Genomic DNA, 57671 nt, shown 5'->3' on the forward strand with positions numbered 1-57671 from the left:
GCTGCGCCCCGGCGGGGTGCTCGCCCTGCACGGCAGCCTCGCCGACGGCCGCATCGGCGACCCGGCCGCCCGGGACGTGGAGACGGTCACCAGTCGGGAGACCCTCAAGGCGATCCGGGAGTCGGAGCACTGGACGCCGGCGCTGTTGCCGGTCGGTCACGGCCTGCTCGCCGCCGTCAAGTGCTGAGCCTCTGAACCCTGCGGCGGCCCGGCCGCGCGACGGCCGCCGGGCCGACGGGCGTCAGTCGACGGTCGCCAGCCAGCGCAGCAGGCCTCGCACGCCCCAGCCGGTCGCGCCCCGGGTCAGCTCGCCGGCGTCCCCGTCCGCCCAGGACGGCGCGGACATGTCGACGTGCAGCCAGCGTTGCCGCAGGTCGCCGGTGAACTCGCGCAGGTAGAGCGCGGCCACCACCGACCCGGCCCCCTGGCTGGGGGCGCTGTACAGGTCGGCGACCTCGCTGCCCAGGTGCTCGACGTAGTCGGCCGGCAGCGGCATCCGCCAGGCGGCCTCGCCGGCCGCGTCGATCGCCGCCAGCAGGTCGGCGGCCAGCTCGTCGTTGTCCGAGTACAGGGCACCGGTGCGCTTGCCGAGCGCCACCGCGTTCGCACCGGTGAGGGTCGCCAGGTCGATCAGCAGGTCGGGCTTGAGCTCGGCGACGGCGTACGCCAGCGCGTCGGCCAGCACCAGCCGCCCCTCGGCGTCGGAGTTGGTGGTCTCGCTGGTCAGGCCGCCGTAGTGGGTGACGACGTCGCCGGGGCGGAACGCCGCGCCGCTGACCGCGTTCTCCGCCAGCGGCGCCAGGGTGGTGATCCGGACCGGCAGCCGCAGCGCCGCGGCGCCCAGGGTGGCGGCGACCACGGCGGCGGCCCCGGCCATGTCCTTGCGCATCAGCTTCATCGCCGACACCGGCTTGATCGAGATGCCGCCCGTGTCGAAGGTGATCCCCTTGCCGACCAGCACCACATGGGTACGCGCGCCGGCCGGCCGCCAGTCCAGCTCCACCAGGCGGGGCCCGCTGGCCGAGCCGCCCCCGACGGCGAGGATGCCACCGAAGCCCTCGGCGGCCAGCTCGGCGGGCTCCCGCACCCGCAGGTGCAGGTCGGGTCGGTCGGCCACGGCCGCCTCGACCTGCTCGGCGAACCACTGCGGGGTCTTCACCGAAGACGGGGCGTTGGTGAGGTCCCGGGCCAGGTGGGTCATCCGCGCGGTGACCTCGGCGCGGGTCAGCGCGTCGGCGTAGCGGGACGGGTCGGCCGCCACCACGTCGACGCCGGTCAGGGCGGGTGCCTCGCCGGCCTCGGTGAGCCGGTACCGGTAGGCGGCCAGCAGCAGCCCCTCGGCCAGGCCGCGCATCGCCTCGGCCGGCGCGTCGCCCGGCAGCACGATCGTGAGATGTGTCTCACTCGCCGCCGCGCGCGCCAACGCCGCCCCCGCCGACCGCCAGCCGGGCTCGTCGCCAGCGCCGATCCCGGCCAGCAGCAGCCGGGTGGGGGTGCCCGCCGGCCGCAGGTGGACGTGCACCTCGCCGGCCCGGCCGGTGGCCCGCGCCGGCCGGACCAGGGCGGCCGCCTCGGCCAGCACGCCGTCACCGAGGGCCGGCAGGTCGGCCGGCGGCGTGGCCGCGCCGTCGGCGCCTGCGGCCTCGCCCGCCGGGGCGGGGCGGATGGGCACGGCCAGGGCCTCGGGCCGCTCGGCCCCGCTGACCAGACGGATGGCAAGCACGCTGCAACGACCTCCAGGACGATCGGAGCACGGGCCGACGCCCGCACCGAAGGTGAAGACCCTGAGCCACCGGCTCCGCCGGTGACTCAGGGTCGGGTGGATCGTCCGCCCGGCAACCGCCGGGCGAACCGTTCGTTCGCCTCAGCCGGCGGCCGCCTTCAGTGCGTCACCGAGCGCGTTGGCCTCGTCGGGAGTCATCTCGACGACGAGCCGGCCACCGCCCTCCAGCGGGACCCGCATGACGATGCCCCGGCCCTCCTTGGTGACTTCCAGCGGACCGTCGCCGGTCCGCGGCTTCATCGCCGCCATGTTGTCTCCCCTCAGACCTGCACCAGGGTCGGTGGGTTGCCCCACAGCCTCTTCGCCAACACCCACCGCGCCTGCGCGGCGGTACCGACCAACGATTTTCCCTGATGAACACCGTCGGACCCAAACCGAAGAGGTATTGATGTAACAGCGCCTAGCATATCCCGAGAAGGCCTGTCACAATGTGCGGTCATGCAGGCACGGTCGGCACTCTTCGACCTCTACGGCGACCACCTCCGCCCCCGGGGTGGCCGCGCACCGGTCGCCGCCCTGGTCAAGCTGCTGGCACCGCTGGGGATAGCACCCCCGGCGGTCCGCACGGCCGTCAGCCGGATGGTCCGCCAGGGCTGGCTCGACCCGCTGCGCCTGGCCTCCGGGCCGGGATATTCGATCACGCCGAAAGCGGCCCGCCGACTCGACGAGGCGGCGGCCCGGATCTACCGGACCGGCCGGGTCGGTTGGGACGGACGGTTCGATCTGATCGTCCTGTCGGCCCCTTCCTCGCGCCGGGAGCGGCAGCGGCTCGCCGCGACGCTGAGCTTCCTCGGCTACGGCACCCTCGACGAACAGACCTGGGTGGCCACCCGGCCCGGCGAGGACGTCGACCTGCTGCTGGACGAGGCGGGCGTGCGGTACGAACGGTTCACCGCAGCGCACGCCGCCGGCACCCCGGGCGCGATGGGGCTGGTCCGGCGGGCCTGGGACCTCACCGAGATCGGCCGGGCCTACGAGCGCTTCGTCGCCGTGCAGCGCCCACTGCTGGCCAAGGTGACCACCCGCAGCGACGACGAGGAGGCGTACGCCTCCCGGTTCCGGCTCGTGCACGCGTGGCGTACGTTCCTGTTCCGGGACCCGCAACTGCCCCCGGCGCTGCTGCCCGAGCGCTGGCCGGGCACCGCCGCGGCGAGCTTCTTCGACCGGCACGCCGCCCGGCTGCGCCCGGCCGCCGACCGGTACGTCGAGCTCTGCCTCGACGCCACCCACCGCACCGCCCGACAGAAGGGTCGTTAGATCGTGACCGAGCCGCTGCTCGTCGACCGCACCGACGCCGTCGTCACCCTGACGCTGAACCGTCCGGCGGCGATGAACGCGCTCGACGTGGCGCTCAAGGAGGCGCTGCGCGACAGCCTGGCCGAGCTGGAGTCCGACCGCAGCTGCCGGGCGGTGGTGCTGGCCGGGGCCGGCGGGTCGTTCAGCGCCGGCCAGGACCTCCGCGAGCACGTGCAGACCCTCCAGTCGGCCGGGTCGGACCCGCTGGCCACCGTGGCGACGCACTACAACCCGATCGCGGCCCGGCTGGCCAACCTGCCCAAACCGGTGGTCGCCGCCGTGCGCGGCATGGCCGCCGGGGCCGGTGCGTCGCTGGCCTTCCTGGCCGACTTCCGCGTCGGCGGGCCGAAGACCCGCTTCCTGATGGCCTTCGCCGGCGTCGGGCTCGCCGCCGACACCGGCGCCTCCTGGACGCTGCCCCGGCTCGTCGGTCACGCCAAGGCCGTCGAGCTGCTGATGCTGGCCGAGCCGGTGAGCAGCGCGGAGGCCCACCGGCTGGGGCTGCTCACCCGGCTGGTCGACGACGACGAGCAGGTGCTGCCCACCGCTCAGGAGCTGGCCGCCCGGCTCGCCGCCGGCCCCACCATCGCGTACGGGGCGATCAAGCGGCAGCTCTCCGTCGCCGACGCCGGCACCCTCGCCGACGCCCTGGCCGCCGAGGGGCAGGCCCAGTCGATCTGTGGGGCCACCGCCGACCACCGGGCCGCCACCATGGCCTTCGTCAACAAGCAGAAGCCGGTCTTCGAGGGGCGCTGAGCCGCCCCGGGCCGAGGGCCGGCGGACTCGGGCGCGGGTCGGCTGCGGCGTCGCGGTGTCCGACGGCGGGCCGGTGGGTCAGCGGGTCAGGTAGCCGCCGTCGATCGGCAGGGTGTGGCCGGTGATCCAGGCCGCGTCGTCCGAGGCGAGGAAGAGCACCACCCCGGCGATGTCGTCCGGGGTGGGGATGCCCGGCTTCGGGTTGAACGAATCCAGCTGCGCGCGCGTCTGCGCCGGGTCCGGCATGTTGGCGATGAAGTGATCCACCAGCGCAGTGGTCACCACCGTCGGGGCGATCGCGTTGACCCGGATGCCGCGCGCCGCGTACTCCAGGGCGGCCGAGCGGGTCAGGCCGACGATGCCGGCCTTGGTGAAGGTGTACGGGGCGATGTTCTCCTGGGCCGACAGGCCGGCGATCGACGAGGTGTTGATTACCGCGCCGCCACCGCCGTGCAGCATCGCCTCGATGCCGTACTTCAGCACGTGGAAGACCCCGTCGCCGTTGATCCGGCGGACCCGGTTCCAGTTGTCCACGTCCATCTCGTGCAGCGGTTGCTGCTGGCCGTCGATGCCGGCGTTGTTGAAGACCACGTCGAGCCGGCCGTAGCGCTGCATGGTGTCCGAGATGCCCTGCTCGACCGCGCTGGGGTCCCCGGTGTCGACGATGAGCGCCAGCGCATCGGGCAGCTCGCCGGCCACCCGCCGGGCCCCGTCGGCGTTGATGTCGGCGATGGCGACCCGGGCCCCCTCGGCGGCGAACCGCCGGGCGGTGGCCTCGCCGAGCCCGGAGGCGCCCCCGGTGACGAAGACGACCCTGTCCTGGAAACGCATCGGCCCCTCCCGGGAGCCGGCGTCGGTGCCGGCCGTCCCGAGCGCTCGTTACCCGGCCGGTCCGGGGTTAGTCGTCCTCCTCCGGGTCCTGGTTGGCCTCGGCGCCGAGCACGAACGCCTGCATGGCCAGCTCGTCGCCGTAGGGCGAGACGAACGCCGGCAGCTCGCGGGGCCCCAGGTCCCGCACGTACGCCCAGAACAGCCGGACCGCCTCGGCCCGGGTCGGGGCCTCGATCGGCAGGTCCAGGCTGACCAGCCAGGTGCGGCGGGCCGGCGGGGGGCCGAGCCGCTCCACCAGCTCCCGGTAGGCGTCGGCGGGCAGCGCGGTGACCGGCCCGTCCAGGGTCAGCTCCTCGGCCGGCGCCGGCTCGTCGAAGACCCGTCGGGTGTACGCGACCACCAGCGCGGCGTCGACCGGCTCGGACTGGGGGTCGTCCGGGTCGTCGCCGCGCTCGGCGGTGGGCCGGGCGACCCGGCCCAGGGCCACCAGCCGCAGCGGCCCCTCGGCCAGCACCGCCACCGGATCACCCGGCCGGGGCCCGAGGGGCGGGACCGCCCCGGGCTGCGCTGCGGCGGGTGAGTCGGGCCCACCCGAGGCGACCGTGCCGGGCGGGGCGTCCAGCCCGGTCAGCTCCAGCGTGTCGTGGTGGACGAGCCGCTCGGCCTCGTACCGCTCCGGCGACAGGAGCACGGCCCAGGCACCGTCAGCCCGCCCGGCGGAACCCCGGGCGTCGATCGTGCCGCTCACGCGGCGATCCGTGTCGGTCATGTCTGCCATCCCATCACGCCGGCCGCGCCGTGCTGCGGTGGCAGCCGGCCAGGTGATCGTCGACCATCCCGGTGGCCTGCATCAGGGCGTACGCCGTGGTCGGGCCGACGAACCGGAACCCGCGCTTCTTGAGCGCCTTGGCCATCGCCGTGGACTCCGGGGTCAGCGCCGGCACGTGGGCGAACGACTCCGGCCGGGCGGCCCGGGGCGTCGGCGCGTAGGACCAGAGCAGGGCGGAGAGCCCGTCGGGCAGCTCCAGGGCGGCCCGCGCGTTGGCGATGGCCGCCTCGATCTTGGCCCGGTTGCGGACGATGCCGGCGTCGGCCAGCAGCCGGGCCACGTCGGCCTCGCCGTAGCCGGCCACGGTCTCCAGGTGGAAGTCGCCGAACGCCGACCGGAAGGCGGGGCGCTTGCGCAGGATGGTCAGCCAGGACAGGCCGGACTGGAACGCCTCCAGGGTCATCCGCTCGTAGAGCGCGTCGTCGCCGCGCAGTTGCCGCCCCCACTCGTGGTCGTGGTAGACGGCGTAGTCCGGGGTGCTCGCCCCCCACGCGCAACGGGCCAGCCCGTCCGCGCCGATCACCAGGTCAGTCACGGCGTACACGCTAGACCGGGAGGCCGACGCGGTGCCCGCCGTGACGCCCTGTTGGGGCTTACGGCCCGCCCGGAAGCCGCGATGTCCCGCATCCGGCGACCGAGGTGGGCGGCGCTCGGCGGCCACCCCGGCTCAGGGCAGCCGGCCCCGCTCGACCAGCCGGCCGAAGCGCTTCAGCGCCTGGGTCAAGCTCAGCTTGGAGCCCGGCCAGAGCACCGGCCAGGCCACCCGGCCGGCCGCGCCGCCGGGGACGTGGAACCACTCGTGCCAGACCACCTGGGTCCGGCCGCCCTCGATCTGGGTGCAGCGCAGCACCCCGGGGCCGCGCAGCAGCGGGCCGCAGTGCACCACGCCGATCTCGTAGGGCGCGTCGACCCGGACCACCCGCATCTCGTCGCGCAGCACCGCCGGCCCCAGCGTGGTGACGGCCTCCACGAGGCTGCCCTCCCCGCCGTCGCCCTCGACCACCCGCACCTTGGTGAACGGGATCCAGTCGGACTGCCGCTCCCAGGCCACCAAGGCGGCGAAGACCCGCTCGGCCGGGGCGTCGACGATGACGGTCGCGGAGACCTCGCCCGCGCCGGGCTGGGTCGCCGCGCGCAGGCCGTCGTCGGCCGCCCCGTCGGTCACGCCGGCTCCGACCGGACCGCCGGCCCCCGCTCGCCGGCCGGGTCCACCGGCTCGCCGGCGTCGGACGCGCCAGCCGGTGCCCCGTCGCCCTCGGTCGTACCCGCGCTCTGCGCACCGCTGCCCGCGCCCGTCGTCGCGCCCGCCGGACCGGTCACGCCGCCGCCCAGGCCGGTGGGAACGCTTCCCGAGCCGGTCGCGTCGGCCGGCACGGTCGCGTCGGCCGGCCCCGGCTGGCCGTCCTCGCCGGCCGCCGCCTCGGCCGCCGCCTGCTCGCGGGCGCGGGCCAGCGCGTCGGCGTCGGCGGTCCGTCCCTCGCGCAACGCGGTGACCTCCGCCTCCAGCACGCCGATCAGCTCGGACTTGTACCCGATGTCGTAGGCCGCCCGGCGCATCGCCTGGTCGACCTGGGCCATCCGGTACCCCCGCAGCGTCGTGTCGAAACGGACATCACCCACGTCGGACTCGTGCAGCGGCCGGTTGCCGGGCAGCGGGACGGCCCGCCCGTCCGGCTCGACCGGCACCAGGCCGGGATCGCGGCCGGTGACCAACACCGTCACCCCGAAGACCACCGCCGCGACCGTGAGCGCGACCACCAGCAGGAGCAGCACCTGACCCATGTAGGAGATCGTGGCACGTGCGCGGTCCCGGAGCGACCCCGCCGGGCGGTCCGGGCAAAGATAGCTGCGCGTCGTTGCCCCCGTGCCGGCCGGAGCGGGCGAGGGCAGACCGGCTAGCGTCGGAGACCGGGCCGGATTCTGCGGCCGACGCGAGATCGGGAGGCGGGCATGGCCGGGGCGTTTCGGCTCGGGAGTCGCACGTTCGCACCGGGCGAACTGGTGGTGATGGCCATCGTCAACCGCACCCCGGATTCGTTCTTCGACCGGGGTGCCACCTTCGCCGAGGACAGCGCGCTGCGGGCCGTGGAGCGGGCGGTCACCGAGGGCGCGGAGATCGTCGACATCGGCGGGGTGAAGGCCGGCCCCGGCGACGAGGTCGACGTGGCCGAGGAGATCCGGCGCACCGTGGACACCATCGCCGCCGTCCGGGCCGCCTTCCCGGACGTGGTGATCTCCATCGACACCTGGCGGGCCGAGGTGGCCACGGAGGCGGTCGCGGCTGGGGCGGACCTGCTCAACGACACCTGGTCCGGCGCGGACCCGGCGCTCGCCCGGGTCGCCGCGCGCACCGGGGCGGGGCTGGTCTGCTCGCACGCCGGCGGGCTCGCCCCCCGCACCCGCCCGCACCGGGCCGCCTTCGCCGACGTGGTCGCCGACGTGGTCACGACGGTGACCGGCCTCGCCGAGCGCGCGGTCGCCCTGGGGGTACGCCCCGACGGCATCCTCATCGACCCGGCCCACGACTTCGGCAAGAACACCCGGCACTCGTTGGAGATCACTCGTCGCCTCGACGAGTTGTCCGGCACGGGTTGGCCGCTGCTGGTGGCGCTGTCGAACAAGGACTTCGTCGGCGAGACCCTGGGTCTGCCGGTCGCCGAGCGGCTGGAGGGCACCCTGGCGGCGACCGCCGTGTCGGCCTGGCTGGGCGCCCGGGTGTTCCGCGCCCACCAGGTGCTGCCCACCCGCCGGGTGCTGGACATGGTGGCGTCGATCCGGGGCGACCGGCCGCCGACGCTGGCCCGCCGCGGCCTGGCCTGAGCCCGCGCCGATCCAACCGGGGCGACAGAACCGGGGCGACCCGACACCGCCACGATCCCGACCGACACCGGGGGTCGGGTCCGGTCGGTCAGGTCCAGCGCAGGATGTCGCGCCGCCAGGCGTAGAGGATGCCCAGCGCCAGCACGGCCACGAAGATCCCCATCTCGGCGACCGTGACCAGCCCGAAGCCGGGCCGGTCGAAGACCACCGCCCACGGGAAGAGGAAGACCGCCTCGACGGCGAAGAGCACGTAGAGGTACGCGTAGACGTAGTAGCGAATCTGCATCTGGGCCCAGTCGCCGCCCACCGGGTCGAGGCCGCACTCGTAGCCGGCCCGCTTGCCGACCGGGTCGGCCGGGCGGGCCGGACGCAGCACCCGGTTGGCGGAGAACGCCGCGACGAAGAAGAGGACGCCGGCGAGCAGCAACAGCCCGAGCGTCGCGTACGAGCCCAGGTAACCGGTCACGGTGGGTCAGCCTACCGTGCGGGCCCGGTAGGCGTACCGGACACGTTACGAAACTGTTTCCCAGCGGGACTGGTGTCACATGGCAACCATTGCCGAATAATGAATCCGCCCTGATCATCACGGAAGAGAGCTGGCCCCCGCGTGGACGTACCTCCGGTTCGGCGGGTGGCAGACCGACGTGCCGCCGGGCTCCTCCTCGCCCTCGCGACGGCGCTGGCGCTCGCGGTCGTGGCGCTGCCCGGCTGGGCCGCCGCCACACCCGCCGTGACCCCCGTCGCGGCCACCCTGACGGACCCGGCGGAGGATCCGGCCGCCGAGCCCGGCGAGACGCCGCCGGTCGACGAGCCCACCCCGACCGAGCCGGCCCCCACGGTGGGACCGCCGACCGAGCCGCCGCCACCGGCGACCACCGAGCCGGCCCCCGCCCCCAGCGAGGCGCCGCCCACCACCCCGGCCGGCCCCGAGAACCCGCCTCCGGCCAGCACCGCGCCGAGCACCACCGCTCCCCCGAGCCTGCCGCCGCCGCCGAGCACCGCCGGCCCGACGCTCGGCCCGCCGCCGCCGCCCGGTCCGGGCCAGCCGCCGACGCACCCGCTGGGTGTGCGGGTCAGCACCGAGGACGTCACGCTGACGGAGGCGTACTGGAACGCGCCGGCCACGACGACCACGCTGCGGGTCACGGTGACCAACATCGGCGGGACGACCGAGCTGATCCGGCTCTCGTACACCCTCCCGGCGGGCCTGACCGACGCCGGCACCGCCGGCTGCGCCGCGGCCGGCGGCGGCGAGCACCGCTGCGGCCAGTGGACCACTGCGGCCGGGTCCCGGTTCAGCGCCCTGATCAAGGTACGGGTCGACGGCGACGCCTGGGAGCGGATGCCGCTCAGCGGGGCGGTCCGGGTCAGCGCGACCGCCCCCGGCCTGGCCGGCTCGGCCCAGGACGACGAGGGCTTCGCCGTGCTCTTCCCGCCGGGGCCGCCGGTGCCGGGCATCTCGCTGAACGCCCAGGGGGTCGCCTTCGACATCAGCGGCGCCCCCAGCGAACTGGCCGTGCGGCTGGGCAACACCGGCAAGGTCGACGCCGCCGGCCGGGTCGAGGTGGTGCTGCCCGAGGGCGTCACCGTCCCGACGCCGCCCGCCGGCTGCGTCGCGTTGAGCGTCACCCGCACCCGGTGCGACGCTGGCACGGTCCCCGCCGGTGACGCCGTCACCGTCCGGCTCCCGGTCAGCGCGTCCGCCGAGGCCCAGCGGAAGGCCCCGCTGGCCGGTGCGGTGATCGGCCGGATCGACCCACCCGGCGCCCGGGCCCGGCAGCTGCAGATGAGTTTCCGGATCACCGCGGCGGCCGCGCTCGCCACTCCGATCGCCAGCCCCGCCCCGGCCGGCTCGCAGGGCGTGCTGGCCGCGGCCGGCGGGGGCCCGAACTCCGCGGACGGCTTCACCTCGGTGCAGCGCACCGCGGTCGCCCTGATCGTGGTCTCCCTGCTGCTGGTCACGCTGGCCCTGGTGCTGGCCACCACCTCGCTGCGGCGCCGGCTGAGCGGCCCGGCGGGTTCCGCGCCCCCGCGCGGCCGGTCGCAGTGAGCCGGTCCCGGCCGCCGGCGTGGGGCGGTGGCCGGCCGGTGATACTGATTACGCGGCGCGGCTGAAACCACACCAAACCAGGGCCAACAACACTGGTTTTCATCCCAGTCGGCGGACCAGAAGGCCCGTCCGCCACCCGGCCCGACGTAGGCTCTCGGGTGAGGAACCACAGCGCGCCGCACCAGCTACGGCGGTGCGGGTCGGCGCTGCGTCAAGGAGGTTACGTGGCCGGGCAAGGCGAGGTCACCATCAATATCGGCCGCCCGCGCCACCGCGCGCGGCGAAGCGAGGTGTAGGCGTGACCAAGCAGATCCGTCAACTCGACCGGGTGGTCATCCGGTTCGCGGGTGACTCCGGTGACGGCATGCAGTTGACCGGCGACCGGTTCACCTCGGAAACGGCGCAGCTGGGCAACGACATCTCCACGTTGCCGAACTTCCCCGCCGAGATCCGGGCTCCCGCCGGCACCCTGCCGGGGGTGTCGAGCTTCCAGGTGCACTTCGCCGACTACGACATCCTCACCCCGGGTGACGCGCCGAACGTGCTGGTGGCGATGAACCCGGCGGCGCTCAAGGCCAACCTGGCCGACCTGCCGCGCGGCGCCGACATCATCGTCAACACCGACGAGTTCACCAAGCGCAACCTGACCAAGGTCGGGTACGCGTCGAGCCCGCTGGACGACGACTCGCTCAGCGGCTACGTGGTGCACCCGGTGGCGCTGACCTCGATGACGGTCCGGGCGCTCGCCGAGCAGGCGGTGTCCAAGAAGGACGCCGAGCGGGCCAAGAACATGTTCGCCCTCGGCCTGCTCTCCTGGATGTACTCCCGGCCCTACGAGTCCACGCTGCGCTTCCTGGAGCGCAAGTTCGCCAAGCGCCCCGAGCTGGTCGCGGCGAACATCGCGGCGTTCCGGGCCGGCTGGAACTTCGGCGAGACGACGGATTCCTTCTCGGTGCGGTACGAGGTGAAGCCGGCCAAGATGCTGCCGGGCACCTACCGCAACATCACCGGCAACGCGGCGCTCTCCCTCGGCCTGGTCGCCGCGGGCGTGCGCTCCGGCCTGCCGGTGTTCCTCGGGGCGTACCCGATCACCCCGGCGTCGGACATCCTGCACGAGCTGAGCAAGCACAAGCGCTTCGGCGTGGTCACCATGCAGGCCGAGGACGAGATCGCCGCCGTCGGCGCGGCGCTGGGCGCCTCGTACGGCGGGGCGCTGGGCGTCACCACCACCAGCGGTCCCGGCGTGGCGCTCAAGAGCGAGACGATCTCCCTGGCGGTGGCGCTGGAGCTGCCGCTGGTCATCGTGGACGTGCAGCGGGCCGGCCCGTCGACGGGCATGCCGACGAAGACCGAGCAGGCCGACCTGAACATGGCCCTGCACGGCCGGCACGGCGAGGCCCCGATCGCGGTGATCGCCCCGAAGTCGCCCTCGGACTGCTTCCACGCGGCCATCGAGGCGGCCCGGATCGCGCTGACCTACCGCACCCCGGTGATCCTGCTGTCGGACAACTACGTCGCCAACGGCTCCGAGCCGTGGCTGCTGCCCGACGTGGAGTCCCTGCCCGACCTGCGGGTCGAGTTCGCCACCGCGCCCAACGGCGAGGACGGCACCTTCCTGCCCTATCTGCGCGACCCGCAGACCCTGGCCCGGCCGTGGGCCGTCCCCGGCACCCCGGGGCTGGAGCACCGCATCGGCGGGCTGGAGAAGGCCGACAAGACCGGCGACATCTCCTACGACCCGGCGAACCACGACTTCATGGTCCGCACCCGGGCCGCCCGCATCGAGGCGATCCCGGTGCCGGACGTCGAGGTGGAGGACCCGAGCGGTGACGCCCGCGTGCTCGTGCTCGGCTGGGGTTCGACGTACGGGCCGATCGGTGCCGCCTGCCGGGGCCTGCGCCAGCGCGGCCTCTCGGTGGCCCAGGCGCACCTGCGGCACCTGGCGCCGATGCCGGCCAACCTCGGCGAGGTCCTGCGCTCCTACGACCGGGTGGTCATCCCCGAGATGAATCTCGGCCAGCTCGCCCAGGTCATCCGGGGCAGATACCTGGTCGACGCCATCGGCTACAACCAGGTCCGCGGCCTGCCGTTCACCGCCGCCGAGCTGGAGACGATGCTGGAAGAGGTCCTGAAGAATGTCTGAGCCCGTCGCCCTCAAGCTCACCGCGAAGGACTTCAAGTCCGACCAGGAGGTGCGCTGGTGCCCCGGCTGCGGTGACTACGCCATCCTCGCCGCCGTGCAGCAGTTCATGCCGGAGCTGAACATCCCCCGGGAGCGGATCGTCTTCGTCTCCGGCATCGGCTGCTCCTCCCGCTTCCCGTACTACATGAACACCTACGGGTTGCACTCGATCCACGGCCGTGCCCCGGCGATCGCCACCGGCCTGTCGGTGTCCCGGCCGGACCTGTCGGTCTGGGTGGTCACCGGCGACGGCGACGCGCTGTCGATCGGCGGCAACCACCTGATCCACGCGTTGCGCCGCAACGTCAACCTCAAGATCCTGCTCTTCAACAACCGGATCTACGGCCTGACCAAGGGGCAGTACTCGCCCACCTCCGAGGTCGGCAAGATCACCAAGTCGACGCCGGCCGGCTCGGCGGACGCCCCGTTCAACCCGCTCTCCCTCGCCCTCGGCGCGGAGGCGACCTTCGTCGGGCGCACCATCGACTCCGACCGCAAGCACCTGCAGTCGGTGCTGCGGGCCGCCGCCGAGCACCAGGGCTCGGCGTTCGTGGAGATCTACCAGAACTGCAACATCTTCAACGACGGCGCGTTCGAGCAGCTCAAGGAGCCGGGCACCCGGGACGACTTCCTGATCCGGCTGGAGCACGGCAAGCCCATCACCTTCGGCGCCGACGGGCAGTTCTGCGTGGTCCACCCGCCGGGCGGCTTCGGCCTGGAGGTGCGCCCGACCGCGTCGGTCCGCCCCGAGGAGATCGTCGTGCACGACACGACGGTCAACGACCCGGCGTACGCGTTCGCGCTCTCCCGGCTGCCGGGGCTGGACCTGAGCAACACCCCGATCGGGGTGTTCCGCTCGGTCGAGCGCCCCTCCTACGACCACGTGGTGCAGAGCCAGGTCGCGGCGGCGAAGGCCACCGTCACCGAGACGCCGGAGCAGCAGCTCGCCGGCCTGCTCGGCAGCGGCGACACCTGGACGATCCTCTGACCCGCCGCTGAGTACGGCGGCACCGCGCCCGCCGTACCCGCGTCACCGCACCAGGCCCGCGACCCGCCCAGGTCGCGGGCCTGGTGCGGTCAGGCCGGGGCGTTCGTCGGGGTGGGACGGTCGTCGCGGACGTGCACGAGCATGTCGCCGGTCTCGATGACCGCGCCGGCCTTGTCCGACAGGGTGACCACCTTGCCCCGGCGCACCAGCGCGATGACCAGGGATTCCAGCTCGCGCGGCGACCGGCCCACCTCGTTGCGTTCGGCCGAACGCATCGCCAGCGCCATGCCCTGGCCGGGGGTGAGCAGGTCCTCCACCACGTCGATCAGCGGCGGCGCGGAGGTCGACAGGCCGAGCAGCCGGCCGGCCGTGGCGGACGAGACGATCACGTGGTGCGCGCCGCTCTGCTTGAGCAGCGGTGCGTTCTCGGCCTCCCGGACGGCGGCGATGATCCGCACCTGGCCGGCGGTGAGCTGCCGGACGGTGAGCGCCACCAGCACCGACGCGTCGTCGCTGTCGGTCGCGATGATCACGGACTTGGCGTTGCGCACGTGCGCCTCGTTGAGCACCGAGGAGCGGGTCGCCGACCCCTCGATGGCGACCAGGCCGGCCGAGGTGGCCTGGCGCAGCGCGGCGGGGCTCCGCTCGACCACCACGATGCGGGAGCGGTCCAGGCCGTTCTCCAGCAGTGCCGAGACCGCGCTGCGGCCCTTGGTGCCGTAGCCGCAGATGATGACGTGGTCCTTCACGCTTCTCCTCCACCGCGACAGGCGCCGGCCGGTCCGGTACTGCTCGGTCAGGACTTCCAGGGTGGTGCCGACCAGGATGATCAGGAAGAGCACCCGGGCCGGGGTGACTAGCAGGACGTTGACCAGCCGCGCGGACGGCGACGACGGGGTGATGTCGCCGTAGCCGGTGGTGGAGAGCGAGACCACCGCGTAGTAGAAGCAGTCGAGGAGGGTCAGGCCGTCCTCGTTGACGTCGCGGTAGCCGTCGCGGCCGACGTAGACGGCGGCGACGACGGCGACGACCAGGCCCAGGGCCGCGGCCAGGCGCAGGGTCAGCGCGCTCAGCGGACCGCGCCGCTGCGCGGGAAAATGGATCACCGTCGAACCTGCTCCGCCTCCGTCGCCTGCACGTGCACAACATAGCCGGTCCGGACGCAGGGCGGGATGCCGGCGGGACCTGGGACGCGGACGGCCGTCGTCGGAGTGGGACCGCCCCCGGGCCGCCCGACGGGCATGATGGGGTGGTCGGTGCCGGAGCCGACCGAGAGTGAGGCCGACATGTCGTTGCTGCGGCGGGTGATCGGCGGGGTGCTGCGCCGGATCAGGATTCGGCAGGGCCGCACCCTGCGCGAGGTCGCCCAGGCGGCCGGGGTGTCGCTGCCCTACCTCTCCGAGGTCGAGCGGGGCCGCAAGGAGGCGTCGTCGGAGGTCCTGGCCGCGATCTGCCGCGCCCTCGGCATCCGCCTGTCCGAGCTGTTGGAGGAGGCCCGCGACGACCTGCGCCGGTTGGAGCCCGCCGCCCCGGTGGGGCCACGCGCGCCCGGGGCGGTCCTCGCCGCCGGGGTGCCGCTGCCCCGGCACGGCGAGCGGCTGTCCCGGCTGGAACAGCGCGACCCGCACCGGGCGCGACCCGGCGCGACGCTGGTCGTCGGCCTGCGCAGCACCGGGCTGGTCTGCCACGGGCGGGCGGCGAGCGGCGCGGGACGACCCGCCGGCGGCTGAGGGCTTCTGCCGTGGGCGAATCTGCCTCCGGCAGATTCGCTGGGTCGCCCCGCCCGGCCGGCGCAGGCTGGACGGACCGGTCCCCGGGGCGGACCACGTCGCCCGCCGGTGCGGTGGAGGTCGCCATGATCGGGTACGACGTGCGAATGCTGGACAGCGGCCAGCCGTCCTTCGGCGACGAGGTCTTCCAGCGGCTGCTGAAGGAACGGATCGTCTTCCTCGGCACCGAGGTCACCGACGAGTCGGCCAACCAGATCTGCGCGCAACTGCTGCTGCTGGCTGCGGAGGACAGCGAGCGGGACATCCACCTATACATCAACTCGCCGGGCGGCTCGGTCAGCGCCGGGATGGCCGTCTACGACACGATGCGGTACGTCCGCAACGACGTGGCCACCCTCGCGCTCGGCTTCGCCGGCTCGATGGGGCAGTTCCTGCTCTGCTCCGGCACGGCCGGGAAGCGGTTCGCGCTGCCGCACTCGCGGATCATGATGCACCAGCCGTCGGGCGGGTTCGGCGGCACGGTCGCCGACATCACCATCCAGGCGGAGAACATGCTGCACGTCAAGCGCACCATGCAGGAGCTGATCGCCCGGCACAGCGGGCGCACCCTGGACGAGATCCAGACGGACTGGGACCGCGACCGCTGGTTCACCGCCGAGCAGGCCCGCGAGTACGGCCTGATCGACCGGGTCCTCACCCGCGTCGACCAACTACCAACCGGCTAACCCCCACCCCCACCCCCACCCCCCCACTTCGCACGTTGATCAAGAGGTTTGCGTCAAGAATCGCGGGAAATCTGACGCAAACCTCTTGATCACGAGCGCGGGCGGGAGCCCGGGCGGGGTTAGGGGTGGGGGTAGCTGACCACCGGGCTGGTGCCGAACGAGCCGACCACGGGGGTGCCGACGTCGTTGATCGTCCGCTCGATGCCGCCGCTGCCGTCGAGGAAGACGGTGATCATGTTGTGGAACCGGACGCCGGGCCGCTGGGGCGTCTCGATCCCCCGCGCCGCCCGGATGTCGACCCGCTGGTTGAAGTACGAGTAGATGCCCAGCCCCCACGCCTCGTGCCGGCGTACGGAGTCACCGACCTTGTAGGACGCCCAGCCGGGGCCGGTCGGGCTGGTCCAGGCGGCCTGGCTCGGCGGGTCGTAGGGCAGCTCGCTCTGGTAGAAGATGGTCCGGCCGCGCTCGCCGGTCCACACCGTCTGGTAGCGCTGGTAGTGCTCGACGAAGAGCCCGTAGGCGGTCACGTCGTCGCCGGTGACGACCACGCCGGTGTCGGCGGTGTTCGCCGTCCAGCCGATGCCGTTGCCGTGGTCGCCGCGCCAGGCCCAGATGTTGTCCAGCAGGGTGTCGTCGCTGTGCACGGCGAGGCTGGTGCGGGCCCGGCCGACCCAGGGGCCGCCGATGCGGAAGAAGACGTCCTGCAACGAGGTCGGGTTGGCGGTGTGGTCCCGGTGGCCGAACCGGTGACCGACCTCGACGAGCACGTCGGACTGGCGCTGGCCGGCGTCGACGAGCACCCCGGCGACGCGTACCCCGTCGACGTCGGCGATCCGCAGCGCGGCGTCGCCGGTGGTCGGGGCGAGGCTGGGCATGCCGAGGCCGAGCACGACCGTGCCGGGCCGGGTGACCCGCAGCGCCCGGTCGAGCCGGTAGACGCCGGGGGTGAGCAGCAGGTGGCGGCCCCGCGCCAGCTCCCGGTTGATCCGCTGGGCACTGTCGGTGGGCTTGGCGAGGTAGAAGTCGCGCAGCGACAGCGACGGGGTCGGCTGGGCGCCGGCGGACCAGGTGGTGCCGGCGGTGTCGTGGCGCAGGCGCGGCACGGCCACCCGCCACCGGTCGTCGCCGTCGACGAAGAGGTACGGCTTCTCCCGGGTCACCGGGCTGGTCGGCAGCGTGGTGTACGGCGGGTCGGGGAAGCCCTGGGCGGGTGCCCCGGTCACGCCGGAGAAGACCTGGTTCCAGACCCCGTTGGTCCAGTCGCCGCCGAGCTCGCTGTCGCGGGTCAGCCACTGCTGCTGGGAGCCGTTGATGGTGATGCCGTCGACCTTCGAGTCGGCGATGTAGCCGCCGCTGGAGTAGCCGCCGTTGCCCGGTTCCAGCCAGAGGGTGCCGCGCACGTGCACCCGGCGCATCGGGGAGGCCTGGGAGACCGCCCACTGGTTCGACCAGTCGGTGGGGGTGACGGAGAGGTTCTCCGCCGAGCGCCAGAAGTTGGTCAGCGCGGAGATGCCGGCCGGTGAGTTCGGGTCGGGCTGGCCGATCACCCGGACCGCGCCGTGGATGTCCACGTCGTCCGGGGAGCGGCCGAGGCCGGCGACGGTGGTGTAGTAGCCGAGCTTCGCGTCGACGTCGTAGCGGCCGGGCTTGAACAGCACGGCGTGCCGGGCGGTGCCCATCTCGTTGCGTTCCTGCTGCGCGAAGATCCCGTCGAGGGTGGTCTGGATCTCGGCGGCCGGGGTGGACGGGTCGTAGACGTGCACGTAGGGGCCGAGGTCCGGGTCGCGGTCGCCGGGGTGGCCGGGACCGGCCAGGGCGGGCGTCGGGGTGAGACCGACCAGGGCGACGGTGGTGGCGGCGAGGGCCAGGTGGCGGCGGGTGCGAGGGATCATCTGCCTGCCTGTCGGTGGTGGGCGGTGGCGGTCGGCCGGCCCGTGAGAGCGCTCTCACGGATCGACCGGGCCGGACCCCGCACGGAGTGAGGGATCGCCATGTTTCTACCCCCTCCGGCCCGGACGCGCCAGCCCTGCGCTGCGCCGACGCCCTACGCCGCTCCCCGGTGCGCCCTCCGGCGGCGGGGCGGCGGGGTCAGCGCTGCCAGCGCACCACCCCGCCGACCACCGTCAGCGCCACCGCGAGGTCCCGCAGCGCCGCCGGCTCGACCTGGTACGGGTCGACGGGCAGCGCGATGAAGTCGGCCAGCATCCCGGGGCTGAGCCGCCCCTTGAGGTGCTCCTCGTAGGAGGCGTACGCGCCGGCCACGGTGAACCCGCGCAGCGCCGCGTCGAGATCGAGCCGCTCGTGCGGGTCGACGCCGCCGGGCGGGGTGCCGTCGGGCTGCTGCCGGGTCACCGCGGCGTGGATGCCGTGGAACGGATCCGGGTCCTCCACCGGGGCGTCCGAGCCGAAGGTCACCGTCGCGCCGGCGTCCAGCAGGCTGCGCCAGGCGTACGAGGCGAGGTCCCGACCCGCGAGCATCCTGCTGGTCAGCGGGATGTCGCTGGTGCAGTGAGTGGGCTGCATCGACGCCGTCACGCCCAGCCGGGCCAGCAGCGGCACGTCCTGCGGCCGCAGGTGCTGGGTGTGCTCGATGCGGTGCCGCAGCCGCCGGACCGCCCCGGCACCGGCCGGCTGACTGCGGGCCGAGTCCTGCCAGCGCTCGTACGCCCGCAGCACCATCGCGTTGGCCGCGTCGCCGATCGCGTGCGCCGCCACCGCGATGCCCGCCCCGGCCGCCTTCGCCACCAGGTGCTCGAACTCCTCCGCCGGGGTGACCGCGATGCCGTGGTTGTCGGGCTCGCCGTCGTACGGCTCGCTCATCAGGCAGGTGTGCGAGCCGAGCGCGCCGTCGGTGAAGATCTTCACCGGCCCGGTCCGCAGCCAGCGGTCGCCGTCGCCGGTGGCCCAGCCCAGCTTGATCGCCTCGTCCAAACTGGTCGCCGGGATCGTCTTGTGCACCCGCAGCGGCAGCTCGCCCCGGGCGTACAGGGTCTCGTAGGCGGCCCGACAGTCCTGCCCGTCGAGGTCGTGGATGCTGGTCAGGCCCACGGAGAGCAGCCGGGGCAGGTGGGTGCGCAGCTGCGCGACCAGGTCCCCGGCGATCGAGGAGCGCAGGATGTCGTACGCGGCGTCCCCGGCGGCCTCCCGCAGGATGCCGGTCGGCTCGCCGCGCTCGTCGCGGGCGATCTGCCCGCCGATCGGGTCGGCGGTGGCGGCGTCGATGCCGAGCCACCGCAGCGCGGCCGTGTTCACCCAGGTGGTGTGCCCGTCGATGCTGGGCAGCAGGGCCGGGCGGTCCGGGCAGACCCGGTCCAGATCGGCCCGGGTCGGCTGCACCGGGTGGGTCCACTTGTGGCAGTCCCACCGGCCGCCGAAGAGCCAGGCCCCGGCCGGCAGCGCGGCGGCGTGCCGGCCGATCCGGGCCAACGCCTCGTCGAGGCTGGTGGTGCCGCGCAGGTCCACCTGCTCCAGGCCGCGCACGTAGAGCGCGGAGTGGATGTGGCTGTCGATCATCCCGGGCAGCACGGCCATCCCGCCGAGGTCGACCCGTCGGGCCCCGCCGCCGGCCCGGTCCCGGCACTCGTCGCGGTCGCCGACGGCGACGATCCGCTCGCCGCTCACCAGCATGGCCTCGGCGCGCGGCCGGGCCGGATCGAGGGTGTGGATGCGGGCGTTCTCGAACACCGTATCGGTCATGGGGCTGCCTGCTTCGACGGTCGGCCAGGGGCCCATCATGCTAGACGGCGGGCGGCCGGGGCACCGAGACGCGGCCCTGACGCCGACGGCGCGGTCGGCCCCAGGATCGGGGCCCGGAGCCGGTCGGCTCCGGGCCCCGATCCTGCCGCGTCTCAGGGGCTGGTGCAGGTGAGGTTGCCGGGCGGGGTGGCGCCGTTGCCGGTGGCGGTGAAGCCGAAGGTGGTCGAGGCGTTCGCGCCCAACGTGCCGTTGTAGGGGGCGTTGCGGACGGTGACCTCGCCGGTGGTGCCCGTGTTGACACCGCCCCAGAGGCTGCTGACGGCCTGGCCGCCGGCCAGGGTCAGCCGTACGGTCCAGCCGTTGATCGTGGCGGGGGTGCCGTTGGCCACGGTGACCTCACCCTGGAAGCCCCCCGGCCAGGTGTTGACCGTGCGGTAGGTGGCGGCGCAGGCGCCCGGCTCCCCGGTCGGCGGGGGCGTGGTGGGCGGGGGCGTGGTCGGCGGGGGCGTCGTCGGCACCGGCGTGGTCGGCACCGGCGTGGTGGGGACCGGCGTGGTCGGCGGCGGCGTGGTGGACTGGAACTGGGTGAAGAATCGCCAGATCTCCCCCGACGTCCAGGTCCTGGCGTCGTTGGGGCTGCCCGAGCCGTCGACCGGGCTGGGGGTGTGGTCGCCGTCGAACGCCGCCCACTGCACCGGGTAGCCGGCGCGGCAGCCGGAGTAGGTGGTGGTGATGTGGGTGAGGCTGCCCCGGCTCGGCTCGCGCGGGCTCTGCGCGGTGCAGCCGTTGTTCCTGACGAAGGTGTCGCGGATCGACCGGCCCATGGAGATGTTCAGGACGCTGTCGAAGGTGCCGTGGATGCCGAAGTAGGCGACGGGCTGGGTGCCGCCGTTGCAGCCGCTGAGGTTGGCACCGGAGATCACGGTGACCGCCCGGACCACCGTGGGCCGCGCGCAGGCGACCGCGTAGCTCATGGCCCCGCCGTAGCTCCACCCGAGCGCGAAGCGTTGGGTGGTGTCGACGCAGAGGTCGTTCTCGATCTGCCGGGAGATGTCGTCGAAGAGGGTCAGGTCCCGGCCGTTGGTGTTGGCCCAGCCGGCGTCGAGGCCCTGGGGCGCGACGAAGATCGTGCTGTTGTTCGACAGCGGCGCGAGCCCGTAGTAGCCGGCCGAGGCGACGTTGCTGGCCGAGCCGTTCAGCCAGTGGAAGCCGAAGATCAGCCGGTAGGGGTGGTTCCGGTCGTACCCGTCGGGGATCCGCAGGATGTAGCTGCGGTTCTGTCCGCTGCTGGAGATCGTGCGCGTCCCGCTGGTGAGCGTGGGGGCCTTGCCGCAGCCCGCGGTCGTCGCCAGGGTGCCGTTCGTCGCGGCCGCCGCCGCGCCGCCGAAGCCGCTGGCCAGCGCGCCGCCGGCGGTCGCCGCGAGCAGGACCGCCGCGGCAGCGATGGATGGGAGAAGGTATCTGGGTTTCACCATGTGCTTGGCTCCTTGCCAATCGTCCTCGTGCGGCCAGACCGAAGTCCTCCGGCGACCGCCTGCGGTCGCCTGGCATCGGTGGAGCGGCCCGGACTGGTCGTCGATCCGCAGAGCGGTGAGCGGGCGGCCCCCTCGGGGCGCCCCTCGTCGATCGACCCAGGTGACTGGGAGCGTGCCCTTCGCTCCCCGCCGGAAGATAGCATGTTATCGATAACACGCTCAACCAGTCGCGCCCCGGATCGGCAGGCTGCGGGCGGCGACCCGCGCCACCGGGCCGCGCGTCGCGGCGGGGACCGACCCGCCTCTAGATCGACTTCTTCCGCCGCCCACCCGGTAGCCCGCCGAAACTATCGCTTGATAATCCCGTAACTTTCTGAAAATCTGTAGCCGTCAATGGCTGTGAACGCTAACAGGATCTTGACCAGCCACGCGGTCCGAACCCGACCGATCGAGGCGAGCCAATGGCCGCTTCCTGTTGGAATTCTCCCGTAGTTTCCTTGGAGGATCACTGTGGACTCCCCTACCCGTCCCCCCGGGCGTCGGCTTCGAAGGCTCTCCTTCTCCGCGATCGCCGCGGTCGTCGCGGCTCTCGTCGTGTCCCTGCTGCCCAACCTCGCGCAGGCCGCCGAGGCGACCCTCGGTGCGGCCGCTGCCCAGTCGGGTCGGTACTTCGGCACCGCGGTCGCCGGCGGCCGGCTCAACGACAGCGTGTACACGACCATCCTGAACCGCGAGTTCAACATGGTCACCGCCGAGAACGAAATGAAGATCGACGCGACCGAGCCGCAGCAGAACCAGTTCTCCTTCAGCAACGGCGACCGCATCGTCAACCACGCCCTCAGTCGCGGGATGAAGGTGCGCGGCCACACCCTGGCCTGGTACGCGCAGCAGCCGACCTGGATGCAGAACATGTCCGGCAGCGCCCTGCGCTCGGCGATGGTCAACCACGTCACCCGGGTCGCCGGCTACTACAAGGGCAAGATCTACTCCTGGGACGTGGTGAACGAGGCGTTCGCCGACGGTAGCTCCGGCGCCCGACGCGACTCGAACCTGCAGCGCACCGGCAACGACTGGATCGAGGTGGCGTTCCGGACCGCCCGCTCGGCCGACCCGGGCGCGAAGCTCTGCTACAACGACTACAACACCGACAACTGGAACGACGCGAAGACGCAGGCCGTCTACAACATGGTCCGCGACTTCAAGTCCCGGGGCGTGCCGATCGACTGCATCGGCTTCCAGTCGCACTTCAACGCCAACTCGCCCTACCCGAGCAACTACCGCACCACCCTGTCGAACTTCGCCGCCCTCGGCGTCGACGTCCAGATCACCGAGCTCGACATCGAGGGCTCCGGCAGCAGCCAGGCCACCGCCTTCCGCAACGTCACCAACGACTGCCTCGCCGTCGCCCGCTGCAACGGCATCACCGTCTGGGGCATCCGCGACACCGACTCCTGGCGGGCCAGCGGCACCCCGCTGCTCTTCGACGGCAACGGCAACAAGAAGCAGGCGTACACCGCCGTGCTGGAGGCGCTCAACAGCGCCACCCCCGGGCCCACCCCCACCCCGACCACGCCGGGGCCGACCCCCACCTCGGGCGCGATCGACGGCTCCGCCTGGTACGAGCTGGTCAACCGCAACAGCGGCAAGGCGCTGGACGTCTGCGGCGCCTCCACGGCGGACAACGCCTGCGTCCAGCAGTACGCCCGCTCCGGCGGGCAGAACCAGCAGTGGCAGTTCGCCGACTCCGGTAACGGCTACTACCGGCTCCGGGCGCGGCACTCCGGCAAGGTGCTGGACGTGTCGAACTCCTCGACCGCCGACGGTGCCGCGATCGTGCAGTACGGCGACCACGGCGGGACCAACCAGCAGTTCCGGGTGACCGACACCGGCGGCTACGTCAAGCTGGTCAACCGCAACAGCGGCAAGGCCGTCGAGGTGCAGAGCGCGTCCACCGCCGACGGCGGCGCGATCGTGCAGTACAGCGACTGGAACGGGACGAACCAGCAGTGGCAGCTGGTCCGGGTCGGCGGCTCCAACCCCCCGCCGACGACGACGCCGCCGCCGTCCGGCACCTGCGCCCTTCCGTCGACGTACCGCTGGTCGTCGAGCGGCGCGCTGGCGCAGCCGAGGTCGGGCTGGGTCTCGCTGAAGGACTTCACCCACGCCCCCTACAACGGCCGCCAGCTCGTCTACGCCACCACCCACGACACCGGCACCGCGTGGGGATCGATGAACTTCGGCACCTTCACCAACTGGTCGGAGATGGCCTCGGCCAGCCAGAACCAGATGCCGTTCTCGGCCGTCGCGCCCTCGCTGTTCTACTTCGCCCCCAGGAACCTCTGGGTGCTCGCCTACCAGTGGGGTGGGCCCGCCTTCTCCTACCGGACGTCGACCGACCCCACCAACGTCAACAGCTGGTCGGCGCCGCAGACGCTCTTCTCCGGCAGCATCTCCGGCTCCGGCACCGGCCCGATCGACCAGGCCGTCATCGGCGACAGCAGCAACATGTACCTCTTCTTCGCCGGCGACAACGGCAAGATCTACCGGGCCAGCATGCCCATCGGGAACTTCCCCGGCAGCTTCGGCTCCACCTCGACGGTGGTCATGAGCGACACCACCAACAACCTCTTCGAGGCCGTGCAGGTCTACAAGCTCCAGGGCGAGAACAAGTACCTGATGCTCGTCGAGGCGATCGGCTCCCAGGGCCGCTACTTCCGCTCCTTCACGGCCACCAGCCTGGGCGGCTCGTGGACCCCGCAGGCCGCCACCGAGAGCAACCCGTTCGCCGGCAAGGCCAACAGCGGCGCCACCTGGACCAACGACATCAGCCACGGTGAGCTGCTGCGCACCAACGCCGACCAGACGATGACCGTCAACGCCTGCAACCTGCAGCTGCTCTACCAGGGCCGCTCGCCCAACTCGGGCGGCGACTACGGTCTGCTGCCCTACCGGCCGGGTCTGCTGACCCTCCAGCGCTGACGGGTGACCCCGCCGCGCTGACGATCCCGGACGTCGGCCCGTACCGCATCGGTGCGGGTCGACGCGGGTCGCGGCCGGCGGCGCGGTGAAACGGGCGGGCCCGGTGTCGCACCCGGCCCGCCCGTTCCGTGCGCGGAGCGCCAGGTCGGCTCAGGTGACGCGGTGGTCGAGCTCCCGCAGTGCGGCGACGACCGCCGCGGCGGCGGCCCGGGTGCCGCCGGCCGGGCTGCCCGCGCCCCGCAGCTGCACCGCCCCGGTCAGGTACGCATGCCGGACCGCCCGACGGATCGCCCCGGCCGCCTCGTGGTCGCCGAGATGGTCGAGCATCATGGCCGCCGCGAGGATCTGACCGGTCGGGTTGGCCCGATCCGTGCCGGCCAGGGTCGGCGCGCTGCCGTGCATCGGCTCGAAGTAGGCGTGCCGGTCACCGATGTTGGCGGCGGCGCAGAGGCCGAGGCCGCCGACCGTCGCGGCACCGACGTCGCTGAGGATGTCGCCGATGAAGTTCTCCATCACCAGCACGTCGAACTGCTCCGGCGCGGCGACGAGGTCGTGGCCGGCGGCGTCGGCGTAGCGGTGGTCGGCCTCGATGTCGGGGTACTGCCGGGCCACCTCGTCGAAGACGCTGCGGAAGAAGGCGTAGCTGCGCAGCACGTTGCTCTTGTCGACGCACGTCACCCGGCGGACACCGTCGGCCGGCGCGCCGCAGCGGGTACGCGCCAGCCGGAAGGCGTAGTGGACGACGCGCTCGACGCCCTCGCGGGTGACCAGCAGCTGGTCGACCCGGACCCGGTCGTTGCCGACGCCCAGCCCTCGGGAGGCGTACAGGCCCTCGGTGTTCTCCCGCACGATGACGTAGTCGATGCGCGGCTCGGCGGTCAGCTCGGTCACGGGCCGCACGTTGGCGTACGCGTTCAGGCCGGTGCGCAGGATGCCGCTGACCACACCGGCCTCGGTTCCGTCGGGATGCCGGACCTCCGGCAGCCCGACCGGCCCCTTCAGCACCGCGTCGTACTCGGTGCGCAGGCGTTCGAGGGTCGCCGGGGACATCGCGGCCCCGGTGCGCCGGAAGTGCACGGCGCCGGCCTCCTCCGGGTGGAACTCCCAGTCGGTGCCGGGGAGGGCCCGCAGCACCTGGACCGCGGCCTGCACGATCTCCGGGCCGATGCCGTCACCGGGGATGACCGCGATCCGCCGCCGGGTCATGCGGGCCGCCCGGAATCGCCGAGCCACCGCCTCCGCAGCACGTACGGGATGATCCCCGCGTGGCGGTACTGCGCCGCCTCCTGAGCCGTCTCCAGGCGGACCAGGACCTCGAAGACCCGCGTCTGCGCCTGCACCCGCAGGGTCGCCGGCCACGACTCTTCGGTGATCGCGTCGAGCCCACGGATGGTGATGGTCTCCGTGCCGGTCAGGCCGAGCGCGTCGACGGAGTCGCCCGGCCGGAACTGCAGGGGCAGCACGCCCATGCCGATCAGGTTCGCCCGGTGGATGCGCTCGAAGCTGCCGGCCAGCACGGCGCGCACGCCGAGCAGCCGGGTCCCCTTGGCGGCCCAGTCCCGCGACGACCCGGTCCCGTAGTGCAGGCCGGCGAGGACGACCAGCGGCACGCCGGCCGCGGCGTAGTGCTCCGCGGCGTCGTGGATCGGCAGGATCTCCCCGCTGAGCAGGTCGCGGGTCCAGCCGCCGGCGCGGTCCGCCAGCCGGTTGCGCAGCCGCCGGTTCGCGAACGTCGCCCGCACGGCGACCTCGTGGTTGCCCCGCCGGGAGCCGTACGAGTTGAAGTCGGGCACCGCGACGCCGTGGGCGCGCAGGTACCGGCCGGCGGGACTGTCGGGCGGGATCTGCCCGGAGGGGGTGATGTGATCGGTCGTGACGGTGTCACCCAACACGGCCAGCACGCGGGCGTCCACGATGTCCCGGGGGCCCGACGACGCCTCGCCCGCCTCGTCGGCGAAGGGCGATCGGCGCACGTAGCGCGAGTCCGGGTCCCAGGCGAAGAGCGCGCCGTCGCCGCGCGGCAGCCGCTGCCAGTGCGCGTCGCCGTCGCGGGCCGTCGCGGCGGCGGCCACGTAGTCCTGCGGGCGGACCGACCCGCCGACGACCCGCGCCACCTCGTCGGCGCTCGGCCAGAGATCGCGCAGGTACACCGGTCCGCCGTCCGGGCCGGTGCCGAGCGGCTCGCTGGTCAGGTCGATGTCCACCGTCCCGGCCAGCGCGTACGCCACGACCAGCGGCGGTGACGCGAGGAAGCTGTGGCTGACGTCCGGGTTGATCCGCCCTTCGAAGTTGCGGTTGCCCGACAGCACCGCGGCGAGCGGCTGCCGGCCCGGCTCGACGCCGGCGGCCAGCGGCCCGGAGTTGCCGATGCAGGTGGTGCACCCGAAGCCGACGAGGTGGAAGCCGAGCCGGTCGAGATGCTCGGTCAGCCCCGCGCGGTCGAGGTAGTCGACGACGACCGGGGAGCCGGGCGCCAGCGTCGTCTTCACCCACGGGTGGGGTCGCAGGCCGCGCCGGACAGCGTTGCGGGCGAGCAGGCCCGCGGCAACCATCAGGCCGGGATTGGCGGTGTTCGTGCAGGACGTGATGGCGGCGATCGCCACCGCGCCGTGCGGCAACCGGTCGTCGTCCCCGGCGGCGGGCAGGGTCTCCCGGACCCGGGACACCTCGACGAGGTCCTGCGGGCGGCTCGGCCCGGCGACCGACGGCCGGACGTCGCCGAGGTCGACGACGAGCTCCTCGGCGTACGCCAGGTGCCCGTCCGGCTCCGACCACAGGCCCGCGCCCCGCGCGTACGACTCGACCATCCGCACGTGCGACTCGGCGCGGCCGGTCAGCCGCAGGTAGCCCAGCGTCTGGTCGTCGATCGGGAAGTAGGCGCAGGTGGAGCCGAACTCGGGGCTCATGTTGGCGATGGTGGCCCGGTCCGGGACCGGCAGCCCGGCCAGTCCGGGGCCGTGGAACTCGACGAACGCGCCCACCGTGTCCCGGGTACGCAGCAGCCGGGTGAGGGTGAGTACCAGGTCGGTGGCCGTGCAGCCCTCCCGCAGCGCGCCGGTCAGCCGGACACCGATCACCCGGGGCAGGCGCAGGAACACCGGCTCGCCGAGCAGCGCCGCCTCCGCCTCGATCCCGCCGACCCCCCAGCCCAGGACGCCCAGCGCGTTGACCATCGTGGTGTGCGAGTCGGCGCCGAGCACGGTGTCCGGGAAGGTGACGCCGTCGCGGCTGGTGACCACCTCGGCCAACTGCTCGATGTTGACCTGGTGCACGATCCCGCCGCCGGGCGGCACCACGACGGTGTTCCGGAAGGCTTGCTGCACCCAGCGCAGGAAGCGGTACCGCTCGGCGTTGCGCCGGTGCTCCAGCTCCACGTTGCGTCGCCGGGCGCCGGGGTGCCCGAACTCCTCGACCACCAGCGAGTGGTCGACCACGATCTGCACCGGCACCAGGGGATTGACCTGCAACGGGTCGCCGCCCGCCGCCGCCACCGCGTCGCGCATCGCGGCCAGGTCCACGAACGCGGGGACCCCGGTGTAGTCCTGCAACAGCACTCGGGCGGGGAAGAAGGGGATCTCCAGGCCGGTCCGGCCGGTGCGGGCCGCCTCGAGGTGTCCCCGCTTCACCGCCGGGTGGCCGGCGTGCCGGAGCACGTTCTCACGCAGGACGCGCAGCGAGATCGGCAGCGGGTCGTCGATGCTCACCAGGTCTCCTCCAGGTCCGCCAGCAGGGCGTCGAGCTCGTCCGCCGACATCGTCGCGACCCGGTCCAGCCGCTCTTCGTCGAGCGAACGGGCCGCCGGGAACGCGACCTGATCCGGCGCGGCGGGCGTGCCACCCACCGTCGCCGCCAGCTCCGCCAGCGAGTCGGCCCCGATGATCTGCGCGACGGTGACCGGTCGTCCGAGCTCGTGGGAGATGCGGGCGGCCAGCACGGTGGCCAGCAACGAGTTGCCGCCGCTGTCGAGGAACCGGCTCCGCCGGTCCGGGCCGTCGGAGCGCAGCACCTGCGCCCACCTCGCCGCCACGTCGGCCTCGACGCCGGGGCGCGGGGGTTGGTGGTCCTCGTGCCCGCCCGGTGCCGGATCGGGCAGTGCCCGGCGGTCCACCTTTCCGGACGGGCCCAGCGGGATCCGGTCCACCACCACGAACGCCGCCGGGACCATGTAGCCGGGCAGTCGCTCGCGGGCGTGCGCGGTTACCGCCGCCACCAGGTCGTCGCGGTGCTGTCCCGGGGCGGGCAGCAGGTAGCCGACGAGGCGCTGATCCGCCTCGCCGCGCGACTTGAGCGCGACGACGGCCCGGCCCACCCCGGGGTGGGCCTGCAGGCACGTCTCCACCTCGCCCAGCTCGATGCGCTGCCCGCGCAGCTTCACCTGGTCGTCGAGGCGGCCCAGGTACTCGAAGGCCCCGTCGGGGCGGCGCAGCGCCCGGTCGCCGGTGCGGTACATCCGCTCCCCGGCGGGGCCGTACGGGTCGTCGAGGAACACCTCGGCGGTGAGGTCGGGGCGGCCGAGGTAGCCGCGCGCCACCGGAAGCCCGGCGATGACCAGCTCGCCCGGCTGACCGTCGGGCACCGGCCGCTGCCGGTCGTCGAGGACGTAGAGCCGGGCGTTGTCGATCGGCCAGCCGATGGGCACCGTGGGCGTCCCCGGCACGCACGTCCAGTGGCTGACCTCGATGGCCGCCTCGGTGGGGCCGTACAGGTTGGTCAGGGTGGCGTCGAGCCGTTCGAAGAACCTTTCCTGCAGGACCGGGCTGAGGGCCTCGCCACTGCAGTAGACGCGTCCCAGGGTGCGGCATTCCGCGACCAACGGGTGTTCCAGGAATGCGTAGAGCATGGACGGCACGAAATGCGCGACGGTGATGCCACTGGACTGCACCGTGCGGACCAGGTAGTCGGCGTCGCGGTGCCCGCCCGGTCGGGCGATCACCAGGGTCGCTCCGACGCACAACGGCCAGAACATCTCCCAGACGGAAACGTCGAAATAGATCGGCGTCTTCTGGAGGACCTTGTCGCCGACGCCCAGCGGATGATTGCGGATCATCCATTGCAGGCGGTTGACCACCGGGGCGTGCTCGGTCATCACGCCCTTGGGCCGGCCCGACGACCCGGAGGTGAAGATGACATAGATCAGGTCGTCCGGGCGGACCGGCACCGGGCCGTCCAGCGGCGCAAGGTCGTCGGCCATCCGGTCCACCCGCACCAGGCCGCCGGTCTCCTCGGCCGGCAGCACCCCGGCCCCGGTCGCCGTGGCGACGACCAGCGGCCGGCCGCACTGCCGCAGGACGTCGCCGAGCCGAGCCGGCGGCGCCTCGAGGTCCAGCGGGACGTACGCGCCGCCGGACTTGAGGATCCCCAGCAGCGCGACCATCATCGCCGGGGACCGCTCGCAGGCGACGCCGACCAGCGTGCCCGGGCCCACGCCCCGCTCGCGCAGCGACCGGGCCAGCCGGGACGCCTGCCGGTCGAGCTCGGCGTAGGTCGTGGTGGCGGACTCGAACTCCAGCGCCACCGCGTCGGGGCTCCGGGCCGCCTGGGCCTCGACGAGCTGGTGCAGCGCGCCGGTCACGTGAGCTCCCGGGTGAACTCGTCGCAGAGCCGCACGACCGTCGCGGGATCGAAGATCTCGGTCGCGTACACGCAGTCGATGCGCAGGCCGTCGGGCGCCTCGACGGCGTTGAACGTGAGGTCGAACTTCGCCTCGACGGTGGGCTGCTGCAACTGCTCGGTCTCCCACGCGTCCGGCGTGTTCTGTAGGGCCAGCATGACCTGGAAGATCGGGTGCGCGCCGAGGCTGCGGCGCGGGGCGAGGTCCTCGACCAGCATGGAGAAGGGCATTTCCTGGTGGGACAGCACGTCGACCATCAGCCGGTGCACCTGGCCCAGCAGCGCCGCCCCGGGTGCGGTGACCGTGATCGGCACCACCCCGACGGTGACGAAGTAGCCGATCACGTCCTGCAGGTCGGGGTGGGTCCGGTTGGCCATCGGCGTGCCGATCACCACGCGGTCCTGGCCACTGTGCCGCGAGAGCACCACCGCGAGGGCGGCCAGCAGCAGGCAGTAGAGCGTGGTGCCGCCGCGGCGGGCTCGCTCGTGCAGCGCGGAGAGCGTCCGTGGCGGGACGGTCCACACGTGCCGACCCCCCGCCTGGGTCGGCTCCGCGGGGCGGGGGCGATCGGTGGGCAGGGTGAGCGTCGGCGGCACCCCGCGCAGCAGGTCACGGTAGAACGCCAGGTGCGGCTGCCAGTCCTGGTCGGGCCGCCCGCGTTGCCAGGCCGCCCAGTCGTGGTAGGCGCAGGGCGCCGCAGGCAACGCCGGTGGCCGGCCGCACCGGGCCGCGTCCAGGGCGGCGCGCAGGTCCCGGATCAGCAGGTGCAGGGACCAGCCGTCGGCGATCAGGTGGTGCACGGTGATCAGTAGTCGTTGCCGGCCGGCCGGCAGGTCGAGCAGGCGTACCCGGATCAGCGGGCCGCGCTCCAGGTCGACCGGCGTGGTCGCGTGCCGGTGGCCGAGCTCGGCGGCGGCCGCGTCCGCCTCGCCCGGCGGCAGGGCGCTCAGGTCGCTGTGCGGCACCGGCACGGCCATCGTGGTGTGGATCCGCTGCACCGGCTCGAAGGTCAGCCCGTCGAAGCCGAACGTGGTACGCAGGCTCGGGTGGTGCGCCACCACGGCGGAGAACGCCCGGCGGACGTCAGCCGGGTCGTAGCGCTGGGGCAACGGCAGCGTCAGCGGCACGAGATATGCCGTTGTGTGCGGCAACAATTGCTGGATGAACCATATCCCTCGTTGCTGCAGAGACATCGGAAAGGCCCGGAAACGGCCATTGCGCGCACGCAATAGCTGACTCACCCGTTCCCGCCGAACGTCCCGCAGCTGGAAAGCGTCAACCATTTCCCGCCTCTCCTGCCACGCCGCCCAGCGTCGGTCGCCCCACAGAGCTTGTCAAGCGTTTCCCCGATGAACGTCGTCAATCAGTGGTCTGAACTGGGCATGTTTCAGGCAGGTTAACTGATCAAGAGCGGGGAAACTTCGCGTTAACTCCCGGGCGAGTTGACATGGCCCCACGGATAGATGATCCTCAATCGCAGGTGCCCGCATTTGGTCAGGGGGAGTGAATGTCGGTCGATGTCGTCATGGGTCCGGGCAGCATCCATGCCCTTCCCGCCGTCGTCGCCCGGTGCGCCCCGCGACCCGAGGCGGCCCCGCGCACCGCCGTGGTGACCGGCGCGGGATTCGACGACCGCCCGTGGGCCGCCGACGTGCGCCGCGCGCTCCGCGACCTCACGCCGGCCTGGTTCGTCCAGCGTGGTGAGGTGCACCCCGCCGGCGTCGCGGCCCTGGCCCGGCAGCTGCGCGACTGCGGCGCCACGGTCGTCGTGGCCATCGGCGGCGGCTCCGTGCTGGACGCCACGAAGGCCGCCGTGGCGCTCACCGGCGCACCCGCCGTCGACGCCGACGCCGTGGTCGCGGCCTGCACCGGCCGAGCCACACCGCCGACGCCCGTCCGCGTGGTGGCCGTGCCCACCACCCCCGGCACCGGCGCGGAGGTCACCCCGTTCGCCACCGTCTGGCAGCGCGACCACCACCGCAAGCTCTCGCTCACCTCGGTCCGGCCGGCGGCGGCCCTGCTCGACCCCGACCTGCTGCGCGGCCTGACCGCCGCCCAGTGCGCCGGTGGCCTGCTGGACACCGTGAGCCAGGGCGCCGAGGCGGCCTGGTCGGTACGGGCCACGGCGGAGTCCACGGCGTGGGGGCTCGCCGCGGTGACGCTCGCCGGGTCGCTGCTGGAACGGCTCGACGCCGGCGCACCGGACGCCGCGACCCGGATGGTCCTGCAGTCCGCCGGGCACCTCTCCGGGCGGGCCATCGCGCTGGCTCCCACCACCTCGGTGCACGCGCTGTCGTACCCGCTGACACTGCGCGCCGGGCTGGCGCACGGACACGCCTGCGGCGTCACGTTCGGCCGGATGCTGCGCTTCAACGCCGCCGTCGAAGACGACGACTGCTCCGACCCGCGCGGACCCGACCGGGTGCGCGACGTCGTGGCCCGGATCGTGGCCGCGCTCGGGGCGGCCGACGCGGCCGACGCGGAGAAGCGCCTCGAGGTCTTCCTCCAACGGCACGGCCTGGCCACCCTCGACCAGGTCCCCTACTCCCCCGAACAGCTGGCCCGTGAGGCGCTCGCCTACCCGCGCTGCGCCGACAACCCACGGAGGCTCGACCTGCCCGGACTCGTGCGTCGGCTCGACAGCCGCCGGAACGCGGAGGAACCATGCCGGTAGACCCGTTCAAGCTCAACCACTGGATCAACGCCCGCAAGCTGACGCCGGCGTTGCTGGCGCGCAACGCCGCCGTGCCCCTGGCGGACGTCCAGGCGATGCTCGACGGACGCCCGGCCGCCGACGAGATCGTCGCCTCGGTGACCGCGGCACTGCGCGTCTCGGCGGCGCAGCTGGAGACCAGCGGCACCGCCGGGCTGACCGTGCAGTGGCAGTCGGCCGACGAGCTGTACGCCAGCCGCCGCCCGATCCAACGCGACGGCATCCACTTCTACAACTACTACACGATGGCCGCGCCGCACGGCCGTGTCGCACCCGTCATCCTGGACATCCTCTGCCCCGCCGACCGCCTCCCCGCCCTGAACAAGGGCCACCTGGAGCCGGCCATCACCGTCAACCTCGGGCCGGGCGACATCCACGGCCGCTGGGGAACGGAGCTGAACCCGGACACCTGGCAGACGATCGCGGCGAACACCGGAGCGGACTCCTGGATCACCGGCGAGTCCTACGTCGAGCCCTCGTACTGCCCGCACACGTACTCACTGGCGGGCGCCGAGCCGGCCCGCATCGTGTCGTACACCGGGCACGCCAACCTCGGCGCGCTGATCGACGACCTGAACCTGTGGGCGGATCCGGCGTTCGACCGGTTCACCAAGCTCATCGAGTCGGGGCTGCCCCCGGCCGCGATGGCCGGGCTGCTGCTCGGCGCCCGCGGCTACGACGAGGCCAGCGCCGCCGCAGCGATCGGCGTGAGCGAGGCCGACCTGGCCGCCGCGCTCGCCGATCCCACCGGCAACCCGGGCCTGCTGCGCGAGCTGGGCGCCGCCCTCGGGCTGGACTACCGGCTGCTGCTGCCGCCGGCCCGGCGGCACGACCCGGTGGGCAAGACCTATCGGAGCCTGGCCGAGACCCGCGCCTCCGCCCGTGACTTCCTCGGCTACCGGGTCGCCTCGACCGCCAGCGCGCCGCACCTGCCCGACCTGGTCGGCCTCTTCGTCCAGGTGAGCGGCGATTCCGGTGGTGAGATGGCGGAGCCGGCCGAGACGCACTACCTGATCGTCGACGGCGAGCTGACGCTGGAATGGACCGACCAGGACGGGTATTCGCGTACCGCCACCTCCGGGCCGGACGGCTCGGCCTGGGTGGCCCCGTTCGTCGCGCACCGCTGGAGCGGGCAGGGCGCCGTGCTCAAGCTCAGCTCCGGGATGCACGTCGGCCTGGTCGACTTGGTCGAGTTGAGCAACACGTACGACCCGGCGACCACCATCGGGCGGGCCCGGCGCGACCTGCACGGCTGGGGATACGACTCGTGACGGCGCCGCGCGTGGTCTACACCGACCCGGCCTGGGCCCTCGACGACGCGGGCGTCTTCGACGCCGCCCGCGCCCACGTGGAGCGGGAGGTGTTCGGCGCGCAGGTCGCACTCGGCTTCGTGCCCCACGACGACGGCTACGCCACCGACGAACGCCTGCTCGACGCCGTGCGCGGCGCCGACGGTCTGGTGATCTACCGCTGCCGGGTGACACCGGAGCTGCTCGACGCGGCCGGACCGGGGTGCCGCGTCGTCGCCCGCAGCGGAGTGGGCATCGACAACCTCAACGCCGAGCTGCTGCGCAGCCGGGGCGTCTGCGGCTTCAACGTGCCCGACTACTGCGGCGACGAGGTGAGCACCCACACCCTCGCCCTGCTGCTCGCGCTGGAACGCCACGTCACCGTCCAGGACCGGCTGGTCCGGGCCGGCCGGTGGGGAATCCACCGGGGCGGCGTGCCGCGCCGCACCTCGGCCCGGGACGTGGGCATCGTCGGCTTCGGCCGGATCGGCCGGGCCACCTCCCGCAAGCTGCAGGCGTTCTACCGGCGGGTCTACGCCTACGACCCGTTCGTGCCGGCGGACGTGCCGGCCGGCCACGGCGTCACGGCGGTGGCGAGTCTCGCCGAGCTGTTCAGCGTCGCGGACGCGGTCGTCGTGCACGCCGATCTCAACCCGGAGACCGACCACCTGATCGACGCCGCCGTGCTGGCCCACGCCCGCCCGGCGGCGATCCTGGTCAACACCGCGCGTGGCCGCCTGGTGGACCCCGAGGCGGTGCTCACCGCGCTCGAGTCGGGCCGGCTCGGCGGCTTCGGATCCGACGTGTTCTCCCCCGAGGACCCCAACGCCAGCCCGGTCACCCGCAAGCTGCTCGGCCGCGACGACGTGGTGGTCAGCTCACACCGGGCCTTCCTCTCGGTGGAATCCGAGCTCAGTCTCCGGCGTCGGGTGGCGGCCGGGGTCCGCTCGCTGCTGGTCGACGGCGAGCCGCCGGCACAGGGCCGGGTGGCGTAAGAGGGCAACGACGCCCGCACGTCGATACCACCGCCGCAATGACCGTTCATGTGACGTTTTGAAGTGGAGGTTCTGGTGTCCTACTCCGATGCTGCTGGCGTGGCGGAACCGTCGGCCGGCGCGCGCCTGCGCCAATTGCTCACCTACGGCACCAGCACCCAGCTCATGGGCGTGCACGACGGCATGAGCACCCGGATCGCCAGCGCCGAGGGCTTCGCGGCGCTGTGGGCCTCCGGCCTGTGCATGTCGACCGCGCTCGGGGTGCGCGACAGCGACGAGGCGTCGTGGAACCAGCTGGTCGCGCTCGTCGGCACGATGACCCAGGCCGCCGACCGGCCGATCCTGGTCGACGGCGACACCGGTTACGGCAACTTCAACACCGCCCGGCGCTTCGTACGGGCCACCGAGGCGGTCGGCGCGGCCGGGGTCTGCCTGGAGGACAAGGTCTTCCCGAAGATGAACTCGTTCTTCGGCGACGCGCACCGCCTCGCGCCGGTGGGCGAGTTCTGCGGCAAGCTGATGGCCTGCCGCGACGGGCTCAGCGACCCGGCCTTCATGCTGGTGGCGCGCACCGAGACGCTGATCGCCGGCGGCACGGTCGCCGAGGCGCTGGACCGTGCCGCGGCGTACGCCGACGCCGGCGCCGACGCGATCTTCATCCACTCCCGCAAGACCAACGTCGGGGAGATCGCGGACTTCTGCCGGCAATGGGGCGAACGACGCCCGGTGATCATCGCCCCGACCACCTACCACCGCACCGACATGACGGCCTTCCGGGACCTCGGCATCGCCGGCGTGATCTGGGCCAACCACGGCATGCGGGCCGCCTACGCGGCGATCCGGGACACCTGCCGCACGGTGCTGGCCGAGGAGAGCGTCAGCGGCATCGAGGACCGCATCGCCCCGCTGAAGGAGATCTTCTCGCTCTACCAGTACGAGGACCTGGAGCGCGAGGAGCAGCGGTACGGGCACTGGGACCCCAGCGTGCCGCGCGACGCCGGGGCTGCGGCCCGGTGATCCCGTCGACGACCGTCCTCGAAGGGCTGATCGACCGCGGCATCACGCTGGTCAGCGGGGTGCCCTGCTCGTACCTGACGCCGGTGATCAACCAGGCGATCAGCGACCCCCGGGTCTGCTACCTGGCCGCCACCCAGGAGGGTGAGGCCGTGGCCGTCGCCGCCGGGGCGTGGCTGGGCGGCGGCCTCGGCTGCGCGATCGGCCAGAACTCGGGCCTCGGGAACATGGTCAACCCCCTGACGTCGCTGCTCCACCCGGCGTCGATACCGGCGCTGCTGCTGGTGACGTGGCGCGGCGAACCCGGGCACCGCGACGAGCCGCAGCACGCGTTGATGGGCCGGACCACCACCGACCTGCTCGACCTGATGGAAGTCCCGTGGGATCTGCTGCCCACCGACTCGCTGCGGCTGTCCCGGGTCCTCGACTCGGCCTGGCGGCACCTTCAGACGGGGCGGCGGCCGTACGCCATCGTCATGCAGAAGGACACCGTCGCCCAGGCGGAGCTGCACGAGAGCCCGGCCCCGGAGCCCGTGGCCACCCTGCTGCGGTCGTCGCAGCCGCCGCAGCGGCCGGCCCGGGCGGAGGTGTTGAGCGCCCTGCTGGCCACCGCGCCGGCCGACGCGGCACTGATCTCGGCCACCGGATACACCAGCCGGGAGCTGTACGCGCTCGACGACCGCGCGTCCAACTTCTACCTGGTCGGTGCGATGGGTTCGGCGGCGGCACTCGGCGTGGGCGTCGCCACCCGGACGACGCGGCCGATCATCGTGATCGACGGGGACGGCGCGGTGCTGATGCGGCTGGGCAGCCTCGCCACCGTGGGCCGGTACGGCCGGGCCGGACTGGTGCACCTGGTGCTGGACAACGGGCAGCACGAGTCCACCGGCGGGCAGGCCACCGGCTCCGGTGGCGTCGACATCGCCGCCGTCGCCGCCGCCTGCGGCTACCGCCACGTGTACACCTGCTCCTCCGTACCGGAACTGGTCGACCTCCTGCCGGCGGCGCTCGCCGGCGGCGGGCCCGCCCTCATCCACCTGCCCATCCGGGCCGGGGCCCTGGACGGGCTGGGACGTCCCACGGTGACCCCGGCGGAGGTGGCCCAGCGCTTCCGCTCGTTCGTCACCGCCCCGGTCGGCGCGGAGCCGATGACGGCGGGGGAACGGCGATGAGCCGCTACCCGGTCGCGGTGATCCACGGTCGTTTCCAGCCGCTGCACTGGGGGCACCTGGAGTACCTGCTGGCCGGTGCCGAGCGCGCGGAGCTGCTGGTCGTCGGCATCACCAACCCGGACCCGACGCTGGTCGCGCTCGAAGAGACCGACCCGCAGCGCGGGCGGCCCGAGTCCAACCCGTTCACTTACTACGAGCGCTACCTGATGGTGGAGGGCGCGCTGCGCGACGCGGGAGTCGCCCCCGAACGGGTGCGGATCGTGCCGTTTCCGCACAGCTTCCCCGAGCGGCTGGCCCACTACGCGCCCCGCAACGCCGTCTACCTGCTCACCGTCTACGACGAGTGGGGCGACACCAAGGTGGACCGCTTCCAGCGGCTGGGCCTGACCACCGAGGTGATGTGGCGGCGCACCGACAAGCCGATCAGCGGTTCCCGGGTCCGGGCCGCGATCGCCGCCGGACAGGACTGGACCGACCTGGTGCCACCCGCCGTGGCCCGGGTGATCAAGGAGGCTCATCATGGCTGACGGGCGCATCGTCATCATCGCGCTCTGCGGCGGCGCCGACCGGCCGATCGGCGCGCTCGGCGGTCGGACACCGTTCGAGGCGGCCGCCACGCCGCACCTGGACGACGTCGCGCGGCGGGGCGTCAGCGGGCTGCTCGAGGTGATCGCCCCCGACGTGCCGCCGGAGTCGGACTCCGGCACGATGGCGCTGCTCGGCTACGACCCGGTGCGCCACTACACCGGCCGGGGCCCGCTGGAGGGGCTCGGCATGGGCTTCTGGTCCGCCGGGGGCACTCCGGTGGCGTTCCGGATCAACTTCGCCAGTTGGAACCCGCAGACCGGCCAGCTCGACCGGCGTACCTCCCGGGACCTGACCGACGCCGACCTCGCGGTCCTGGTGGCGGAGATCGTCGCCGACGTCCGGCTGGGCGACGGGGTGCGCTTCGAGCTGACCGGCTTCGGCCGGCACCGGGGCATCCTGGCCTTCTCCAGCAGCGGTCTCCCGCTCTCCGGTCGGGTGAGCAACACCGACCCGGGATTCAGCAACGTCGGGGCGTTCGGCATCCCGGTCAAGACGCCGGAGAACCACCCGCTGCCCAGCCGCGCCCTGGTGGACGACCCGGCCGCGCACCGCACCGCGGCGGTGGTCAACGAGTTCGTCGCGGCCAGCGCGGAGGTGCTGCAACGCAGCGAGGTGAACCGACGCCGCGCGGCGCAGGGCCGGCGGCCGGCGAACCTGCTGCTGATCCGCGACGGCGGGGACACGCTGCCCACGCTGGCCCCGTTCGCCGGCGGCTCGCTGCGGATGTACGGGCAGGTCCCGGCCGAACGCGGGCTGGCCTCGCTCATCGGCGCCGACTTCGTGACCGCCCGGACCGGGCCGGGGCAGACGGACGTCGAGTTCTACGCCGAGCTGGTGCCGCGCCTGCTGGCCGACCCCAGCGACGTGGTCTTCGCCCACCTCAAGGGGCCGGACGAGCCGGGACACGACGGGCAGCCGGAGGCCAAGACCGCCGCGATCGAGGAGATCGACGAGCACGTGGTCGGCCCGTTGGTCGCGGGCCTCGGAGCGGCCGACACGCTGGTGGTCACCTGCGACCACGCCACCCCGTGCGAGCTGGGCATCCACTCCCCGGACCGGGTGCCGACCGTGGTGGCCGGCCCCGGGGTGCCGGTGGACGACGTCGTCTCGTTCGGCGAGCGCGACGCCCGCCGCGGCGGGCTGCCGGCCCGCCGGGCCAGCGAGCTGATGCCCTGGCTGACCGCCGCCCGCGCCGCCGACCTGCGGGTGGGCTGATGCGAGTCACCGGGATCCGGATGCGCGGCATCCTCGACTCGCGGGCGGAGGCGACCGTCGAGGCGGAGGTGACGCTCGCGGGCGGCGCGCGCGGGCGGGGCTCGTGCCCACGGGCCATCGCGCCGGGCCGCCGGGAACGCCCGATCGGCGGCCCTCCCGCGCTGGGACCGCTGCCCGCGCCGGCCGCGCGGCTGCACGCCGCCGTCGGTCCGGCGGACACCCAGGCCGAGGTGGACGCCCGGCTCGCCGACGACCTGCCGGCCGCCGGGGTCTCGGCGGTGCTCGCGGTGTCGGTCGCGTACGCCCGGGCCCGGGCCGAGGCGGCGGGCGTGCCGCTCTGGCGCTACCTGGCCGACCTGGCCGGCACCGAACCGGGGATCCCCCGGCTGCTGGTCAACGTCTTCTCCGGCGGCATCCACGCGGCCGGGGCGGCCCGGGGCTACCAGCAGGTGATGGTGGTGCCCCGGACCGGCTCGCTCGGCTCCGACATCGAGGCCGCCTGCCGCGTCTGGGCGGCGGCGGCCAGCGCGGCGCGGCAGCGCTTCGGCGAGCCGGGGCTCTCCGCGTCCAGCGGGCTGATGGTGCCGCTGGACAGCGCGGGGCAGCTCGAACTGCTCACCGAGGTCATCGCCGGCGTCGGGCTGACCGGAGCGGTGCGGGTCGGGGTGGACGTCGCCGCCGAGCACCTCTACGACGGCGCCGCGTACCGCCTCGGCGACCGGACGCTGAGCGCCGCCGCGCTCACCGAGGTGTTGTGCCAGCAGGTCGGCCGGCACGACATCGAGTACCTGGAGGACCCGTTCGACTCCGGCGACGAGGCGTCCTGGCGCGCGTTGCCGGATCGCCTGCCGGCGTCGACCCGGGTGGTCGGCGACGACCTGTTCGCCACGGACGTCGACCGGATCACCTCGGGCCTGGCGGGCGTGATCCTGCTCAAGCCGAGCCAGATCGGCACGGTCAGCGGGGTGCTCGCCGCCGCCGCGCGGGCGCGCGAGGCCGGCATGGCGATCTCCGTCTCGCACCGCTCCGGGGAGACCGACGACACGGTGATCTGCGACCTCGCCACCGCGTTCGGCGCCGATCTGATCAAGGTCGGCGGACCGCGGCGCGGCGACCGGCTCGCCAAATACAACCAACTCCTGCGTCTGGCCGAAGAAGTCCCGACCCCGTCACCCGCACCGACCCGAGGAGAGGCAGCATGACCACCCACGCGCACCGCTTCCGCGAGCTGATGAACGCCCCCGAGATCCTGGTCGTACCCAGCGCGTACGACGCCCTGTCCGCCAAGGTGATCGAGCAGACGGGCTTCCAGGCCGTACACATGACCGGGTCCGGCACGTCGGCCAGCATGCTCGGCATGCCCGACCTCGGTTTCACCACCACCACCGAGATGGCGTGGAACGCCAAGAACATCACGATGGCCGTCGACCTGCCGGTGATCATGGACATCGACGCCGGCTACGGCAACGCGATGAACACCTGGCGCTGCGTGCGGGAGTTCGAGCGGGCCGGCATCGTGGGCGGTCACCTGGAGGACCAGGTGGTGCCGAAGCGCTGCGGGCACCTCGAGGGCAAGCGGCTGATCAGCACCGAGGAGATGATCGGCAAGATCGAGGCGGCCGTCGAGGCCAAGACCGATCCCGACTGGGTGTTGATCGCGCGGACCGACGCCCGCGAGAAGCTGGGCCTGGACGAGGCGATCCGGCGCTCCCGCGAGTACGTGGCGGCAGGCGCGGACTGCATCTTCCTGGAGGCGATGCTCAGCCCCGACGAAATGAAGATCGTCCGGGACTCCATCGACGCGCCCCTGCTGGCCAACATGGTGGAGGGCGGCAAGACCCCCTGGCTGACGGCCAAGGAGTTGGAGGCGATCGGCTACAACCTGGCGATCTATCCGCTCTCCGGGTGGCTGGCGGCCACGTCGATCCTGCGCAAGATGTTCGCCGAACTGCGCGACACCGGCACCACGCAGGACTTCTGGGACAAGTACGGCCTGCGGATGAGCTTCGACGAGCTGTTCGAGGTCTTCGACTACTCCCGGATCTCGGAGCTGGAGTCCCGTTTCGTCGTGCGCACGGACGACGAGTGACATGTTCGTCGACGGAGTCCTGAAGGCGGCGGGCGACCTGCGGCCGGTCCACGATCGGTGGACCGGCGCCGTCCTGGGTTCGGTGGCGCTCGACTCGGCGGCGGACGTGGACCACGCGGTCAGGTCCGTCGCCGGGCGGCGGCGCACGCTCCCCGCCGAGCAGCGCTCCCGGATCCTCGGCCGCTGCGCGGAGCTGCTCCGCGAACGCTCGGACGAGTTCGCCGCGCGCAGCACCGCGGAGTCCGGGGTGTGCCGGCGGGAGACCACCCGCGAGGTGGCCCGCGCCTGCGCCAACCTCGAGGTGGCGGCGGCGGAGGCGGTGCGGCTGCGGGGCGAGACGATCCCCGTGCCCGGGGCGGCCCGCCTCGCGGTGACGGTGCCCGAGCCGGTCGGGGTGGTCGCCGCCATCACGCCGTTCAACCGGCCGCTGAACCAGGTGGTGGTCAAGCTGGCACCGGCCATCGCCGCAGGGTGCGCCGTGGTGCTCAAGCCCTCCGAGCGGACGCCCCTGACCGCCCTGGCCTTCGCCGAGCTGCTCCTGGCGGCGGGCCTGCCGGCGGAGCTGCTGGCGGTGGTCACCGGCGACCCGCGCACGGTCGGGCCGGCGCTCGCCGGCCATCCGCTGGTCGACATGGTCACGTTCACCGGATCGGTGCCGGCCGGCCGCGCGGTCGCCGCCGCCGCGGCGGGCCGCAAGCTGCTCCTGGAACTGGGGGGCAACGACCCGCTCATCGTGCTCGACGACGCCGACCTGGACCGCGCCGCGACCCTGGCCGCCGACGGCGCCTTCGCCACCTCGGGACAGTCGTGTCGCGGGATCAAGCGGGTGATCGTCACCGAGGCGGTGGCGGACGAGTTCGTACCCCGGCTGGTCGCCGCGGCGGCGGCGAAACGCTGCGGCGACCCGCACGACCCGGCGACCGACCTGGGTCCGCTCATCGACGAGGCGGCGGCGGCCGGGGTGCTGGACCGCGTGCACGCCGCCGTGGCCGCCGGGGCCGACCTGCTGCTCGGCGGCACGCGCAAGGAGGCGTTGGTGCCACCGACGGTGCTCGACCGGGTCCCGGCCGACGCCGTACTGGTCAGGGAGGAGACCTTCGGGCCGGTCGCCCCGGTGATCCGGGTCCGGGACGCCGACGAGGCCGTCGCGGTGGCGAACTCGACCGCCTACGGGTTGCAGGCCGGCGTGCTGACCGGCGACAGCGACCTCTTCTGGCGCATCGCCGCTCGCCTGCGGGTGGGTGCGGTGAATTTGGGCGAGGGACCCCAGTACGACTCGCCGCACATTCCCTTCGGTGGCGTGAAGGCCAGCGGCTACGGCCGCGAGGGGATGCGGTACGCGATCCACGAAATGAGCGTCACCAAGACCATGACCGTGCCGTATGGGGGGTGAACGATGATTGACTGCCTGGTCATCGGCTATCACGAGACCGAGGTCTCCGGCGACGAGCTGGAGTTGGCTCTCGCCGAGACCGAATACATCCCCGCGCCGGTGCGCAGCCTGCGCCGGACCAACGTGGGCGTGCACGGCACCTACCGTCCGTACCTCGACGCGTTGAGCGCCCTGCGCGACCCGGAGCCCGAGGGCGGCATCTGGACGGTGGCGGAACTGCCCAGCCTGGGCACCCTGTACCTGGTGAACTACCTGCGCCGGCGGGGGCACCCGGCGGAGTTCGTCAACTGCTTCACCTACGAGAAGGACCGGCTCGCCGAGCTGCTGGCGCAGCAGCCGGCCTCGGTGGCCATCACGACCACCTTCTACATGATGCCGGGGCCGGTCATCGAGATCATCGACTTCGTCCGGCAGCACGCCCCGACGGTGCCGATCATCGTGGGCGGCCCGCTGGTCGACAACCAGTGCCGCGCGGGTGACACGGCGAAGCTGCAACGCTTCTTCGACCGTACGGGCGCCGACGTGTACGTGTGGGAGTCGCAGGGCGAGGCGACCCTGCTCGCGGCCGTGGACGCCCTGACCGCCGGCACCGAGCTCTCCGAGGTGTCGAACCTGTTCCTGCGCGACGATGCCGGCACCTGGACGCTGACCCGCCGTCGGCCGGAGGCGAACGTCCTCGACGAGTGCTCGATGGAGTGGTCGGCGTTCGACCCGCACCGGCTGGGGCCCACGGTGTCGACCCGTACCGCGCGCAGTTGCGCCTTCGAGTGCGCGTTCTGCGACTACCCGGAACGGGCCGGCAAGCTCACGCTGGCCACCATCGACACGGTGGAACGGGAGCTGGAGGCCCTGGCGGCGATGGGCGTCACCCGGGTGGCGTTCATCGACGACACGTTCAACGTGCCGATGCGTCGGTTCAAGGAACTCTGCAAGATGATGGTCCGGCGCGACTTCGGCATCGAGTGGTTTTCCTACTTCCGGTGCGGGCACGCCAAGGAGCCGGGGGTCTACGACCTGATGTACGACGCCGGCTGCCGGGGCGTGCTGCTGGGCATCGAGTCGGCCGACGACCGGGTGCTGCGCAACATGGACAAGCGGGCCACCGTGGACGACTACCGGTTCGGCATCGAGCAGCTGCGCAAGCGGGACATCTTCACCCACGCCTCGTTCGTCGTCGGCTTCCCCGGCGAGAGCGAGGAGACAGTGCAGAACACCATCAACTTCCTCAACGACACCGGCCCGGACACCTTCGCCGTCAACCACTGGTACTACCTGCACGCCACCCCGATCCACGTCCGGGCCCCGCAGTTCGGCCTCACCGGCTCCGGCTACAACTGGTCGCATCACACGATGAACTCCGACCAGGCGCTCGACGCGGCCGACCACATCTTCGCGTCGGTGCGCGAGGCGGCCTGGATGCCGGTCAACGGCCTGGACTTCTGGGGCGTGCCCTACCTGCTCGGCAAGGGGATGACCCCGGGCCAGATCACCGAGTTCCTGCGCCTGGCCAAGGCGCTCACCCCGGCCACCCGGGTCGCGCCCGGCGTCACCGCCGCGTCGGTCGCCGAGGCGGAGCAGCGCTTCGCGCGTTTCTGCGCGGAGCTGCCGCTGGCCCCGTCGGCCTACCACCGCAACGAATCCTGAGGAGGCACGCATGGCGACGTTGGTGAACCCCGACCAGCCGGAGTACTTCCCGGCGGTGTTCCCGCGCGAGGACTTCCCCCGGTACGACTGGACCGAGCGCCCGGCCAGCCTGCCCGACGACGTGTGGATCTCCGAGACCACCCACCGCGACGGCCAGCAGGGCGGCCTGCCGCTCGACACCCCGACCAGCATCGAGATCTACGACCTGCTGTGTCAGGTGACCGGCACGTCCGGGGCGATCCGGCAGGCGGAGTTCTTCCCGTACCGGCGCTCCGACCGCGACGCGCTGGAGTACGCGATCGACCGGCACAAGGGCGGCGCCCCGCTGGAGCCCACCACGTGGATCCGTGGCCGCCGGGCCGACGTGCTGCTGATCAAGGACCTGAACATCACCGAGACGGGGCTGCTCAGCTCCACGTCGGACTTTCACACCTACCACAAGTTCGCCTCCGGCGACCGGGCCAAGGCGGCCGCCATGTACCTCGAGGCGGTGGAGATCGCGCTGGACCACGGCATCCGGCCCAGGGTCCACTACGAGGACACCACCCGGTCGGACCCGGGCTACGTCGAGTGGCTGACCGAGCAGGTGCTGACGTTGGCGCAGCGGTACCCGGCCACGCTGGCGCCCCGGTTCCGGATCTGCGACACGCTCGGCATCGGCCTGCCGTTCGAGGACGTGGCGTTGCCCCGCAGCGTGCCGCGCTGGATCCGGCTGATGCGCGGCCTGGGGCTGGCCGCCAACCAGATCGAGATCCACCCGCACAACGACACCGGGCTGGCGCTGGCCAACTGCCTGGCGGCCATCCGCGCGGGGTGCGGCGTCATCAGCGGGTGCTGCCTGGGCGTGGGGGAACGCACCGGCAACGCCCCGGTCGAGGCGGCGATGGTGCACCTGCTGGGGATGGGCTTCTGGGACACCCGGCAGGTGGACCTACGCCAGGTCAATCGGCTCGCCGAGCTCTACACCGGGCTCGGCGTCGGCCCCTCGGCGAAGTACCCGATCTTCGGCCGGGACGCGTTCGTCACCCGGGCCGGCATCCACGCGGACGGGCTGAACAAGTTCTGGTGGATGTACACCCCGTTCAACGCCCCCGACCTGGTCGGCCGGCCACTGGAGGTGGCCCTGACCAAGGACTCCGGGCAGGCTGGGGTGCTGTTCCTGCTCAAGCAGCACCTCGGCGTGGACTGCGTGAAGGACGACCCGAGGGTGCTGCGCATCAACGCGTGGCTCGACGAGCAGTTCGACGGCGGCCGGGTCTCCCCGGTGGAGTGGCCCGAACTGCTGCCCGTGGTGGCCGAGGTGTTTCCGGAGGCGAAGGCATGACGCATTGTCCCGTGATCGACGCCTTCGAGGCCGTCGTCGACGCCGGACCGGACCGGGCCGCGATCGTGGCGCGGGACCGGGTGGTCAGCTACGCCGAGCTGGACGGCCGGGCGAACTGGGTGGCCGGCCTGGTGCTGGCGCAGCCCGGCGGCCCGGCCGACCCGGTGGTGCTCAGCCTCACCGACCCGGTGGAGATGATCGCGGCGCAGCTCGGCGTGCTCAAGGCCGGGCGTCCCTTCGTCGTGGTCAACCCGCACTTCCCGGCCGAGCGGCGGCGCGAGATGCGGCAACTCCTCGGCGCGACGACGGTGCTGTGCGACGCGGCGGCGCAGCCGCAGGACGGCCTGCCGGTCACCGGGGGGCACACCGCGGCCCGACCGGCCGGCGCCGCCGGCCCGGACGACCTCGCGTACGTGCTGTTCACCTCCGGTTCGACCGGCGTCCCGAAGGCCGTCGCGCAGACCCGCGGCGACATGTCGCAGAACGTGCGCCGGCACGCGCCGATGGGTCTGGGCCCCACCGACCGGGTCTCGCTGGTCAGCGCGGACGGCGTGGTGAGCGCCGTGTCGAACCTGGTGATCGGCCTGCTCAACGGGGCGGCCGTGGTGCCGTACTCGTTCCGGCACGACGGCGTGCACGGCATGCCGGAGTGGCTGGCCGACGCGAAGGTCACCATGTTCTACGGTTTTCCGTCCTTCCTGCGCCAGTTGGCGAAGGTGGCCCCCACCGGCTCGGTGCCCACGGTCCGCCTGGCCTACGTCGGCGGTGAACCGGTGCTGGGCACGGACTTCGCGGCGCTGGGGCGGCTCTTCCCGAACGCCGTCCGCGCCACCGGGCTCAACTCCACCGAGACCGGCCTGACCCGGCTGTTCCAGCTGCCGCCGGGCGCGTCGACGCCGGAGCGGATCCCCCTGGGCGACCCGGTCGACGGGGTGGGCGTCCGCATCGACGAGGACGGCCGGATCGTGATTCGCAGCCGGTTCGTCAAGCCCCGGTTGTGGGGCCGGGACGCGCTGGTGGACCTGACCGTGCCCGGCGCGGACGGGGTGCCCGAATTCGTCACGGGCGACCGGGGCGAGTTGAGCGCCGAGGGTGTCCTGTTCCACCGGGGGCGCAGCGACGCGATGGTCAAGATTCGAGGCTTCCGGGTCGAGCCCTCGGAGGTCGAGGACGCCATCGCCAAGCTCGACGGGGTCACCGAGGTCGGTGTCTGCGCCTATCCGGGCGAGGACGGCGAGCTCGAGCTGGCCGCGGTCCTGACCACGGACCAGGCGTCGATGGACCCGCCGACGGTGCGGGCCCGCGCGGCGGACCTGCTGCCGCAGCCGATGGTGCCGACCACGGTGCTGATCCGGGAGACGCTGCCGCACACGACCAACGGCAAGCTGGACCGCAAGGCCCTCGCGGCGCTGGTCGCCACGGCGCGGACCACCGCGCCGCAGGTGCCGGCCGCGTCCGGCGGCGGCGACACCTATGGGCGGCTGCGGGAGATCTGGTGCCGGGTGCTGCGGACCGACCGGATCGGCGCGGACGACGACTTCTTCGACCTCGGTGGGACGTCCATCTCGGCCCTCGGGGTGATCTCCCGGGTGCGCAAGGAGTTCGGTGTGCCGGTGCGCCTCGCGGTGATGTTCGAGGAGCCGACCCTGAGCGCCCTGACCAGGGCGGTGGACGAGCTGGGCGGGAGCCGATGAGCCCGGGTGTGCTCCCCCCGGCCCCCGCTCACGACCCGACGGGGAGGGGTTGCCGTTGCTGATGCCGGGTGAGCGACCGGACGGCGGGGCGCACCAGCAGCCCGACCGCGAGGAACGCCACCGCCAGGGCGAGCCAGCCCGGCGAGCGGTACGCCACCACCGCCGTCAGCAGCACCGGGCCGACGATGTCGGCTGCGGCCGGCCCGAGGTTGAACGCCGCCAGGTACTCGGCCCGGCGGTCGGCGGGAGAGTGTCGGAAGGACAGCTCCCAGCCGCCCGCGGACTGTAGGAGCTCGCCTGCGGTCAGGACGACCGCTCCGGCGGTCAGGGCGACCACGGCCACCCAGCGGCCGCCCAGCGGCGCTGCGGCGAAGATCATGCAGCAGGCGGAGAGCGCCACTGCGGCTCGCCGCAGCGCCCGCTCGCCGAAGCCGGGGTGCTCACTGCCGCGCGCCGACGCCACCTGCAGCAGCACGGCCAGCACGGTGTTGAGGATGAACAGCAGGGACACCATCCAGTGGGGAGCGCCGCTGGCCAACGCCCAGAGCGGGATGCCGACCGACAACATCATCATGTGCAGGGAAAGGCAGCCGTTGACCATGGCAAGGCGCAGGAAGCGCCAGTCCCGGACGCCCGACGGGTAGCGCCGGCGGCCTTCGGGCGACGGGGAAATCGGCGGCATTCTCAGGCGCAGCAGCATCAGGACGGAGAGCACAAAGGTCAGGGCGTTCCCCAGCATGATCAGTTTGTAGGCCGACAGGCTCTCCGTCGCGAAGATCGGGACGGTCAGGGCCGCGCCGACGGAGTAACCGACGTTGCGCACCGAGCGCATCAGGGCCATCGTCGCCACCCGGTCCTTCGCGCTCATCACCGTGGCCACCACCGCCTGGGTGGCCGGCGAGACGGACCGGGCGGCGATGGTGAGCCCGACGGCGGCCAGCAGGAAACCGGGCAGCCCGGTGACGAACGCCAGCGCGACCAACATCAGGGCACGCCATGCCTGCAGACCGATGAGCAGACGTTTCGTGCCGACCCGGTCGCCCAGCATGCCCAGCGGCACGGAGCCGAGGAACCCGGCCAGCCCGGCGACGGTCAGCACGGTGCCCACGCTGCTGGCCGACAGGCCGATCCCGTCGACGAAGTAGATCACCGAGCCGGCGAGGTAGAGGCCACTTCCGACCGCGTCCGTGACAGTGACGACGATCAGCGTGCGGGCGGACGGCGTGGCCGGCACGTACGCGCGGAGCCATTGCTTCATGCCCATGTCAAGAAGACCCTGAGAAGAAATGACGAAACATTAATGTAACGTCTGTGTGAGAAATTTTTGAAGATGTTAGTGCATGACTGAACCTTGGTGACACCCGCGGGGGCGACGTGTTCGATACGGCTTTGGTGATGGTGGGTTTCGGTGCCGGCATTCTGCCGGATCTCAACGCGATTCTGCCACCCGGCAGTCTGACCATCGTGGAGGATTCGCAGGTCGCGAGGGTCAGACAGGTCCGCGCGCGGATGTCCGCGTTTCCGTGCGTGGCGCAGCTCGTCGAGTCGCCCGTGCAGGACGAGGAGCGGGTGACCGAGCAGGTCCCCCGGTGGCCGCTGCCCGTGGGCGTGAGCGCGGTCCTGCCCGGCCTCGAGTACGGCGTCGTGGGCGCCGCGGCGCTGGCGGCCCACCTCGGCCTGCCCGGCGCCGGGTTGCCGGCCGCGCGGCTGCTGCGGGACAAGATCGAGCTGCGGTCCGCCGCCGATGCCGCCGGGCTCGCCCAGCCCCGGTGGCGCGAGGCGCACTCGGCGGACGACGTGTGCGCCTTCCCGTCGCCGTCCTGTGTGCTCAAGCCGGCCAACCGGCAGGCCAGCATCGGCGTGCAACTGCTGGGGCCCGGCGACGACCGGGCGCAGGCCTGGCGGCGCACGGTCACCGCGCAGGAGCCGCTCATGCGTGCCCCCGACGCACCACCGCCGCGCTACCTGGTCGAGGAACACCTGCGCGGCCCCGAGGTCAGCGTGGAGGCGCTGGTGCGCGACGCCGCGCCGGTCTTCATGAACGTCACCGCCAAGACGGTGCTGCCCGGCCGCCATCCGGTGGAGCTGGGCCACCTGGTCCCGGCGCCGGTCGACGCGCTGGTCGCCAAGTGGATCACGGCGGCGATGGGCGACCTGATCGCCGCCACCGGCTTCGTCAGCGGCACCCTGCACGCGGAATGGATCCTGGTCGACGGCCGGCCGCACCTGGTGGAGTGCGCCGGCCGGCTGCCCGGCGACGACATCGTGCCGCTGATCGACCTCGCCTACGGCGGCAGCCTGGTGGCCGACCTGGTCACCGTCCTGTCCGGCCGCTCGCCCGTGCGCCCGGACCGGGCCGTACGCGGGGCCGCGGTGCGGTTCCTGACCGCCGAGCCCGGCCTGGTCACCACGGTCCGGGGCACCGACGCGGCGCGGGCCACGCCGGGAGTGGTGGACCTGCGGGTCACCGCCGCGCCCGGCGACCGGGTCGGCGCGCTGGAATCGTCCTGGGACCGGGTGGGCCGGGTGCTCGCGACCGGGCCGGACGCCGGCAGCGCCGCCCGGGCCGCCGCCGACGCCGCCGGCCGGTTGGTGCTCGGCACGACCACGGCCCGGGTCGGCGTGCTGGCCGATCCGCGCTCCGCTCTGCGTCGGTGGGCGGATCGGCCCGCCGACCCGCGCGACGACTGGCGCTGGGCCGCCGGGGTCAGCGACGACGTCACCTTCCTCACCGCGGCCGACGGCCCCGCGCTCTGGCTGCGCGGCCCCGACGGGCTCGGCCCCCGGATGGACCCGGTGGCGGTCACCGGTGGCGCGACCGCCGGCCTTGCCCCGCCGGCGGAGCTCGTGGCCGCGGCCCGAGCCGCGCACCCGCGGTTCCTGGCCGGTGCCGCCACCGGGTACGGCTCCCCGGTGACCAGCGCCACGCCCACCGACACCGCCCTGGAGGCGCTGGTCGCCGCGCTGATCCGGCAGGCGCGGGACGACGACGCCACGCCGGCCGTGCTGCACTGCCCGGCCGACGACCCGTTGCTGCCGGCGCTCGCCGCCGCCGGCTTCGCCATCGGAGTCACGGACCTCTACCCGACCCTCGAGCTGCCGGGCACCGGGTTGGCGGACTATCTGGCGGCACTGCCGAAGGGCCACCGCGACAACGCCCGACGGGAGATCCGGCTGCGCGGCGGCGGCCCGGCCCATGTCTTCGTCGGCGAGCAGGCCCGGCCCCACCTGGCCACGGCGGCCGCGCTCAGCGCCAGCGCCTACCGCCAACGGGGTGAAGACGTCGACGACGCCCGGGCGCTACCGATCTACGGTCGGCTGCTCGACGTCTGGGGCGACGACTTCCTGCTCACCCTGGTCAGCGACGAGGCCGGGCCGGTCGCCTGCGCGGTGCTCGTCTGCGGCGGCACCGACCTGCTGCTCTACGGCGCCGGGCTGCTCCTGCCCCGGTCCAGGGCGGTCGCCGGCTACTTCAACGCCGCGTACTACCTGCCCATCGAATTCGCCTACCGACGCGGCCTGCGCCGCATCCGGTTGGGCCCCACCGGCTGGCACACCAAGCGCCTGCGTGGTGCCCGCTTCACGCCGATGTGCTCGGCGGTGCCGGCGAGCGCGGGCGCGCTGGTCGACCTGCTGGCCGCCACCGACCGATGGGCCCGCGCGGAGTTGCGCGGTCTCGATGGGTGAGCAACTGCGCTGGTGGCGCGTGGTGCCGCAGGCGCGGTGCACGCTCATCTGTCTCCCGCACGCGGGGGGCAACGCGACCGCGTTCCGGGACTGGCCGGCTCACCTCGACGAGGACGTGGCGCTCGCGGCGGCCTGCTATCCGGGCCGGCTCGGCCGGTACCGCGAGCCGGCGGCCCGGACGATCGCCGAGCTGGCCGGGCCCCTCGCCGAGGCGGTCGGCCACGTGCCGGGCCCGGTGGTGCTGCTCGGGCACAGCATGGGTGCCGTGGTGGCGCACGAGATCACGGCGCGGCTGGAGGCTGCCGGCCGGCCGCCCCGGCTGCTCGTGGTCTCCGGTCGAGAGGCGCCGCACCTGGTCGAGCGCGCCTCCGGGCCGGCCGACGACGCCGACCTGCTGGCGCAGTGCCGGGCTCTCGGTGGCATCCCCGACGAGGCGCTCGAGGACGCCGAGCTGCGGGAACTCGTGCTGGCCCCGTTGCGGGCCGACACCGCGCTGCTCGACGCCTACGCCACGGCGTCGGCACCGTCGATAGGGACCCCGATCCTGGCCTACCTCGGCGTCGACGACCCCGGCTGCACGCCGGCGCAGATCGACGGCTGGTCGGCGCTGACCACCGGCCCGTTCCGCCGACGCCTCCTGGCCGGCGACCACTTCTCGGTGCTGGCGCGGCCCGGCGAACTGCTCCGCGACCTCTGCGCCCAGCTCTGAGCGGGCCGCACCGCCGCCACCGGCCGCACCCGCCACCGTCACCGCCGGGTCAGGTCACGCTCCCGCGCAGGTCCTCGGCGATGGCGGCCAACAGGCCGGGCCGGGAGGACCGCAGGTGGAAGTGCCCGCCCGGGAAGATCCGCAGGCGCGTCGGGCCGGTGGTGTAGGCGGCCCAGCCCTCCAGCTCCTGCGGGCTGGGGGCGGGGTCGTCGGCGCCGCCGAAGACCGACAGGGGCACGTCCAGCGGCGGGGGCCCGGGCGGGTCGACGAACCGGGGCCGGTAGCGGTCCAGCATCGTCAGGTCGGCGCGGTACGCGGGCAGCACGGTCTCCGCGAGGAGACCGGGCTGTGCCGGCCCGTCGCTCACCCCCTCCGCCGCCGCGTTGTCGACGAGCTCCGCGATCAGCTCCGCATCCGGTCGATCGGCGGACGGCCGCCGCCCCCGGTAGACGTGCGGCGGGCGGGCGCTGCTGACGAAGAGGTGCCGGACCAGGTGGCGCTCGCGTGACCGGCGGGCCAGCTCGAACGCCACCACCCCGCCCAGGCTGTGCCCGAAGAGCGCCCACGGCAGGTCTTCGAGGGGCCGCAACGCCTCCTCGAGGGCCTCGACCAGGGCATCCAGGTCCCGCAACGGCGGCTCCGCCAGCCGGTTCTCCCGGCCGGGCAGCTGCACCGCGCACAACTCGACGCCGGGCGGCAGCCCCTGCGCCCAGTCTCGGAACACGGTGGCGCCGCCGCCGGCGTACGGCAGGCAGAGCAGCCGGATCCGGGCGGCGGCCAGCGGACGATGCCCGAGCAGCCAGCGCTGCGGCCCCGCCGCCGCCCGCGCCGCACCGGGCGGCCGCGCCGGTGCCGCCGACTCGTCCACGGCGGCCGCGAGCCCCGCCAGGTCGGGCAGCTCGAACGCCCACCGGACCGGCAGGTCCACCCCGAGCTGCGCGCGGACACCAGTGACCATGCGCGTGATCAGCAGGGAGTGCCCGCCGAGCGCGAAGAAGTTGTCCTCCACGTCGACCCGGTCGACGCCGAGCAGCCCTGACCAGACGGCGGCGATGGCCCGCTCGGTGGGGGTGCGCGGCGGGGTCCCCGCCCCGCCCGCCACCCGGCCGGCCGTGGGCGTGGGCAGGGCGGCCGCGTCGAGCTTGCCGTTGGCGGTCATCGGCAACCGGTCCAGCACCAGCACGGTCGAGGGCACCATGTGCGCCGGCAGCCAGCGGGCCACGGCGGCCCGCACCTGCGCCGGGTCCAGCTCGAGGTCGGGTGCCGCCGTGACGTAGCCGACGAGGCGGGGCTCGCCGGAGACGTCCGGTCGCAGCGCCGTCGCCGCGCCCCGCACACCCGGGCACGCCATCAGCGCGTGCGCCACCTCGCCGAGCTCGATGCGGAACCCCCGCAGCTGCACCTGGTCGTCGACGCGCCCGGCGAAACAGAGGGAGTCGTCGTCCCGGCGGAACGCGAGGTCCCCCGTGCGGTAGAGCCGCTCCCCCGGCCCCGCGTACGGATCGGGCACGAACTTCGCGGCCGTCAGCGCCGGGCGGCCGAGGTAGCCGCGCGACACCCCGGGACCGCCGACGTAGAGCTCACCGAGGATCCCGGGGGGAACCGGTCGCAGCTGCGGGTCCAGCACGTAGACGCGCAGGTCGGCGAGGGGGTGCCCGATGGGGCTCTGCGGCCTGTCGAGGTCCGCCACCGTCATCACCCGCTCGGTGACGTGGACGGTGGTCTCCGTGATGCCGTACATGTTCACCAGCAGCGGGCACCGATCGCCGTACCGGTCGAACCAGGTGCGCAGGACCGCCGGGTCGAGGGCCTCCCCGCCGAACACCACCAGCCGCAGCGACGTGCGGGGGAAGCCCTGCCGTTCGGCGGCCACGGTCAGCTGACGAAACGCCGACGGCGTCTGACTGAGGACGGTCACCCGCTCGCGCCGCAGCAGGTCCAGCAGGGCGTCCGGGTCCCGACTGGTCACGTAGGGGACCACCACCACCTGCCCCCCGTGCAGCAGAGCACCCCACAACTCCCACACGGAGAAGTCGAAGGCGAAGGAGTGGAACAGCGAGAACACGTCCTCCGCCCGGTACCCGCCCGAGTGCCGGACCGCCGGGAACAGGCGCAGGACGTTGCGATGGCTGACCACGACACCCTTCGGCCGGCCGGTGGACCCGGACGTGTAGATCACGTACGCGGCGGCATCGGGGTCCGGGGCCACCTGCGGCGGGTGCGCCGGCCAGTTCCCGTCGGCACCGTCGTCCAAGGCCAGGAAGGGGACGCTGAGACGATCGGCGTACCGCTGCTGGCCCACGACGAGGGCGCAGCCGGAGTCGGCAACGGTGAAGGCGATGCGGTCGGCGGGGTACGTCGGGTCGAGCGGGAGGTAGCCGGCGCCGGTCTTCAACACGCCGAGCAGCGCGACGACGTAGTCGACGTCGCGGTCGGCGTGGACGGCGACGAGGCGTTCCGGCCCGGCGCCCCGGGCCAGCAGCCGGTGCGCCAGCCGGTTCGCGGCGCGGTCCAACTCCCCGTACGTCATCGAGCGGGTGGTGTCGGTGACCGCGACCCGATCGGGGAACCGGCGGGCCGCCTCGGCGAACCGCCCCGGCAGGTGGCCCTCGACCGGGCACGGCGTGCCGGAGTCGGCGACCCGCCGCAGCGAGGCAACCCGCTGCCGGTCGGAGAGCATCGGCGTCCGGTCCACCCGGACGTCGGGTGCGTCGACCGCCTCCCGCAGCAGGGCCTGCAGGTTGTCGGCCATCCGGCGCACCGTCGGGGCGTCGAAGAGATCGGTGTTGTACTCCCAGCTCAGCTCGGTGCCATCGGCGACCTGTCCCAGGTAGAGGGTGAGGTCGAACTTGGCCGTACCACCGTTTCCCATCGCGCCGCGGTCGATGCGGAACAACTGGTCGCCGCCGGTCGCCGGGGGCGCGGCGTGCGCCCGGGCGGCCAGGACCACCTGGACCACCGGGTTGTAGGCGAGGCTGCGGGGTGGGTTCAGTTCCTCCACGAGGCGGCCGAAGGGCATGTCCTGGCGGGCGAACGACTCCAGCGTGACCTCACGCACCCGGCGGACGAGCTGTCGGAACGTCGGCGCGTCGTCGAGCCGACAGCGCAGCGCCACGGTGTTGACGAAGAAGCCGACCACCTGATCGACCTCCGGTCGGGTCCGGTTCGCCACCGGGGTGCCGATCACCAGATCCGTCCCGCCGGTGTACCGGTGCGCCAGGGCGTACAGGGCCGCCAGCACCACCATGAACGGCGTCGCGCCCTCGCGCTGGGCGAATTCCTGGAGGTGCTCGGCCACCGCCGGGGGCAGCAGGGACGTGTGCACCGCGCCGTGCTCCCGCTGCACCGGCGGGCGTGGCCGGTCGGTCGGCAGCTCCAGCACCGGCGGCGCCCCCGCCAACTGCCGGCCCCACCAGTCGGTCAGTTCGGCCAGCCTCGGCCCGGCCAGCTGCCGCCGCTGCCAGCTCACCCAGTCCTCGTACCGCACGGGCAGCTCCGGCAGCGCCGGGGCCCCACCCTCGCTCAACGCGCCGTAGACCGCGCTCAGCTCGCGAAGGAGCAGGTCGACCGACCATCCGTCGGAGACGATGTGGTGCAGGGTCAGCAGCAGCCGGCTCTCCTGCGGCCCGAGCCGCAGCAGGCACACCCGCAGCAGCGGGCCGGTGGCCAGGTCGAACGCCGCGGCGGCGGCCCGCGACGCCTCCGCCTCGGCGGCCCGCGCCGGGTCCGCCGCCCCGGAAAGATCAATTTCCACCACGGGTACGGACATCGTGGCGGCCGTCCTGCGTGCCGGGCGCCCCCCGTCGGCGACGAACGTCGAGCGGAGCGCTTCGTGGCGGGCCACCAGCACGTCGACGCAGCGTTGGAGCAGCGCCACCTCCACCGCGCCGGGGCAGCTCGCCACCGCCGGCACGACGTAGGCGGTCCCGCCGGGCGAGAGCTGCTCCAGGAACCACAGCCGTTCCTGTTCCCAGGAGAGCGCGTCGTGGTCGGGGGCCCGGCCGATCCGCTGCTCCGACCCGGCGGCGGGATCCCCCGTCGGGGGCCGGGCTTCCCCGGCCCGCTCGCCCCCGTCCAGGTACGGCAGGAGCTCGGCGAGCGTCGGGTGGTCGAAGAGGGTGCGCAGCGTCAGCTTCACCTCGAACTCGGCGCGCAGCCGGGCGGCGATCCGGGTCGCCGCCAGCGAGGTGGCACCGAGGTCGAACAGGTTGTCGTCCGGCCCGGGCAGCTCGACGTCGAGCACGTCCGCCCAGATGTGGGCGGCGCGGCTGAGCAGTGAGGCGGAGTCGGTCTCCGACACGGGGTCCTCCCTTCGAGGTGGCCGTCCAGCCGCGAAGCTCTGGTGGGTCAGCCCGCCAACCGGGCCTCGGCCGGATCGCCGCCGTCCCGCCCGACCGTCGCGTGGCCCGGTATCGCGGCGAGAAGTTCGGCGGTGTACGGATGCTGCGGGGCGGTGAAGAGCCGTTCGGTGTCGCCGGTCTCCACGATCCGGCCCCGGCGCATCACGCAGACCCGGTCGGCGACCTGACGCACCACGGCCAGGTCGTGCGAGACGAAGAGCATGCTGAGCCGCAGCTCCCGACGCAGCTCGTCGAGCAGGGTCAGGATCTGCGCCTGGACCGTGACGTCGAGGGCCGAGACCGGTTCGTCGCAGACCAGCAACTGCGGATCGAGGGCGAGCGCGCGGGCGATCGCGACCCGCTGCCGCTGGCCGCCGGAGAGCTCGGTCGGGCGGCGGTCCAGCACCGAAGCGGGCAGCGCGGTGCGGTCGACGAGCTCGGCGACCAGCCGCCGGCGGGCGGCCCGGTCACCCTTGCCGAACGCGCGCAGCGGCTCCTCGACGATGCGCCGGACGGTCCACCGCGGGTCGAGTGACGCGGCGGCGCTCTGGTACACCAACTGCGCCCGCCGCCTCAGGTTCCGCAGCGCCGTTCGGTCGGCGCGCGTGACGTCCACCCCGTCGAAGAGCACCTGACCGGCCGTGGGCGGGGTGAGGCGCAGCAGCATCCGGGCGACGGTCGACTTCCCCGAGCCGGATTCGCCGACGAGGCCGAGGGTCTCGCCCGCCCCGATGGTGAAGCTGACGCCGTCCACCGCCCGGACCCGGGCACCGCCCGGCATCGGGAACTCCTTGACCAGGTCGGTGACCTGCACCAGCGGAACCGTCTGCGCCGACACCTCCGGCGGAGGCTGCCTCGGCACGGCGTCGGCGAGGCCACGGTTGTCCACGACCAGCCGGGCGGTACGCGGATGACGCGGAGCGGTGAGGATCTGCTGACTGGGCCCGTGCTCGACCACCCGACCGTCGGCCATCACCGCCACCTCGTCGGCGCGGTCGGCCGCGACCGCCAGGTCGTGCGTGATGAGCAGCAGCCCCATGTGCAGCTCGGCGGTGAGCTTCTGGAGGTGGTCCAGGATGCGCCGCTGGACGGTGACGTCCAGCGCGCTGGTCGGCTCGTCCGCGATCAGCAGGCGGGGCTCGCCGGCCAGCGCGATCGCGATGAGGACCCGTTGGCGCATCCCCCCGGACATCTCGTGCGGGTACCGCCGGGCGTTCACCGCCGGCTCCGGCAGGCCGGCCAGGTCGAGGATCTCCTCGACGCGGCGCGCGGCGGCCGCCCGGTCCGCCGCCAGCTTGTGGATCCGCAGCACCTCGGCGACCTGCGCCCCGACCCGCTGCAACGGGTTGAGCGCCAGGTACGGGTCCTGCGGGACGAGCCCGATCTGCCGGCCACGGAACGCGCGCAGCTGCCGATCGGGCAGGTTGGCCAGGTCCTGACCGGCGTACCGGATCCGGCCGCCGCTGATCGCACCGCCCGCCGGCAACAGCCCGATGACCGCGTGCGCCGTGGTGCTCTTGCCGGAACCGGAGCCGCCGACCAGCGCGAGGGTCTGCCCCGGGCGCACCGTCAGGTTCACGCCGCTGACCGCCGGGATCGGGCCCCGGCGCGTGCGGTAGACCACGTGCAGGTCCGTCACCTGCAACAGCGGCGCGGCGGTCACGAGGTCACCCGCCCGCGGTCGTCCAACTGGCGGGCCACCCGGTTGACGGCGAGCACGAGCGCCGCGACCACCAGGCCGGGCAGCGTGGTCAGCCACCAGGCGGTCGCGAGGTAGCTGCGGCCCTGGGCGATCAGTGACCCCCATTCGGGGCTCGGCGGCGCGGCGCCGTAGCCGAGGAAACTCAGCGCGGAGACCGACAGGATCGCGTTGCCCAACTCGAGTGTCGCCATCACGAACACCGGCCCGAACGCGTTGGGCAGCACGTGCCGGCCGAGCACGGCGTACCATCGCACGCCGCTGCTCCGGGCCGCCTCCACGAACACGGCCTGGTTGACCCGGAGCACCTCGGCGCGCATGACCCGGGCGAAGTTCGCCGCAGTCGCCACCCCGA

Annotated in this window: 44 protein-coding genes and 1 pseudogene (2 of these 45 running past the window's edge); 25 read left to right on the top strand and 20 right to left on the bottom strand. The window is 73.4% G+C overall.

Annotation, left to right across the window (positions count from 1 at the left end):
- On the top strand, positions 1–187 hold the end of the coding sequence (locus ACLQ2V_RS05920; RefSeq protein ID WP_425717337.1) for an O-methyltransferase. Its footprint begins 422 nt before the window's first position; only the last 187 of its 609 coding nucleotides appear in the window; the start codon falls outside the window, past its left edge; the stop codon is at positions 185–187.
- 54 nt (positions 188–241) lie between these two features.
- Here the strand turns inward: ACLQ2V_RS05920 and ACLQ2V_RS05925 are convergent, their stop codons facing one another.
- Both ACLQ2V_RS05925 and ACLQ2V_RS05930 read right to left on the bottom strand, forming a co-directional pair.
- Positions 242–1723, bottom strand: a complete 1482-nt coding sequence (locus ACLQ2V_RS05925; RefSeq protein WP_425717338.1) for a leucyl aminopeptidase family protein — start codon at positions 1721–1723, stop codon at positions 242–244.
- Between the two features lie 141 nt (positions 1724–1864).
- Entirely contained in the window at positions 1865–2032 is a 168-nt protein-coding gene (locus tag ACLQ2V_RS05930; RefSeq protein ID WP_007455245.1) for a DUF3117 domain-containing protein, read from the bottom strand.
- Positions 2033–2221: 189 nt separating this feature from the next.
- On the opposite strand from ACLQ2V_RS05930, the gene ACLQ2V_RS05935 reads away from it, so the two are divergent.
- Together ACLQ2V_RS05935 and ACLQ2V_RS05940 are read left to right on the top strand one after the other, a co-directional pair.
- Positions 2222–3040, top strand: a complete 819-nt coding sequence (locus ACLQ2V_RS05935; protein ID WP_425717339.1) for a PaaX family transcriptional regulator C-terminal domain-containing protein — start codon at positions 2222–2224, stop codon at positions 3038–3040.
- A 3-nt stretch (positions 3041–3043) separates the two neighbouring features.
- Complete coding sequence (locus ACLQ2V_RS05940) at positions 3044–3835, top strand: enoyl-CoA hydratase/isomerase family protein (protein ID WP_425717340.1); 792 nt, start codon at positions 3044–3046, stop codon at positions 3833–3835.
- Between the two features lie 78 nt (positions 3836–3913).
- Here ACLQ2V_RS05940 and ACLQ2V_RS05945 read toward each other — a convergent pair whose 3' ends face one another.
- From ACLQ2V_RS05945 to ACLQ2V_RS05965, 5 genes are all read right to left on the bottom strand, one after another.
- The gene (locus ACLQ2V_RS05945; protein WP_425717341.1) at positions 3914–4666 is read right to left on the bottom strand and encodes an SDR family NAD(P)-dependent oxidoreductase; all 753 of its coding nucleotides are present in this window, start codon (positions 4664–4666) and stop codon (positions 3914–3916) included.
- A gap of 67 nt (positions 4667–4733) precedes the next feature.
- The gene (locus ACLQ2V_RS05950) at positions 4734–5435 is read right to left on the bottom strand and encodes a hypothetical protein (protein ID WP_425717342.1); all 702 of its coding nucleotides are present in this window, start codon (positions 5433–5435) and stop codon (positions 4734–4736) included.
- 13 nt (positions 5436–5448) lie between these two features.
- Positions 5449–6030, bottom strand: coding sequence for a DNA-3-methyladenine glycosylase I (locus ACLQ2V_RS05955; RefSeq protein ID WP_425717343.1), 582 nt, complete (start codon positions 6028–6030; stop codon positions 5449–5451).
- Positions 6031–6162: 132 nt separating this feature from the next.
- Positions 6163–6660, bottom strand: coding sequence for an SRPBCC family protein (locus tag ACLQ2V_RS05960; protein WP_425717344.1), 498 nt, complete (start codon positions 6658–6660; stop codon positions 6163–6165).
- Positions 6657–7277 (bottom strand): DivIVA domain-containing protein, encoded by a 621-nt coding sequence (locus tag ACLQ2V_RS05965; RefSeq protein WP_425717345.1) that lies wholly within the window; start codon positions 7275–7277, stop codon positions 6657–6659. The genes ACLQ2V_RS05960 and ACLQ2V_RS05965 overlap by 4 nt, the downstream gene beginning before the upstream one ends.
- A 168-nt stretch (positions 7278–7445) precedes the next feature.
- Between ACLQ2V_RS05965 and folP the strand changes: the two genes are divergently transcribed.
- The gene (gene folP, locus ACLQ2V_RS05970; protein WP_425717346.1) at positions 7446–8315 is read left to right on the top strand and encodes a dihydropteroate synthase; all 870 of its coding nucleotides are present in this window, start codon (positions 7446–7448) and stop codon (positions 8313–8315) included.
- A gap of 88 nt (positions 8316–8403) precedes the next feature.
- Here the strand turns inward: folP and ndhC are convergent, their stop codons facing one another.
- A complete protein-coding gene (gene ndhC / locus ACLQ2V_RS05975; protein ID WP_425717347.1) occupies positions 8404–8781 on the bottom strand; it encodes an NADH-quinone oxidoreductase subunit A in 378 nt (125 codons plus the stop codon).
- Positions 8782–8946: 165 nt separating this feature from the next.
- On the opposite strand from ndhC, the gene ACLQ2V_RS05980 reads away from it, so the two are divergent.
- The 3 genes from ACLQ2V_RS05980 (at position 8947) to ACLQ2V_RS05990 (ending at position 13535) form a co-directional block, all read left to right on the top strand.
- Positions 8947–10365, top strand: coding sequence for a hypothetical protein (locus ACLQ2V_RS05980; protein ID WP_425717348.1), 1419 nt, complete (start codon positions 8947–8949; stop codon positions 10363–10365).
- 298 nt (positions 10366–10663) lie between these two features.
- Positions 10664–12508 (top strand): 2-oxoacid:acceptor oxidoreductase subunit alpha, encoded by a 1845-nt coding sequence (locus ACLQ2V_RS05985; RefSeq protein WP_425717349.1) that lies wholly within the window; start codon positions 10664–10666, stop codon positions 12506–12508.
- On the top strand, positions 12501–13535 hold the full coding sequence (locus ACLQ2V_RS05990; RefSeq protein WP_425717350.1) for a 2-oxoacid:ferredoxin oxidoreductase subunit beta: 1035 nt from the start codon (positions 12501–12503) through the stop codon (positions 13533–13535). The genes ACLQ2V_RS05985 and ACLQ2V_RS05990 overlap by 8 nt, the downstream gene beginning before the upstream one ends.
- A gap of 89 nt (positions 13536–13624) precedes the next feature.
- Here ACLQ2V_RS05990 and ACLQ2V_RS05995 read toward each other — a convergent pair whose 3' ends face one another.
- Positions 13625–14641 (bottom strand): potassium channel family protein, encoded by a 1017-nt coding sequence (locus ACLQ2V_RS05995; protein ID WP_425717351.1) that lies wholly within the window; start codon positions 14639–14641, stop codon positions 13625–13627.
- Between the two features lie 180 nt (positions 14642–14821).
- Between ACLQ2V_RS05995 and ACLQ2V_RS06000 the strand changes: the two are divergent.
- A pseudogene (locus ACLQ2V_RS06000) lies at positions 14822–15259 on the top strand (helix-turn-helix domain-containing protein); the annotation flags it as partial.
- 131 nt (positions 15260–15390) lie between these two features.
- Positions 15391–15990, top strand: coding sequence for a ClpP family protease (locus tag ACLQ2V_RS06005; protein ID WP_425717352.1), 600 nt, complete (start codon positions 15391–15393; stop codon positions 15988–15990).
- A 119-nt stretch (positions 15991–16109) separates the two neighbouring features.
- Here ACLQ2V_RS06005 and ACLQ2V_RS06010 read toward each other — a convergent pair whose 3' ends face one another.
- From ACLQ2V_RS06010 to ACLQ2V_RS06020, 3 genes are all read right to left on the bottom strand, one after another.
- Complete coding sequence (locus ACLQ2V_RS06010; protein ID WP_425717353.1) at positions 16110–17882, bottom strand: adenylyl cyclase; 1773 nt, start codon at positions 17880–17882, stop codon at positions 16110–16112.
- A gap of 196 nt (positions 17883–18078) precedes the next feature.
- Positions 18079–19686 carry an amidohydrolase gene (locus ACLQ2V_RS06015; RefSeq protein ID WP_425717354.1) on the bottom strand — a complete coding sequence of 536 codons (1608 nt, stop codon included), beginning with the start codon at positions 19684–19686 and terminating at the stop codon, positions 18079–18081.
- Positions 19687–19838: 152 nt separating this feature from the next.
- Complete coding sequence (locus ACLQ2V_RS06020) at positions 19839–21161, bottom strand: cellulose binding domain-containing protein (RefSeq protein WP_425717355.1); 1323 nt, start codon at positions 21159–21161, stop codon at positions 19839–19841.
- Between the two features lie 600 nt (positions 21162–21761).
- Here ACLQ2V_RS06020 and ACLQ2V_RS06025 point away from each other — a divergent pair.
- Positions 21762–24140, top strand: coding sequence for a non-reducing end alpha-L-arabinofuranosidase family hydrolase (locus ACLQ2V_RS06025; RefSeq protein ID WP_425717739.1), 2379 nt, complete (start codon positions 21762–21764; stop codon positions 24138–24140).
- Between the two features lie 150 nt (positions 24141–24290).
- Here ACLQ2V_RS06025 and ACLQ2V_RS06030 read toward each other — a convergent pair whose 3' ends face one another.
- Genes ACLQ2V_RS06030 through ACLQ2V_RS06045 form a run of 4 tightly spaced genes read right to left on the bottom strand, consistent with a single transcriptional unit; the run spans position 24291 to position 31034 of the window.
- A complete protein-coding gene (locus ACLQ2V_RS06030) occupies positions 24291–25346 on the bottom strand; it encodes an isocitrate/isopropylmalate dehydrogenase family protein (RefSeq protein ID WP_425717356.1) in 1056 nt (351 codons plus the stop codon).
- Positions 25343–27844, bottom strand: coding sequence for an aconitate hydratase AcnA (gene acnA / locus ACLQ2V_RS06035; RefSeq protein ID WP_425717357.1), 2502 nt, complete (start codon positions 27842–27844; stop codon positions 25343–25345). The genes ACLQ2V_RS06030 and acnA overlap by 4 nt, the downstream gene beginning before the upstream one ends.
- Positions 27841–29712, bottom strand: coding sequence for an amino acid adenylation domain-containing protein (locus ACLQ2V_RS06040; RefSeq protein WP_425717358.1), 1872 nt, complete (start codon positions 29710–29712; stop codon positions 27841–27843). Before ACLQ2V_RS06040 ends, acnA begins: the two co-directional genes overlap by 4 nt.
- Positions 29709–31034: a condensation domain-containing protein gene (locus tag ACLQ2V_RS06045; protein ID WP_425717359.1), complete on the bottom strand. Its 1326-nt coding sequence runs from the start codon at positions 31032–31034 to the stop codon at positions 29709–29711. The genes ACLQ2V_RS06040 and ACLQ2V_RS06045 overlap by 4 nt, the downstream gene beginning before the upstream one ends.
- Positions 31035–31258: 224 nt before the next feature.
- Between ACLQ2V_RS06045 and ACLQ2V_RS06050 the strand changes: the two genes are divergently transcribed.
- The 13 genes from ACLQ2V_RS06050 (at position 31259) to ACLQ2V_RS06110 (ending at position 46881) form a co-directional block, all read left to right on the top strand.
- Positions 31259–32425, top strand: coding sequence for an iron-containing alcohol dehydrogenase (locus tag ACLQ2V_RS06050; protein WP_425717360.1), 1167 nt, complete (start codon positions 31259–31261; stop codon positions 32423–32425).
- A complete protein-coding gene (locus ACLQ2V_RS06055; RefSeq protein ID WP_425717361.1) occupies positions 32416–33735 on the top strand; it encodes a histidine kinase in 1320 nt (439 codons plus the stop codon). Before ACLQ2V_RS06050 ends, ACLQ2V_RS06055 begins: the two co-directional genes overlap by 10 nt.
- Positions 33732–34748 (top strand): C-terminal binding protein, encoded by a 1017-nt coding sequence (locus ACLQ2V_RS06060; RefSeq protein ID WP_425717362.1) that lies wholly within the window; start codon positions 33732–33734, stop codon positions 34746–34748. Before ACLQ2V_RS06055 ends, ACLQ2V_RS06060 begins: the two co-directional genes overlap by 4 nt.
- 99 nt (positions 34749–34847) lie before the next feature.
- On the top strand, positions 34848–35765 hold the full coding sequence (aepX, locus tag ACLQ2V_RS06065) for a phosphoenolpyruvate mutase (protein ID WP_425717363.1): 918 nt from the start codon (positions 34848–34850) through the stop codon (positions 35763–35765).
- Entirely contained in the window at positions 35762–36934 is a 1173-nt protein-coding gene (aepY, locus tag ACLQ2V_RS06070; protein WP_425717364.1) for a phosphonopyruvate decarboxylase, read from the top strand. The genes aepX and aepY overlap by 4 nt, the downstream gene beginning before the upstream one ends.
- Positions 36931–37461 carry an adenylyltransferase/cytidyltransferase family protein gene (locus ACLQ2V_RS06075; RefSeq protein WP_425717365.1) on the top strand — a complete coding sequence of 177 codons (531 nt, stop codon included), beginning with the start codon at positions 36931–36933 and terminating at the stop codon, positions 37459–37461. Before aepY ends, ACLQ2V_RS06075 begins: the two co-directional genes overlap by 4 nt.
- Positions 37454–38737: a CMP-5'-phosphonoformate--3-phosphoglycerate phosphonoformyl transferase gene (locus ACLQ2V_RS06080; RefSeq protein ID WP_425717366.1), complete on the top strand. Its 1284-nt coding sequence runs from the start codon at positions 37454–37456 to the stop codon at positions 38735–38737. Before ACLQ2V_RS06075 ends, ACLQ2V_RS06080 begins: the two co-directional genes overlap by 8 nt.
- Positions 38737–39939 carry a hypothetical protein gene (locus ACLQ2V_RS06085; protein WP_425717367.1) on the top strand — a complete coding sequence of 401 codons (1203 nt, stop codon included), beginning with the start codon at positions 38737–38739 and terminating at the stop codon, positions 39937–39939. The genes ACLQ2V_RS06080 and ACLQ2V_RS06085 overlap by 1 nt, the downstream gene beginning before the upstream one ends.
- Positions 39936–40826, top strand: a complete 891-nt coding sequence (gene bcpA / locus ACLQ2V_RS06090; protein ID WP_425717368.1) for a carboxyvinyl-carboxyphosphonate phosphorylmutase — start codon at positions 39936–39938, stop codon at positions 40824–40826. The genes ACLQ2V_RS06085 and bcpA overlap by 4 nt, the downstream gene beginning before the upstream one ends.
- A gap of 1 nt (position 40827) precedes the next feature.
- Positions 40828–42219 carry an aldehyde dehydrogenase family protein gene (locus tag ACLQ2V_RS06095; RefSeq protein ID WP_425717369.1) on the top strand — a complete coding sequence of 464 codons (1392 nt, stop codon included), beginning with the start codon at positions 40828–40830 and terminating at the stop codon, positions 42217–42219.
- A gap of 3 nt (positions 42220–42222) precedes the next feature.
- Positions 42223–43863, top strand: coding sequence for a PhpK family radical SAM P-methyltransferase (locus ACLQ2V_RS06100; RefSeq protein WP_425717370.1), 1641 nt, complete (start codon positions 42223–42225; stop codon positions 43861–43863).
- 10 nt (positions 43864–43873) lie between these two features.
- Positions 43874–45187, top strand: coding sequence for a hypothetical protein (locus ACLQ2V_RS06105; RefSeq protein ID WP_425717371.1), 1314 nt, complete (start codon positions 43874–43876; stop codon positions 45185–45187).
- Complete coding sequence (locus ACLQ2V_RS06110; protein WP_425717372.1) at positions 45184–46881, top strand: non-ribosomal peptide synthetase; 1698 nt, start codon at positions 45184–45186, stop codon at positions 46879–46881. The genes ACLQ2V_RS06105 and ACLQ2V_RS06110 overlap by 4 nt, the downstream gene beginning before the upstream one ends.
- Positions 46882–46909: 28 nt before the next feature.
- On the opposite strand, the gene ACLQ2V_RS06115 is transcribed toward ACLQ2V_RS06110, so the two are convergent.
- Positions 46910–48145, bottom strand: coding sequence for an MFS transporter (locus ACLQ2V_RS06115; RefSeq protein ID WP_425717373.1), 1236 nt, complete (start codon positions 48143–48145; stop codon positions 46910–46912).
- 245 nt (positions 48146–48390) lie between these two features.
- Between ACLQ2V_RS06115 and ACLQ2V_RS06120 the strand changes: the two genes are divergently transcribed.
- Positions 48391–50568: an ATP-grasp domain-containing protein gene (locus tag ACLQ2V_RS06120; protein ID WP_425717374.1), complete on the top strand. Its 2178-nt coding sequence runs from the start codon at positions 48391–48393 to the stop codon at positions 50566–50568.
- The gene (locus tag ACLQ2V_RS06125; protein WP_425717375.1) at positions 50561–51277 is read left to right on the top strand and encodes a thioesterase II family protein; all 717 of its coding nucleotides are present in this window, start codon (positions 50561–50563) and stop codon (positions 51275–51277) included. The genes ACLQ2V_RS06120 and ACLQ2V_RS06125 overlap by 8 nt, the downstream gene beginning before the upstream one ends.
- Positions 51278–51326: 49 nt before the next feature.
- Here the strand turns inward: ACLQ2V_RS06125 and ACLQ2V_RS06130 are convergent, their stop codons facing one another.
- The 3 genes in view from ACLQ2V_RS06130 to ACLQ2V_RS06140 are tightly spaced (at most 47 nt apart) and all read right to left on the bottom strand, a layout consistent with a single transcriptional unit that may run on beyond the window.
- Positions 51327–55577 carry an amino acid adenylation domain-containing protein gene (locus ACLQ2V_RS06130; RefSeq protein ID WP_425717376.1) on the bottom strand — a complete coding sequence of 1417 codons (4251 nt, stop codon included), beginning with the start codon at positions 55575–55577 and terminating at the stop codon, positions 51327–51329.
- Positions 55578–55624: 47 nt separating this feature from the next.
- Entirely contained in the window at positions 55625–57280 is a 1656-nt protein-coding gene (locus tag ACLQ2V_RS06135) for a dipeptide ABC transporter ATP-binding protein (protein WP_425717377.1), read from the bottom strand.
- Positions 57277–57671, bottom strand: the end of a protein-coding gene (locus ACLQ2V_RS06140; protein ID WP_425717378.1) for an ABC transporter permease. The gene runs 535 nt beyond the window's last position; only the last 395 of its 930 coding nucleotides appear in the window; its start codon lies off the right edge, out of view — the gene reads right to left on this strand; its stop codon occupies positions 57277–57279. Before ACLQ2V_RS06140 ends, ACLQ2V_RS06135 begins: the two co-directional genes overlap by 4 nt.

Source organism: Micromonospora sp. DT233, assembly GCF_049841815.1.
In the GTDB taxonomy this organism is placed as follows: domain Bacteria; phylum Actinomycetota; class Actinomycetes; order Mycobacteriales; family Micromonosporaceae; genus Micromonospora.

Coding starts and splice junctions, on each gene's coding strand:
- ACLQ2V_RS05930 (WP_007455245.1), bottom strand. CDS start 2,032: ATGGCGGCGATGAAGCCGCGGACCGGCGACGGTCCGCTGGAAGTCACC.
- ACLQ2V_RS05935 (WP_425717339.1), top strand. CDS start 2,222: ATGCAGGCACGGTCGGCACTCTTCGACCTCTACGGCGACCACCTCCGC.
- ACLQ2V_RS05945 (WP_425717341.1), bottom strand. CDS start 4,666: ATGCGTTTCCAGGACAGGGTCGTCTTCGTCACCGGGGGCGCCTCCGGG.
- ACLQ2V_RS05950 (WP_425717342.1), bottom strand. CDS start 5,435: ATGACCGACACGGATCGCCGCGTGAGCGGCACGATCGACGCCCGGGGT.
- ACLQ2V_RS05965 (WP_425717345.1), bottom strand. CDS start 7,277: ATGGGTCAGGTGCTGCTCCTGCTGGTGGTCGCGCTCACGGTCGCGGCG.
- folP (WP_425717346.1), top strand. CDS start 7,446: ATGGCCGGGGCGTTTCGGCTCGGGAGTCGCACGTTCGCACCGGGCGAA.
- ACLQ2V_RS05990 (WP_425717350.1), top strand. CDS start 12,501: ATGTCTGAGCCCGTCGCCCTCAAGCTCACCGCGAAGGACTTCAAGTCC.
- ACLQ2V_RS06005 (WP_425717352.1), top strand. CDS start 15,391: ATGATCGGGTACGACGTGCGAATGCTGGACAGCGGCCAGCCGTCCTTC.
- ACLQ2V_RS06010 (WP_425717353.1), bottom strand. CDS start 17,882: ATGATCCCTCGCACCCGCCGCCACCTGGCCCTCGCCGCCACCACCGTC.
- ACLQ2V_RS06015 (WP_425717354.1), bottom strand. CDS start 19,686: ATGACCGATACGGTGTTCGAGAACGCCCGCATCCACACCCTCGATCCG.
- ACLQ2V_RS06020 (WP_425717355.1), bottom strand. CDS start 21,161: ATGGTGAAACCCAGATACCTTCTCCCATCCATCGCTGCCGCGGCGGTC.
- ACLQ2V_RS06030 (WP_425717356.1), bottom strand. CDS start 25,346: ATGACCCGGCGGCGGATCGCGGTCATCCCCGGTGACGGCATCGGCCCG.
- ACLQ2V_RS06045 (WP_425717359.1), bottom strand. CDS start 31,034: ATGGTTGACGCTTTCCAGCTGCGGGACGTTCGGCGGGAACGGGTGAGT.
- ACLQ2V_RS06050 (WP_425717360.1), top strand. CDS start 31,259: ATGTCGGTCGATGTCGTCATGGGTCCGGGCAGCATCCATGCCCTTCCC.
- ACLQ2V_RS06055 (WP_425717361.1), top strand. CDS start 32,416: ATGCCGGTAGACCCGTTCAAGCTCAACCACTGGATCAACGCCCGCAAG.
- ACLQ2V_RS06075 (WP_425717365.1), top strand. CDS start 36,931: ATGAGCCGCTACCCGGTCGCGGTGATCCACGGTCGTTTCCAGCCGCTG.
- ACLQ2V_RS06080 (WP_425717366.1), top strand. CDS start 37,454: ATGGCTGACGGGCGCATCGTCATCATCGCGCTCTGCGGCGGCGCCGAC.
- ACLQ2V_RS06085 (WP_425717367.1), top strand. CDS start 38,737: ATGCGAGTCACCGGGATCCGGATGCGCGGCATCCTCGACTCGCGGGCG.
- bcpA (WP_425717368.1), top strand. CDS start 39,936: ATGACCACCCACGCGCACCGCTTCCGCGAGCTGATGAACGCCCCCGAG.
- ACLQ2V_RS06095 (WP_425717369.1), top strand. CDS start 40,828: ATGTTCGTCGACGGAGTCCTGAAGGCGGCGGGCGACCTGCGGCCGGTC.
- ACLQ2V_RS06100 (WP_425717370.1), top strand. CDS start 42,223: ATGATTGACTGCCTGGTCATCGGCTATCACGAGACCGAGGTCTCCGGC.
- ACLQ2V_RS06105 (WP_425717371.1), top strand. CDS start 43,874: ATGGCGACGTTGGTGAACCCCGACCAGCCGGAGTACTTCCCGGCGGTG.
- ACLQ2V_RS06110 (WP_425717372.1), top strand. CDS start 45,184: ATGACGCATTGTCCCGTGATCGACGCCTTCGAGGCCGTCGTCGACGCC.
- ACLQ2V_RS06115 (WP_425717373.1), bottom strand. CDS start 48,145: ATGGGCATGAAGCAATGGCTCCGCGCGTACGTGCCGGCCACGCCGTCC.
- ACLQ2V_RS06120 (WP_425717374.1), top strand. CDS start 48,391: ATGTCCGCGTTTCCGTGCGTGGCGCAGCTCGTCGAGTCGCCCGTGCAG.
- ACLQ2V_RS06125 (WP_425717375.1), top strand. CDS start 50,561: ATGGGTGAGCAACTGCGCTGGTGGCGCGTGGTGCCGCAGGCGCGGTGC.